The organism is Vicinamibacterales bacterium (genome assembly GCA_036504215.1).
GTDB lineage: Bacteria > Acidobacteriota > Vicinamibacteria > Vicinamibacterales > Fen-181 > FEN-299.
The window spans coordinates 230,686-288,356 of sequence record DASXVO010000059.1; the positions used below are offsets into that span (position 1 = coordinate 230,686).

The 57,671-nt window shown below is 66.0% G+C and carries 42 protein-coding genes and 1 pseudogene (2 of these 43 only partly in view); 26 read left to right on the forward strand and 17 right to left on the reverse strand.

Annotated features, from left to right (window positions below):
- A protein-coding gene (locus tag VGK32_18020) for an FAD-binding oxidoreductase (GenBank protein HEY3383665.1) crosses the window boundary here: on the reverse strand, nucleotides 1-1,460 show its 5' portion. It extends 148 nt beyond the left edge of the window; 1,460 of the gene's 1,608 nt are visible here — the first part of the coding sequence; it begins with the start codon at nucleotides 1,458-1,460; the stop codon falls past the left edge of the window.
- A gap of 89 nt (nucleotides 1,461-1,549) precedes the next feature.
- Between VGK32_18020 and VGK32_18025 the strand changes: the two genes are divergently transcribed.
- The 14 genes from VGK32_18025 (at nucleotide 1,550) to VGK32_18090 (ending at nucleotide 15,560) form a co-directional block, all read left to right on the forward strand.
- Nucleotides 1,550-1,915 (forward strand): rhodanese-like domain-containing protein, encoded by a 366-nt coding sequence (locus VGK32_18025; GenBank protein ID HEY3383666.1) that lies wholly within the window; start codon nucleotides 1,550-1,552, stop codon nucleotides 1,913-1,915.
- A 14-nt stretch (nucleotides 1,916-1,929) separates the two neighbouring features.
- On the forward strand, nucleotides 1,930-2,061 hold the full coding sequence (locus VGK32_18030; protein HEY3383667.1) for a hypothetical protein: 132 nt from the start codon (nucleotides 1,930-1,932) through the stop codon (nucleotides 2,059-2,061).
- 139 nt (nucleotides 2,062-2,200) lie between these two features.
- Complete coding sequence (locus VGK32_18035; protein ID HEY3383668.1) at nucleotides 2,201-3,913, forward strand: sodium:solute symporter; 1,713 nt, start codon at nucleotides 2,201-2,203, stop codon at nucleotides 3,911-3,913.
- A gap of 15 nt (nucleotides 3,914-3,928) precedes the next feature.
- Nucleotides 3,929-4,291 (forward strand): hypothetical protein, encoded by a 363-nt coding sequence (locus tag VGK32_18040; GenBank protein HEY3383669.1) that lies wholly within the window; start codon nucleotides 3,929-3,931, stop codon nucleotides 4,289-4,291.
- A 175-nt stretch (nucleotides 4,292-4,466) separates the two neighbouring features.
- Nucleotides 4,467-5,912 (forward strand): Fe-S cluster assembly protein SufB, encoded by a 1,446-nt coding sequence (gene sufB / locus VGK32_18045; GenBank protein HEY3383670.1) that lies wholly within the window; start codon nucleotides 4,467-4,469, stop codon nucleotides 5,910-5,912.
- 66 nt (nucleotides 5,913-5,978) lie between these two features.
- Nucleotides 5,979-6,728: a Fe-S cluster assembly ATPase SufC gene (sufC, locus tag VGK32_18050; GenBank protein ID HEY3383671.1), complete on the forward strand. Its 750-nt coding sequence runs from the start codon at nucleotides 5,979-5,981 to the stop codon at nucleotides 6,726-6,728.
- The gene (gene sufD / locus VGK32_18055) at nucleotides 6,721-8,064 is read left to right on the forward strand and encodes a Fe-S cluster assembly protein SufD (GenBank protein ID HEY3383672.1); all 1,344 of its coding nucleotides are present in this window, start codon (nucleotides 6,721-6,723) and stop codon (nucleotides 8,062-8,064) included. The genes sufC and sufD overlap by 8 nt, the downstream gene beginning before the upstream one ends.
- Complete coding sequence (locus VGK32_18060; GenBank protein HEY3383673.1) at nucleotides 8,061-9,326, forward strand: cysteine desulfurase; 1,266 nt, start codon at nucleotides 8,061-8,063, stop codon at nucleotides 9,324-9,326. Before sufD ends, VGK32_18060 begins: the two co-directional genes overlap by 4 nt.
- A complete protein-coding gene (locus VGK32_18065; protein HEY3383674.1) occupies nucleotides 9,326-9,775 on the forward strand; it encodes an SUF system NifU family Fe-S cluster assembly protein in 450 nt (149 codons plus the stop codon). The genes VGK32_18060 and VGK32_18065 overlap by 1 nt, the downstream gene beginning before the upstream one ends.
- 8 nt (nucleotides 9,776-9,783) lie before the next feature.
- A complete protein-coding gene (locus tag VGK32_18070) occupies nucleotides 9,784-10,110 on the forward strand; it encodes an SUF system Fe-S cluster assembly protein (protein HEY3383675.1) in 327 nt (108 codons plus the stop codon).
- A gap of 310 nt (nucleotides 10,111-10,420) precedes the next feature.
- Nucleotides 10,421-11,020 carry a hypothetical protein gene (locus tag VGK32_18075; protein HEY3383676.1) on the forward strand — a complete coding sequence of 200 codons (600 nt, stop codon included), beginning with the start codon at nucleotides 10,421-10,423 and terminating at the stop codon, nucleotides 11,018-11,020.
- Nucleotides 11,021-11,131: 111 nt separating this feature from the next.
- On the forward strand, nucleotides 11,132-11,671 hold the full coding sequence (locus VGK32_18080; GenBank protein ID HEY3383677.1) for a prepilin-type N-terminal cleavage/methylation domain-containing protein: 540 nt from the start codon (nucleotides 11,132-11,134) through the stop codon (nucleotides 11,669-11,671).
- Nucleotides 11,672-11,765: 94 nt separating this feature from the next.
- The gene (locus VGK32_18085) at nucleotides 11,766-12,836 is read left to right on the forward strand and encodes a prepilin-type N-terminal cleavage/methylation domain-containing protein (GenBank protein HEY3383678.1); all 1,071 of its coding nucleotides are present in this window, start codon (nucleotides 11,766-11,768) and stop codon (nucleotides 12,834-12,836) included.
- Between the two features lie 12 nt (nucleotides 12,837-12,848).
- Entirely contained in the window at nucleotides 12,849-15,560 is a 2,712-nt protein-coding gene (locus VGK32_18090) for a hypothetical protein (GenBank protein ID HEY3383679.1), read from the forward strand.
- A gap of 88 nt (nucleotides 15,561-15,648) precedes the next feature.
- On the opposite strand, the gene VGK32_18095 is transcribed toward VGK32_18090, so the two are convergent.
- A complete protein-coding gene (locus tag VGK32_18095; GenBank protein ID HEY3383680.1) occupies nucleotides 15,649-18,237 on the reverse strand; it encodes a zinc-dependent metalloprotease in 2,589 nt (862 codons plus the stop codon).
- A 324-nt stretch (nucleotides 18,238-18,561) separates the two neighbouring features.
- Nucleotides 18,562-21,021 (reverse strand): prolyl oligopeptidase family serine peptidase, encoded by a 2,460-nt coding sequence (locus VGK32_18100; GenBank protein HEY3383681.1) that lies wholly within the window; start codon nucleotides 21,019-21,021, stop codon nucleotides 18,562-18,564.
- Nucleotides 21,022-21,172: 151 nt separating this feature from the next.
- Between VGK32_18100 and VGK32_18105 the strand changes: the two genes are divergently transcribed.
- Nucleotides 21,173-21,673, forward strand: a complete 501-nt coding sequence (locus VGK32_18105) for a rubrerythrin family protein (protein ID HEY3383682.1) — start codon at nucleotides 21,173-21,175, stop codon at nucleotides 21,671-21,673.
- Between the two features lie 29 nt (nucleotides 21,674-21,702).
- On the opposite strand, the gene VGK32_18110 is transcribed toward VGK32_18105, so the two are convergent.
- A complete protein-coding gene (locus VGK32_18110; protein ID HEY3383683.1) occupies nucleotides 21,703-25,032 on the reverse strand; it encodes a PDZ domain-containing protein in 3,330 nt (1,109 codons plus the stop codon).
- Between the two features lie 191 nt (nucleotides 25,033-25,223).
- Here VGK32_18110 and VGK32_18115 point away from each other — a divergent pair, with 191 nt between their 5' ends.
- Nucleotides 25,224-25,781, forward strand: coding sequence for a hypothetical protein (locus VGK32_18115; protein ID HEY3383684.1), 558 nt, complete (start codon nucleotides 25,224-25,226; stop codon nucleotides 25,779-25,781).
- 394 nt (nucleotides 25,782-26,175) lie between these two features.
- Here the strand turns inward: VGK32_18115 and VGK32_18120 are convergent, their stop codons facing one another.
- The gene (locus VGK32_18120; GenBank protein ID HEY3383685.1) at nucleotides 26,176-28,665 is read right to left on the reverse strand and encodes an ABC transporter permease; all 2,490 of its coding nucleotides are present in this window, start codon (nucleotides 28,663-28,665) and stop codon (nucleotides 26,176-26,178) included.
- Between the two features lie 176 nt (nucleotides 28,666-28,841).
- On the opposite strand from VGK32_18120, the gene VGK32_18125 reads away from it, so the two are divergent.
- A complete protein-coding gene (locus VGK32_18125) occupies nucleotides 28,842-29,597 on the forward strand; it encodes a hypothetical protein (protein ID HEY3383686.1) in 756 nt (251 codons plus the stop codon).
- Between the two features lie 19 nt (nucleotides 29,598-29,616).
- Here VGK32_18125 and VGK32_18130 read toward each other — a convergent pair whose 3' ends face one another.
- The gene (locus VGK32_18130) at nucleotides 29,617-31,458 is read right to left on the reverse strand and encodes a gamma-glutamyltransferase (GenBank protein ID HEY3383687.1); all 1,842 of its coding nucleotides are present in this window, start codon (nucleotides 31,456-31,458) and stop codon (nucleotides 29,617-29,619) included.
- Nucleotides 31,459-31,524: 66 nt separating this feature from the next.
- Between VGK32_18130 and VGK32_18135 the strand changes: the two genes are divergently transcribed.
- Nucleotides 31,525-32,307, forward strand: coding sequence for a PhzF family phenazine biosynthesis protein (locus VGK32_18135; protein HEY3383688.1), 783 nt, complete (start codon nucleotides 31,525-31,527; stop codon nucleotides 32,305-32,307).
- Here the strand turns inward: VGK32_18135 and VGK32_18140 are convergent.
- Nucleotides 32,304-33,149, reverse strand: coding sequence for a TIGR00266 family protein (locus VGK32_18140; GenBank protein HEY3383689.1), 846 nt, complete (start codon nucleotides 33,147-33,149; stop codon nucleotides 32,304-32,306). The genes VGK32_18135 and VGK32_18140 overlap by 4 nt on opposite strands.
- A gap of 78 nt (nucleotides 33,150-33,227) precedes the next feature.
- Nucleotides 33,228-33,386, reverse strand: a pseudogene (locus tag VGK32_18145) (DUF4339 domain-containing protein).
- Nucleotides 33,387-33,688: 302 nt separating this feature from the next.
- Here VGK32_18145 and VGK32_18150 point away from each other — a divergent pair.
- Together VGK32_18150 and VGK32_18155 are read left to right on the forward strand one after the other, a co-directional pair.
- Nucleotides 33,689-34,630: a DmsE family decaheme c-type cytochrome gene (locus VGK32_18150; protein ID HEY3383690.1), complete on the forward strand. Its 942-nt coding sequence runs from the start codon at nucleotides 33,689-33,691 to the stop codon at nucleotides 34,628-34,630.
- Between the two features lie 3 nt (nucleotides 34,631-34,633).
- Nucleotides 34,634-36,955 carry an MtrB/PioB family outer membrane beta-barrel protein gene (locus tag VGK32_18155; protein HEY3383691.1) on the forward strand — a complete coding sequence of 774 codons (2,322 nt, stop codon included), beginning with the start codon at nucleotides 34,634-34,636 and terminating at the stop codon, nucleotides 36,953-36,955.
- A 56-nt stretch (nucleotides 36,956-37,011) separates the two neighbouring features.
- Here VGK32_18155 and VGK32_18160 read toward each other — a convergent pair whose 3' ends face one another.
- A complete protein-coding gene (locus tag VGK32_18160) occupies nucleotides 37,012-39,174 on the reverse strand; it encodes a prolyl oligopeptidase family serine peptidase (protein ID HEY3383692.1) in 2,163 nt (720 codons plus the stop codon).
- A gap of 237 nt (nucleotides 39,175-39,411) precedes the next feature.
- Between VGK32_18160 and VGK32_18165 the strand changes: the two genes are divergently transcribed.
- Both VGK32_18165 and VGK32_18170 read left to right on the forward strand, forming a co-directional pair.
- Nucleotides 39,412-41,871: an ABC transporter permease gene (locus VGK32_18165; protein ID HEY3383693.1), complete on the forward strand. Its 2,460-nt coding sequence runs from the start codon at nucleotides 39,412-39,414 to the stop codon at nucleotides 41,869-41,871.
- A gap of 277 nt (nucleotides 41,872-42,148) precedes the next feature.
- Nucleotides 42,149-42,352 carry a hypothetical protein gene (locus tag VGK32_18170; protein HEY3383694.1) on the forward strand — a complete coding sequence of 68 codons (204 nt, stop codon included), beginning with the start codon at nucleotides 42,149-42,151 and terminating at the stop codon, nucleotides 42,350-42,352.
- Nucleotides 42,353-42,450: 98 nt separating this feature from the next.
- On the opposite strand, the gene VGK32_18175 is transcribed toward VGK32_18170, so the two are convergent.
- The 6 genes from VGK32_18175 to VGK32_18200 all read right to left on the reverse strand — a co-directional run bounded on the left by VGK32_18175 (nucleotide 42,451) and on the right by VGK32_18200 (nucleotide 49,253).
- Entirely contained in the window at nucleotides 42,451-42,960 is a 510-nt protein-coding gene (locus VGK32_18175) for a hypothetical protein (GenBank protein ID HEY3383695.1), read from the reverse strand.
- 153 nt (nucleotides 42,961-43,113) lie between these two features.
- Nucleotides 43,114-44,298 (reverse strand): M24 family metallopeptidase, encoded by a 1,185-nt coding sequence (locus VGK32_18180; GenBank protein ID HEY3383696.1) that lies wholly within the window; start codon nucleotides 44,296-44,298, stop codon nucleotides 43,114-43,116.
- Between the two features lie 8 nt (nucleotides 44,299-44,306).
- Nucleotides 44,307-45,044 (reverse strand): GntR family transcriptional regulator, encoded by a 738-nt coding sequence (locus tag VGK32_18185; GenBank protein ID HEY3383697.1) that lies wholly within the window; start codon nucleotides 45,042-45,044, stop codon nucleotides 44,307-44,309.
- Between the two features lie 131 nt (nucleotides 45,045-45,175).
- Nucleotides 45,176-47,533, reverse strand: a complete 2,358-nt coding sequence (gene hypD, locus VGK32_18190) for a trans-4-hydroxy-L-proline dehydratase (protein ID HEY3383698.1) — start codon at nucleotides 47,531-47,533, stop codon at nucleotides 45,176-45,178.
- A complete protein-coding gene (locus VGK32_18195) occupies nucleotides 47,530-48,483 on the reverse strand; it encodes a glycyl-radical enzyme activating protein (protein ID HEY3383699.1) in 954 nt (317 codons plus the stop codon). The genes hypD and VGK32_18195 overlap by 4 nt, the downstream gene beginning before the upstream one ends.
- A 44-nt stretch (nucleotides 48,484-48,527) precedes the next feature.
- On the reverse strand, nucleotides 48,528-49,253 hold the full coding sequence (locus VGK32_18200; GenBank protein ID HEY3383700.1) for a GntR family transcriptional regulator: 726 nt from the start codon (nucleotides 49,251-49,253) through the stop codon (nucleotides 48,528-48,530).
- 202 nt (nucleotides 49,254-49,455) lie between these two features.
- Here VGK32_18200 and VGK32_18205 point away from each other — a divergent pair, with 202 nt between their 5' ends.
- From VGK32_18205 to VGK32_18220, 4 genes are all read left to right on the forward strand, one after another.
- Nucleotides 49,456-50,376: a sulfite exporter TauE/SafE family protein gene (locus VGK32_18205; protein HEY3383701.1), complete on the forward strand. Its 921-nt coding sequence runs from the start codon at nucleotides 49,456-49,458 to the stop codon at nucleotides 50,374-50,376.
- A gap of 18 nt (nucleotides 50,377-50,394) precedes the next feature.
- Nucleotides 50,395-52,809 (forward strand): hypothetical protein, encoded by a 2,415-nt coding sequence (locus VGK32_18210; GenBank protein ID HEY3383702.1) that lies wholly within the window; start codon nucleotides 50,395-50,397, stop codon nucleotides 52,807-52,809.
- Between the two features lie 114 nt (nucleotides 52,810-52,923).
- Nucleotides 52,924-54,699 (forward strand): DUF885 family protein, encoded by a 1,776-nt coding sequence (locus VGK32_18215; GenBank protein ID HEY3383703.1) that lies wholly within the window; start codon nucleotides 52,924-52,926, stop codon nucleotides 54,697-54,699.
- 10 nt (nucleotides 54,700-54,709) lie between these two features.
- Complete coding sequence (locus VGK32_18220) at nucleotides 54,710-55,462, forward strand: hypothetical protein (protein ID HEY3383704.1); 753 nt, start codon at nucleotides 54,710-54,712, stop codon at nucleotides 55,460-55,462.
- 54 nt (nucleotides 55,463-55,516) lie between these two features.
- Here the strand turns inward: VGK32_18220 and VGK32_18225 are convergent, their stop codons facing one another.
- Entirely contained in the window at nucleotides 55,517-56,698 is a 1,182-nt protein-coding gene (locus tag VGK32_18225; GenBank protein ID HEY3383705.1) for a substrate-binding domain-containing protein, read from the reverse strand.
- Nucleotides 56,695-57,671 carry the final stretch of a glycoside hydrolase family 127 protein gene (locus tag VGK32_18230; GenBank protein ID HEY3383706.1) on the reverse strand. The gene runs 1,489 nt beyond the window's last position, so only the last 977 of its 2,466 coding nucleotides appear in the window; the start codon falls outside the window, past its right edge; it ends in the stop codon at nucleotides 56,695-56,697. The genes VGK32_18225 and VGK32_18230 overlap by 4 nt, the downstream gene beginning before the upstream one ends.

Below are 57,671 nucleotides of genomic sequence, written 5' to 3' on the forward strand. Positions count from 1 at the left end.
GAGAGCGGTGAGCCGCCGAGGGCGATGACGGCGCGGCCGAAGTCGAGGATGGCCTCCTGGCCGGACGTGACATCCGCGAGCGAACGCGGGATGACATTCGGGTGCACGTTGCCGTCCGAGACATGCCCCCAGATGGCGTAGTCGAGCCCTCGCGCCTCGTAACCATCCCGGTACACCTGCAGCATCTCGCCGAAGCGTTCGAACGGCACGATCATGTCGGCAGCCGTCTTCTGAATGCCAGGGTCCACCTGCTGCTTGGCCACCGACACGCGGTACTTGACCGCCTCGGGCGCCGCCTCGCGAAAGGCGAACAACTGCGCGGCGCGCGCGCGGTCGCCTGGGACGGCAACTTCGACGTGATCGAGCACGCCTGCCTCATCGAGCATCCGGCAGAAACGGCCGAGCGGGGTATCGGACGCCCCCTCGTCCAGAGCCGACGCAATCTGATCGAACGCCTCCTCGCCGGTGGCCGCGGGCGGCAATTCGACCTGGATTAGCATCGCGACGGAGGTGTCGTCGGGCAGCGCAATCCCGTTCTTGGCGTCGCTGCCATCGGCGTGCAGCATCGCGAGGCACCGGCGATCGAGCATCTCGATGGCCGACACGTCGAGCCCCTTCGGGTCCTGGCTGCCCCACGTCAGCTTCGACTGCTGCCGCAGCCTGCCGACCACGCGGAGGGCGAGCGCCTCGTCCGGGAACGGCACGAGCGCCAGGCAGGCGCCGGGCGCGGGCGTGACGATCCCGAGGGTCGCTTCGACAATCACGCCGAGCGTGCCTTCCGAGCCGATGAACAGATCGATCAGGTCCATGCCCGGCTGCGCGAAGTACCCGGCCGATCGCTTCGGAACGTCCGGCATCACGTACGTCGGCACCGGGACACGAAGCACACCGCGCGACGTTTCGATCTCGAAGATCCCGTTGCGGCTCGCAAACACCCGACCGCGTTCGATGTCGAGAACCTCGCCGCACGCGAGCACCACCGTCAACGCCTTCACCCAGTTCCGCGTGCTGCCGTACTTGAACGTGGCGGCGCCAGAGGCATTCGTGGCAATCGTCCCGCCCACGAAGGCGCCGTCGTAGGTTGGCGCGGGCGGGTAGTAGCGACCCTGCGCGGTCAGCGTCTCCTTGAGCGTCACGAGCGGCAGGCCCGGCTGCACGCGGGCGACCTCGTCCCCGATCTCGATGATGGCCGCCATCTTCGCGGTGCTCAGCACCACCTCGCCCCGCGGCGTGGCGCCGCCCGTCACCGACGACTGAGCCCCGATTGGCAGCACGCGAGGGTGGTCGCGAACCACGGCCGCCACCTCGCCCTCGCTCCGCGGCACGACGACGCCGGCGGCGACTCCGCCCGGATAGTGCGCCGCGTCCTCCAAATACGACTGCAGCGTGGAGGCGTCGGAATCGACCGGCGGTGACGAGACAGGACCACGGGGGGCGCGCGCAGCGATACGATGCGACATACGAAGGTATGATAACGTCCACTTGGGAGTTTGTGATGACACCATTGTTCAGATACCTGGCCGCGTTCGCCCTGTTCGCGGTGCCCGCGATGGCGGCCGGACAGACGCCCGCGGCGCCGGACCTGTCCGCGGCGCCCCGGATCACGCTGGAAGAGTTCAAGAAGATCCACGACGCCAACGCCGTCCTCGTCGTGGACGTGCGCGACGCCGAGTCGTTCGCGCAGGGACACATTCCGGGCGCCATCCTCGTGCCGCTCGCGCAGGTGACGCAGCAGTTGAAGCAACTGAAGGCGTCGCCGAAGCCCATCGTGACCTACTGTGCTTGACCGGAGGAACACACGAGCGCCCGTGCGGCGCTGGATCTCGCGTCGGCCGGTATCAGGAACGTGAAGGCATTGAAGGGCGGATGGAACGAGTGGGTCGGGAAGGGGAATCCGGTGGAGAAAGGGAAGTAGCGACGCCGACAGCCATGACCGATGACAAGACGGGCGCGCAGGCTGAACCGCCGCCCCGAAGCCGAACGGGTACCTACGTCGCCGTCCTCGTCGTCGAGGGGTTGGTGGTGGCCGTGCTCTGGGCCTTCGGGCGGTACTTCTCATGAGCACGGGCGGGACGCCCGTCCCACTCTGACCATGAATTCAGTGGCGCGGGCGTGGCGCGGGCTGGCAGCGTCTCGAGTGGCGCGGGCTGGCGGCGTCTCGAGTGGCGCGGGCGTCCCGCCCGCGTCGTGAGTCGATTCCATGCACATTGTCGACTGGCTGGTCATCGCGGTGTACCTCGTCTGGATCGTCTATGACGGTCTGAAGCGCACGCGCTCGGCCAACGAGATCGACGGCTACCTGCTGGCCAAGCGAAGCCTGCCTTGGTGGGCGGTCGGCCTGTCGGTGATGGCCACGCAACTGAGCGCCATCACGCTCGTCGGGACCACCGGGCAGGGCTACGCCGACGGCATGCGCTTCGTGCAGTTCTACTTCGGCCTGCCCATCGCGATGGTGATCCTCTCCCTCACCGTCGTCCCCTTCTTCAATCGGGCGCGTGTCTACACCGCGTACGAGTATCTGGAGCAGCGTTTCGACGCGAAGACGCGGGGCCTGGCGACGCTGCTGTTCCTGGGCGGGCGCAGCCTGTCGTGCGGCGTGATCATCGCGGCGCCGGCCGTCATCCTGTCGGTCGTGCTCGGATGGAATCTGACGCTCACCGTGCTGGCCATCGGCATCCCGACCGCCACCTATACGATGTTCGGCGGCGTGCAGGCGGTCGCGTGGACCGATGTGAAGCAGATGGTGGTGGTCGTGGCGGCGGTCCTCTGTGCAGTCGTCGCGCTCGTGTTCGGCCTCCCGCGGGAGGTGGGCCTGGGTGACGCGCTGCACATCGCCGGCGCGGTCGGCCGCCTCCAGACGCTCGACTTCTCGCTGAACCCCGCCGAGAAGTACACCGTCTGGTCGGGCACCCTTGCCGGCCTGTTCCTGATGCTGTCGTACTTCGGCTGCGATCAGAGCCAGGTCCAACGCTACCTGACCGCGAAATCGATCGACGAGGGACGCAGTTCGTTGATGATCAGCGCCTTCGTGAAGATCCCGTTCCAGGCGCTCATTCTGCTGACCGGCGTGCTCGTGTTCGCCTTCTACCTGTTCACTCAGCCGCCGATGCTCTTCAACCCGGTCTATCAATCCCGGGTGGCGTCGAGCGACCGGGCGGGTGAGTACCGCGCGCTCGAGCAGGACTTCAATTCGACGTTCGAACGACGGCGCCAGGCGGCGCTCGCCTTCGCAGCCTCGAGACGGTCGGGAAACACACCCGCCGCCGATGCGGCCCGCGCGGCGTTCACCGCCGCCAACGCCAGTTTGACGGCGACGCGGGCCCAGGCAACGACGCTCGTGCGGCAGGTGACGGGCGACTCAATCTACAACGACGTGAACTACGTGTTCCCGACGTTCGTGACGACGCGCCTGCCCATCGGACTCGTCGGGCTGGTGATTGCCGCGATCTTCGCGGCCGCGATGTCCGCGTCCGCCGGCGAGATGAACGCGCTCGCGACGTCGACCGTGATTGACATCTACCGCCGCCACATCCGCAAGCGGGCGCCAGATGCCCACTACCTGCTCGTCTCGAAGCTGGCCACCGGCGTCTGGGGGCTGACCGCCTGCGTGTTCGCGCTCTACGCCGCCCGCGCCGGGTCGCTCATCGAAGTGGTGAACAAGGTGGGGTCGCTGTTCTACGGCACGCTGCTTGGCGCATTCGCGCTGGCGATCGGCACACGGCGCGCGACCGGCACTGGCGCCTTCGTCGGCATGCTCGCCGGCTTCGCGACGGTCCTCTGGGCCGCCCGCTACTCCAACATCTCCTACCTCTGGTACAACGTCGTCGGCGCGGTCGTCGTGGTGGTCGTCGGCCTCCTGGTGAGTGCGGCGCAAGGAACTCAACCGCGCCCCGCGGTCGGGAGTCAGAACTGACAGGATGGTGCACCGATGAAGGACTTCGCCGTGTTTCTGACGTTTGCCGCGCTGCTCGTCGTCCCGCTCGCGCTCTTCGCGCAGTCGCCAGGAGGGGGCGCCAGCCCGTCCGAGAAGGACAAGGCCGCCGCCGTGGAGCGCGCCCGAACGTTCCTGAGCAAGAAACTCGAAGTTCCCGTCGAGCGGCTGACGCTCGACTCCGCAACCGCCGCCACGTGGCCAGACGCCAGTCTCGGCTGCCCTGAGAAGGACCGCATGTTCGCCCAGGTCCTCACGAACGGATTCAAGGTTCTATTCAAGGCCGATGGGAAGACCCACGAAGTCCGCGTGGCAGGGAAGCGGGTGGTGAGTTGTGAGCGGACAGCACAGAGCACGTAGCACGTAGCACCTTTCTCTGCACTTCCATATCCCCGACCTCTTCAGTCCTAGATGTGTTATATTGGAGACCATAACGGTCGGATTGACTGACGCTGACCGGGAGCCGGCCCCCAATTCCGGTCAGCCTTCATCGAGTCGGGGCGGTTCGAGAGCCGCCTGGCGGTCGAGGGATCTGATGAGCACCGCGACGCGGACCATCGAGGAGTTGGCTACCCAGGACTACAAATACGGGTTCGTGACCGACGTCGAGGCGGACACGATGCCCCGCGGTCTGAACGAGGACGTCATCCGGCAGATTTCCAGCCTGAAAGGCGAGCCGCGGTGGCTCCTCGACTGGCGGTTAAAGTCCTATCGCACCTGGCTGACGCTCGCGGATCCCGACTGGGCCAACGTCAAATACGATCCGATCGACTACCAGGACATCATCTACTACTCGGCACCCAGGCGGAAGAAGGCGCTGCAGAGTCTCGACGAGTTCGATCCCGAGATCCGCCGGACGTTCGAGAAGCTCGGCATTCCGGTCGAAGAACAGAAGGCGCTTGCCGGCGTCGCGGTCGATGCGGTGTTCGACAGCGTGTCGGTGGCCACGACCTTCAAGGGCAAACTGGCCGAACTCGGCATCATCTTCTGCTCGTTTTCCGAAGCCGTTCGCGAGCATCCCGACCTGGTTCGCCAGTACCTCGGATCGGTCGTGCCGCACTCCGACAACTTCTATGCAGCCCTGAACTCCGCGGTCTTCAGCGACGGCTCGTTCTGCTACGTGCCCAAGGGCGTCCGGTGCCCGATGGAGTTGTCGACGTACTTCCGCATCAACGCGCAGAACACGGGACAGTTCGAGCGGACGTTGATCATCGCGGACGAAGGCGCGCACGTCAGCTACCTCGAAGGCTGCACGGCGCCGATGCGGGACGAGAACCAGTTGCACGCGGCCGTTGTCGAGCTGGTCGCACTCGACAACTCCACCATCAAGTACTCGACCGTGCAGAACTGGTACCCCGGCGACAAGAACGGGAAGGGCGGCATCTACAACTTCGTGACCAAACGCGGCCATTGCCGCGGCGCGAACTCGAAGATCACCTGGACGCAGGTGGAGACGGGCTCGGCGATCACGTGGAAGTACCCGAGCTGCATCCTGCAAGGCGACAACTCGGTGGGCGAGTTCTACTCGGTCGCCGTGACGAACAACTACCAGCAGGCCGACACCGGCACGAAGATGATCCATCTCGGGAAGAACACCCGCAGCACGATCGTCTCGAAAGGGATCTCGGCCGGCCACGGACAGAACACGTACCGCGGCATGGTGAAGATCGCCAGGAACGCCGCCAACGCGCGCAACTACTCGCAGTGCGACTCGCTCCTGATCGGCGACCTCTGCGGCGCGCACACGTTCCCCTACATCGAGATCAAGAACACCTCGTCTCAGATGGAGCACGAAGCGTCCACGTCGAAGATCGGCGAAGACCAGATTTTCTACTGCCGCCAGCGCGGCCTCTCGACCGAGGACGCGGTGAACATGATCGTGAGCGGGTTCTGCAAGGAGGTCTTCCGCGAGCTGCCGATGGAGTTCGCCGTCGAGGCGCAGAAGCTGCTCGGGGTGAGCCTCGAAGGGTCGGTGGGATAGAGAGGCGGGTAGGCGGACAGGCGGCGAGCCGGACAGGCGACGAGGCGGCAAGGAGTGGACAACGCGATGCTCGAAATCAAGAACCTCCATGCCCGGGTGGGCAACAAGGAGATCCTCAAGGGGATCGACCTGACGTTGAAAGCGGGTGAAGTACACGCGGTCATGGGTCCCAACGGATCCGGGAAGAGCACGCTCGCCGGCGTCCTGGCCGGACGCGCCGAGTACGAAGTGACCGAGGGCTCGGTCCTCTACCAGGACAAGGACCTGCTGGGTCTCGCGCCGGAAGAACGGGCGCGTGAAGGGATTTTCCTGGCGTTCCAGTATCCAGTGGAGATTCCGGGCGTCAACAATGCCTACTTCCTCAAGGCCGCGTTGAACGCCTTGCGCAGACACCGTGGCGAAACCGAACTCGACGCGATCGAGTTCATGGCGCTCGTGCGCGCCAAGATGAAGTTGCTCGACATGGATCAGGCGCTCATGAGCCGGCCGGTGAACGACGGGTTTTCGGGTGGCGAGAAGAAGCGCAATGAAATCTTCCAGATGTCGGTTCTCGAACCGAAGCTGGCGATCCTCGACGAGACCGACTCGGGTCTCGACATCGACGCGCTGAAGATCGTCGCCAACGGCGTCAACGCCCTTCGCAGCCCGGAGCGCTCCGCCATCGTCGTCACGCACTATCAGCGCCTGCTGGACTACATCGTCCCCGACTATGTGCACGTGCTGTCGGAAGGGCGAATCGTCCGATCGGGCGGCAGGGAACTGGCGCTCGAGCTCGAGGAGAAGGGCTACGGATGGCTGGAGGCGGCCCATGCCTGACGTCACGCTGAAGTCACCAACCGCGGCCGGGCACGTCGTGGCCCTATTCGAGCGCCTCGAAGGTCAACGCTCAGCCGAGCCGGCGTGGCTCCGCACGCGCCGTCGCAACGCGATGATCGCCTTCGAGCACCTGGGGTTCCCGACGACGCGCGACGAAGAGTGGCGGTTCACGAACATCAAGCCGATCGCCGGCGCGCGCTTCTCGCCGGCGCCGTCTGTGACGGCCGTCTCGAGTCAGGCGGCCGCGGGCTATCTGATTCCGGGCATCGATGGGTCCGTCCTCACGTTCGTGAACGGTCGGTTTGCGCCCGCGCTCTCCTCGCTGCGTCCCGGCGTCCGGCTCGGCAGCATGGCGGAGTTGCTGAGATCCGATGCGACGATACTGGAGCGTCACCTGGGGCGATACGCCTCCACCGCCGATCGCGCGTTCGTCGCGCTGAACACCGCCCTCTTCGAGGACGGCGCGGTGATCGACGTGGAGCCGGATACGGTCGTCGGCGCGCCCGTCCAGCTCGTCTTTCTCTCCGCCGACAACGGGACGCCGATCGCAAGCCATCCACGGGTGCTCATCGTAGCCGGCCGGAACAGCCAGGTTCGGGTGATCGAGTCGTTCGGTGGGGTGGACGGCGGCGCGCGGACGTTCACGAACGCCGTGACGGAGATCGTGACCGAGGCCGGCGCGGTCGTCGAGCACTACCGGCTGCAGCGCGAGCGCGACGAGTCGTTCCACATCGGCCACACGCAGTTCCAGCTCGGACGTTCGAGCAACTCGACCTCGCACGCCGTCTCGATCGGCGGACTCATCGCCCGCCACGAGGCGGTCGCCGTCCTGGCGGACGAAGGCGTGGAGTGCACGCTGAACGGGCTCTACCTCGCCGACGGGAGCCGGCTGGTGGACAACCACACCGAGATCGACCACGCCATGCCGCATGGCGGCAGCCACGAGCTGTACAAGGGCATCCTCGCCGGCCAGGCGCGCGCCGTCTTCAACGGTCGGATCCGGGTTCGACCCGATGCGCAGAAGACCGACGCGAAGCAGACGAACAAGACGCTCCTGTTGTCCGACGATGCGCAGATCAATACCAAGCCGCAGTTGGAGATCCTCGCCAACGACGTGAAGTGCACGCACGGCGCGACCGTCGGTCAATTGAGCGAGGATGCGATGTTCTACCTGCGGGCGCGCGGCATTGGCGCCGATGAGGCCAGGGGCCTGTTGATCCGCGCCTTTGCGATCGACGTCGTCAACCGGATGTCGCTGGAGCCGGTGCGCGCAGAACTCGACCGCCTGCTCGCGTCGTGGCTGCCCGGCGCCCTGGCACGGGAGGTCGTCGCATGAGCACCGCCATCATGAAGCGGAGCGGAATCGTCCAGGTGCCGGTGCGGCCGTTCGACGTGGAGGCCGTCCGCCGCGACTTTCCGATTCTGCGGCAGGAGGTTCACGGCAGGCCGCTCGCGTACCTCGACAACGCAGCGACCACGCAGAAGCCGACCTCCGTCGTCGAGGCGCTGACGCACTACTACCTGCACGACAACGCGAACATCCATCGCGGCGTGCACCTGCTGAGCGAGCGCGCGACAGCCGCCTACGAGGCTGCGCGCCAGGTCGTGCAGCGGTTTCTGAACGCCAGGGAAGCGCGTGAAATCGTGTTCGTCCGGGGCACCACGGAGGCGATCAACCTCGTCGCACAGACGTTCGGCCGCCAACTGAAGACCGGCGACGAGATCGTCACGTCGGTGCTCGAGCACCACTCGAACTTCGTTCCGTGGAAGATGGTGAGCGAGCAGACCGGCGCGAGCCTCCGGGTCGTGCCGATCACCGATGCAGGCGAGTTGCGGATGGACGAGTACGAGAGACTGTTGAACGACCGCACGCGTCTCGTTGCGCTCGGCCACGTCTCGAACGCGCTCGGCACCGTCAATCCGGTGGCCGAGATTGTCCGCCTGGCTCATGCGCGCGGCATCCCGGTGCTGATCGACGGCGCGCAGGCCGTGGCGCACGTGCCGATGGACGTGCAGGCGCTCGATTGCGATTTCTACGCGTTCTCTGGCCACAAACTGTACGGCCCGACCGGCATCGGCGCGCTGTACGGCAAGGCCGCGATGCTCGACCGCCTGCCGCCGTGGCAAGGTGGCGGCGACATGATCAGCTCCGTCATGCTCGACGAAGTCCGCTACAACACGTTGCCCGCGAAGTTCGAGGCGGGCACGCCGAATATCGCCGGCGCGATTGGCCTGGCGGCTGCGATCGGGTACTTCGGGGCACTCGACCTCGACGGAGCAGCCGCTCACGAGGCCGATCTGTTCGACTACGCGGTCCGTCGTCTCGCGGAGGTCCCGGGCGTTCGTCCAGTCGGCCAGGCGGCCCACCGCACGAGCATCGTCTCGTTCGTGATGGACCAGGCCCACCCGCACGACATCGGTACCATCCTCGACGGAGAGGGGGTGGCGATCCGGACCGGTCACCACTGTTGTCAACCCCTGATGCATCGACTTGGCGTCGCCGCGACTGCGCGTGTCTCGATCGCGTTCTACAACACGCGCGAGGAAATCGACAGGGTCGTCGCCGCGCTCGAGCGTGTGCGGGAGGTGTTCGGCTGATGTCGGATCTTCGCGAACTCTACCAGGAAGTCATCCTCGACCATAACAAGCGGCCGCGGAACTTCGGCACGCTGCCCGAAGCCAACCATCACGCCGAAGGGCACAATCCGCTGTGCGGCGACCGGCTCAGGCTGTACGTGGACGTCGAAGACGGCATCATCCGTGACCTGCGTTTCGACGGTGCCGGCTGCGCGATTTCTCGCGCGTCCGCGTCCTTGATGACCGACGCGGTGAAGGGCAAGCCGATCGCCGAAGCGGAGAAGCTGTTCGAGGAGTTCCACCAGATGGTCACGTCGGGTGTGGACGAGGAGGTCGAAGCGGCGCTCGGGAAGCTGAGCGTGTTCTGCGGCGTGCGCGAGTTCCCGTCGCGCGTGAAGTGCGCCAGCCTGGCCTGGCACACGCTGCACGCGGCGCTCGACGAGAACGCCCAGCCGGTCACCACGGAGTAGGGTTTACGATGTCCTCGGATCCCATTCGCACCTTGTCGCTGCGCCCCCAGGTCATCGACGCCATCTGTTCGGTCTATGACCCGGAGATTCCCGTGAACATCTGGGAACTGGGGCTCATCTACGACATCGACATCGATGCCGACGCCCGCGTCCAGGTCCGCATGACCTTGACCGCACCCGCCTGCCCGTCGGCGCAATCACTGCCTGTCGAGGTCGAGCGCAGGATCCGCGAAGTCCCCGGCGTGAAGGACGCCTACGTGGAAGTCGTCTGGGACCCCGCCTGGTCCCCCGAGCGGATGACCGACGCCGCCAAGCTCCAACTGGGCATGCTCTAGCACCCCCAGCACCCCCAGCACCCCCAGCACTTGCACCTTTAGCACCCGTAGCACCCGCCGCACCTCCAGCACTTGCACCCCCAGCACCCGTAGCACCCCCAGCACCTCCAGCACCTGATTCCCCCCTGTCACGAATCCGTCATTCATGTTTCAGTTTGGAACACGCCTTGGCGGTTTCCTGCCGCAGTCGAGCGAGCGATTTGCATTAATGCGCCGCTTCCGTTACCCAGCCAGACGGAACGTGATTTGCGGTAAGGCTGGTGCCTGCTAGAAGCGCTGCCGTCTGGAACGCGCTGAAGGGATACACGAAATGCCACCAGCGCTCGCCGCCGATCACCCCGCCCGACCGGCTCCGCCGAGGCCGGCAACGGCCGGTTTCTCGATCATCGAACTTCTCGTGGTCGTGGGCCTGATTGCCGTCGTGACCGGCATCGCCGTGTTGATGATGCCCGGCACCGTCCGGTCCAGCAAAGCCGACTCCGCGTTGACGGTGCTGACGGGGACGTTGCGGAAGGCGCGCGACCGCGCGGTTTCCGAGCGGCGTGACATGGAAGTCCGATTCGTCGGGACGAACGAGATTGACATCTATCGCTGGGAAGTCCCCAGCGGCACGACGCTGGTCTCGCGCACGGTCCTCGAGGACGGAGCCCGGTTCCTGCTGTACTCCGCGCTGCCCGACACGCCTGATGGGTTTGGCAAGACGAGTTCGGTGTGTTTTGGATCTGCCACGGCGCTCGTCTTCCGGAGCGAAGGCACCTTCACCGACAACAACGCGAACCTCGACCCTATCAGTGGAACGGTATTCATCGGCATGGACGATGACACCGTCAGCGGGCGGGCGGCGACGATCTTCGGCCCGACCGCGCTCGTGCGGGGCTATCGCTGGGACGGCCGGCAGTGGTCCGAATGACGCGGCAAGACGGCAAAGCGGGAAGGTTGCGGGCCCCAGGACGAAAGGCGGAAGGCAGGCGCGCCACGCCGAAGTGGTAGCGGCTCAGAGTGCCGCGAAGGCGGAACGACGATGCACGGACAACGACCAACCAAGTTGGACGCCGGCTTCACGCTCATGGAAGCGCTCGTCGCCATGATGGTCCTGGCGTTCGGTCTGCTCGGGCTTGCCCAGGTGTTCGCGCTCGGGATGCGGCACATGAGTACGTCGACATACGATGCCATCGCCCGCGAAAAGGCGCGCGAGGCGGTGGAGAGCGTGCACACCGCCCGGGACACCCGCATCATCACCTGGACTCAGATTCGGAACGTCACCCAGGGCGGCGTCTTCACGGACGGCGAAACGACGCTCCGGCTTGCGGGACCCGACGGCTTGATGAACACCGCCGACGACCCGGCGACGCTCGAGGAGGAGCTGGCGCCAGGCCCCGATCGAATCCTGGGCACAGCGGACGATGTCCACGTGCCGCTGACGAACTTCTGGCGGACCATCACCATCACCGACGTCGTCGGCGAACCGTCCCTTCGACAGTTGCGCGTCACGATCCGCTACCGCGTTGGAAGCGAGAACCGGACATACGTACTGACGACCTTCGTGTCCTCCTACGCGTGATCGTCCTTGAAAGGATGAAGGATGAAGGATGAAGACCGAAGGATGAAGGATGAAGGCGGAAGGACGAAGGCGGAAGGATGAAAGGCCTGGAGCAGTGAGCATCACCGCGCGATCGGAATCGGGCTTCACGCTGGTCGAGTTGCTCGTGTCGATGACCATCACGGCGATCGTGATGGCGGGCGCGTTCATGGTCTTCTCGCAGGCGACCAGGATGAACCAGGTTGCGGCCGAGACCATTTCGGTCAACCGAGATCAGGCGAACGCGATGGACCTCGTCGTTCGCGACCTCCTGCAGGTCGGCCAGGGCCTGCCGAGCTCGAAGGTCGTGTCGGTTCCGAATGGCACCGGCATCACCATCAACCGGCCCGGCCCAACCGCGGCCACGGTCAGCCTGTCCGATTGGCCGGCGGTCCTGCCAGGTCCCGGAAGCGGGCCGAGCGTCGACGGCGGTCCGGCCACCGACGTGCTGACGCTTCTCTACGTCGACACCATGTTCGTAACGTCGACGGGCCAGGCGCCGGCAGCGACGGTGGCAGCAAATGGCGCGAGCATGACGGTCACCGCTCCGATCACCCTCGAAGTCGGAGACCTGGTGCTGTTCGATGTCTCCGGGAGGGACGCCGTTCAGGTCGCGACCGGGGTCACGGTGGATGCCAGCAGCCTTCAAACGGTCCAGTTCGCCGCCGGCGACAAACTCAACTTCAACCAGCGGACGGCGACTGCCGGGACGATCCTGCAGATCCAGCCGGTCGCCAACACCGCATTCACCGCCAACGTCAGCCGGCTCCGGATGATCACGTACTACATCGACGCGAATCGAACGCCCGCCGCGTTGATCCGCTGCCTCAACAACCAGTGCGTCGGATCGAACCCGATTCCCGGCCAGGTCGTCGCGCTCGGCGTCGAGAACCTCCAATTCTCGTTCGACATTGTCGATGGCGACACCAACCCATCGAACATCAAGATGACCGCCACGGACCTGGCGGGTGGCGGCGCCTGCGGGACCGACCCGTGTTCCACGAATCAGATCCGGAAGGCGAACGTGGCGCTGTCGATGCGCTCGCGGCACCGCGTGCAGCAACTGAACGACTTCGTCCACCGCCTCCTGACGACGCAGGTGAGCCTCAGGAATCTCAGCTTCGTGGATCGATATCCGACAACGTAAGAGGCAACTTCCATGGGCACGACCAATCAACCGACGGATCGACGAAGCGAGGACGGTGTCGCGCTGCTCTCGGTCATCCTCGTCCTGATGCTGACCTCGGCGTTGCTGGTCGGCTTCGTCGCGCTCGTCATGAGCGATCAGCGCTCGCAGTTCTCCAATCGCGATCAGACGCTGGCGTACGGCGCGGCCCATGCCGGTCTCGAGCAATTGACCAGCAAGCTCGGGGAACTGTTCGCCGCCAATTTCCGCCCGACATCGACGCAGGTGCTGGCGCTGGCCAACGCCGCACCCGACTTGCGCGACACCTACGGGAATCCGTACGTCACGTTCACGCTTCCCGGGAACACCCCGGTGGCGAACGACGTCAGTGGCTACCGGATCGTCTTCACGAGCGTGGGCGGGTACCCGCAGACGGAAACAACGCCGCGGCCGATCGGAAGCGGACCGTACCAGGGACTGCAGGGGATCGCCACGCCGTATACGATCGAGGTGACCGCGCGGACCACGTCCGGAGCCGAGGTGCGGATGCGCCGGACGATGCAGACGATGCTGATTCCCGCGTTCCAGTTCGGGGTCTTCTCGGAAGGGCCCCTGGCGTTCCATGCTGGCAGCGCGTTCAACTTCGGCGGCCGGGTGCACACCAACTCCAACCTCTTCATCGCGGAAGGCGACGGGGCGACGCTGACGGTCAGCGACAAGGTGACGGCGGTTGGCGAGGTCATCCGCGCGCGCCTGCCGAACGGCGTCTTGACGTCGGTTCAGCACAGGGGCGCGGTGAACATCCCGAACGCCACCAAGGTGCTCGGGATGACCGAGGGGAGCGTGGTGGACGGCGTCGGCTCGGCGCAGAACGAGCCGGCCTGGACGGGCGCCGTCGCCCGCCTCAACCGGATGATCATCAACGGCCGGACGGGCGCGAGGCGGCTCGATCTGCCGCTCGTCCAGATGGGCGCGCGTCCGATCGACCTGATTCGCCGCCCGCCCTTGACCGAGGCGACCACGAACGTCGTCTACACGCAGAGATATTTCTCCCGAGCCAGCCTGCGGATTCTCCTGTCGGACTTCGCTGAAGATCTCTCGAACCTGCCCGGCGTCACGGCCGCGGCCCCGGTGAACCTCGAACTCTTCAGGACGGGCACGACCCCGGCGTGGTACCCGATTCCAGGCCGTGCGCCGGCGGCGACGGTACCCGCGACCTACTACAACTCAGTGACATCGACATGGGTGCCGCTCACGGCGGACTACGCAGCCGATTCCACCGGCTACTACGACGTGGCCGGCACGCCGCTCCTGCGCGGCTACATCAAGATCGAGAAGCAGAACACGGCAGGCGTCTGGTCCGACGTGACGCAGGAGATCCTGACGCTGGGCTTCACCGGCAAGCGCCTGACGGCGACAGCCAGCTTTCAAAGCGTCGGTGCGGCGTCCCCGTGCGCCAACGTCGATACCAACGCCATCCTCCGGCTGCAACGCGTCAAGGACGATCATCGCACTGCCGTGCCCGGCGCCGAGTTCGGAGCCGCCGGCACGCCGGCCACGCCCTGCGGCATGCTGACGGCGGCTGCTGGCACCAATCCGGCCGGCACTCCCATCGCCGTGGGCGACGACTACTGGCCGAATGCGCTCTACGACGCGCGCGAAGGCACATTCCGCGATTCGGACCAGCGCGCAGAGATGCGAGTATTCCGGGGCGGCGTCATGCACTACATCGAGCTCGACGTCGCCAACCTCGCGAAGTGGTTTGCCGGCACCATCGGAACGACGGGGTCCACGGCGGAGAACAGCGACGGCGGGTACGTGGTCTACATCTCGGACCGGCGGACGAACAAGCTCCGCCCGCTCGTGCCGACCATTGCAGAGGAGACGGGCGAGTACGGCTTCGAGGACAACGTGAACCCGTTGAACGCGACCGGTTATCCTGGCAACGGAACGCTCGACACGGGCGAGGACGTCAACGGAAATGGTGTGCTCGACATCTACGGGCAGGATCCCTACGCCTATGCCTCGCCGACGCTCCTGCGCGCCGGCCGCACGTCACCGCCGGTGACGACGGGCACCAGGCCCTGGGACCTCGCCTCTGCGAGGGAGGCGCGTTCGAACGCCCCGCTCTTCTTCCGGCGGGCGGTCAAGCTGGTCGATGGCGCTGACGCCACCGGTTCGACGCTCCGGTTCCTGCCCGCCGGCACGGGCCTCAGCATCGTCGCCGAGAATCCGGTCTACGTGGAGGGCAACTACAACACCGGAACGGGCTGGACGACGACACACCGACCGAGCGCGGTCATTGCCGACGCCGTCACGCTGCTGTCCGCGAACTGGACCGACGCGAAATCGTTCGCGTCGCCGCACAATATCGCGGGACGTACCGGAACGACGAGTTGGTTCCGGACGGCGATCGTCAGCGGCAAGACGCTCTTCTTCCCGAAGCAGGCCTGGGGTTCGAACGACGCCGGGTCGGACGGCGGGATGCACAACTACCTGCGGTATCTCGAGGACCTGGGCGGAACCACGATGAACTACCTGGGCTCGATGGTCAGCTTCTACTACGGACGTCAGGCCGTCGGGATCTTCAAATATGGGTCCAACAACCCGGTCTACGGCGTTCCGACGCGCAGCTACGCCTTCGACACCGAGTTCCTGACGTTCAGCCTGCTGCCGCCCAAGCCTCCGTCGTTCCGCGACGTGAACACGCTGACGTTCAGGCAGATTCTGCGCGCCACGCAGTAGCAACTTGCGCCGAGACCGCGAGAGAGATCGGCCGGGCGTTCTCGGCGTCCTCTGCGTGCTCTGTGTGTGACGGTACCGTGGCGCGCAATCATCTCCCGCTCTTCATCCCGATGGGGTCTCCGGGAGGCACCGGCAACGGTACCGTCCGTTTGTACGGCGAGTCTGGCCGCGACAGGAAGCGCTTGATGTTGTCGGCCGTCGCCGCGAGGTGATCGGCTGACGTCCCGAGGCCGACGGGCCCAGCGGACGCGATGAGGCGCCCCTCGAGACGATCGCGAAGCTCCCGCAGCCGGCCCGCGGCCGCCGCGCGCACGGCAGGCGACGCATCACCGTTGGCCGCCAGATCCATGAGCCGCGTGACCACCAGATCCTGCACGGCCGCGAGAACGATCAACCCCTCCCCATCCTTGGACTTCTCAGTCGCCGGGTAGTACCACGTCTGGCGCAGCAGCGCCCGGACGACCTCGTTGAAGTCCGGATTCGCGGTGTTCCTCGCATGGAACTCGGTCAGGCGGGCGGCGCGCTCCGGCTGGAGCAGCGCGGAGATGGCCAGGTCCGCGGCGATCGTGGCAGCGCCGACGGGGTCGAATACGCGGTCGGTTCGCCGCTCGAACAGTTCCGTCGGTGTGTCGCCGTAACCGAAGGCCGGCGGCGGGATCAGGTCCCGGATGCGACCGGGAATGACCAGTTCCTCCACCCGGATCGTGTCGAGCACGGCACCGAGCGCGGCCCGCTGACGATCGGGCGGCACGATGTCCGCCACCGGTGTCGGCAACGGCGCGCCGGCCGTCTTCACCGCGTAGGTGTACGACAGGCCGCCGAGCGTCTTCACCGCCGCCAGCAGTTGATAGCGGTGATGCAGGTACAGCGGCAGGAACTTTGCCTCGAGCATCGACAGCGGTGTGCCGTCCGGAATGCTGCCCAGACCAAACTGCGAGAGGCCGATTCGCCGGACGTCCATCTCGTGCCTTAGCGTCGCCACCGGGTCGCTGCCGTTGTCCCAGAGGCTGGCCAGCGGGTGCGACGCGCCAGCGGGGCGGGCATCCTCGTCCGAGATGAACAGCATCCCGTTGGCAACACCGGCCGCGACGACGTTCGACAGCTCCCGCTCTTCGCTCGCCCCGGGCGGGAACTCCGCGTAGGCGTACGTCACGGCGAACGAATCGAACGCGCCGATGCCCTTCCCGTAGGCGTCCGACAGATCGATGTGACCGTTCGTGATTCCGACGGTTGGCGCGGGATAGTCCATCACCGACGCGCGGCCGTACGTGCTGGCCGCGAAGTTGTGGGCGAAGCCGAGCGTGTGTCCGGTCTCGTGCGCCGAGAGTTGACGGATACGCGCCAAGGACAGCGCGACGGCGTCACTGCCGGGATCCAGGGAGGCCAGGTAGTCGAGATCGGGCAGCGCGCCGAAATCACACGCGAAATGGCCCGGATCCCCGTGCTGGTGGGCGTCGGTCTCCGCCTCGGCGAACTGCGGCACGAGGCCGCTGCCGATCAGGTAGTCCTGCCGGATGCGCAGCGACCCGAGTGTGACGTTGCCTTTCAGGATCTCGCCCGTCCGCGGATCGACGACGCTTCCCCCGTAGGACCAGCCGCGCGACGACCGGTGGACCCAGTTGATCATGTTGTAGCGAAGGTCCATCGGGTCCGCGTCCTCGGGCAGCACTCTCACCTGGAACGCATTCCGAAATCCGGCCGCCTCGAACGCGGTGTTCCACCACGAGGCTCCCTCGACGAGCGCACTCCGGATTGGTTCGGGCGCACCGTTGTCCACGTAGTAGACGATCGGCGCAATCGGGTCGGACACGGGCGCGGCCGGATCCTTCTTGTGCAGACGATGACGCGCGATCCAGCGCTTCTCGATAGGGTCCGAGATGGGAGAAGCGTAATCGTTGAACTGGATTCCAAAGGAACTGACGCGCGCGTCGTGCCGGCGCGGCCGGTAGCCCTGACCGAGCGCCGGCAATTCCACGAACGCGTGGTGCTCCCGCACGGTGACGGCTTCGGCCGACGGCGTCACCTCCCGCACGAGCCGGCCGGGATCCTCATCTGTCGTGAACGTCAGTGTCGTCTCGACCTCGGTGTTCTTCGGAAACCCCTTCGTGCGGGGAACGTAGAAGGCCGACCGCGTGTCGTCCAGCTTGTAGCGGCCCTGCTTGGCCTGACGGAGCCGGCCGACCACCCCGTGCGCATCGCGAAGGAAGAAGCCCGTGGCGTCCACGAGCACCGTCGGGCCCTCGGACGCCTCGACCGTGAAGCCCCACAGCACCGATCGCGCGAACGACTGATCGACCGCGCGTCGCTCGGCGACGTCTTCCGTCAACGCGCGGTAGCGGTAATTCGGTTGGACCATCAGCACCTTTGGTCCGACGCGCTCGAACACGACGACGGCCGACACGCCGAGTTGCCCGCGATCCAGGCCGATCGCATTCGATCCGACGCCGGCCGGCAGCGACACCTGGTAGAGCAGTTCGGAGCCGAAACGAGAGATCTCCATCCACATCTTCCCGGACGCCTCGTCCCAGTACAACGGTACGAAGCCGTCGATCCGATGCAGGTTGGCGACGATATCCGCGACCCGCTTCGGGGCGTGAACAGGGGACTGTTGCCGATCCCGAGCAGCGGCCGACACCGAGAGGACAACCGAGAACACGACGATCAGTGGAATGCGCATACAGATCTCCGGACCGGACACTGTCGCTGGTGAGGGCCGAACGACGAAGCCAGGAACAAACGACATCGAACGAAGGACAGGCGACTGGCAACGGAGAACTCAGAGCGAAGAGGCGTGAAACGGAGAACGGAGACGACCCGGGTTCTCCGTTCCACGTCTTCCGTTGAACGGCTGGACATCTTCCAGGGGTTAGAGCGTGCCGAATGAACCACGCTCTCGCGCCGCGCTTCCGCCCCTGGAAGATGTCGATGACGACGCCGGAGGCGTCGTCCAGAAACAACGTGGGCTGGCGAAGCGAGTTCGGCAGTTCGAGGCGAAGCTCCGCTAGTGTCCCTTGGTCGGCGTGGTTCCGCGCGGCGGCGCGTTCTTCACGTACTTGTCGAACCAGCCGATCATCTCGGCCAGCGTGTGCAGTACCGATTCGCGGCCCGTGTAGCCATGCGCCTCGTTCGGCAGCGTGACGTACCGCACCGTGGCGCCGTGCCCCTTGAGGGCCATGTAGAACCGCTCGGACTGGATGGGGAAAGTGCCCGAGTTGTCGTCCGCCTCGCCATGAGTCAGCAGGATTGGGTCCTTGACGTTGTTGGCATAGTAGAAGGGCGACATCCTGGCGTAGACCTCCGGCACCTCCCAGAAGGTCCGCCTCTCGGCCTGGAAGCCAAAGGGTGTCAGCGTCCTGTTGTAGGCGCCGCTACGGGCGATGCCGGCGCGGAACAGGCGCGAGTGCGACAGCAGGTTGGCTGTCATGAACGCCCCGTAGCTGTGACCGCCCACGCCGATGCGATCGCGATCGGCGACGCCCAGGTCGACGACCTTGTCGATGGCGGCTTCTGCACTCGCCACGAGCTGGTCGATGTAGGTGTCATTGGCCGTCTCCCCGGCCCCGACAATCGGCATCGTCGGGTTGTCGAGCACGGCGTAGCCCTGGGTGAGGAAGAACATGTGCGACGGCCCCGTGTAGGTCGTGAAGCGGTACGGCGAGCCACTCACCTGGCTGGCGAGGCTCGGGTCGGTGAACTCGCGCGGATACGCCCACATGACGAGCGGCAGCCGCTCGCCCTTCTTGTAGCCGGGCGGCAGGTACAAGGTTGCACTCAGCTTCACGCCGTCCTTGCGGTCGTAGGTCAACAACTGCCTTTCCACTCCCGCGAGCTGCGGCGCCGGGTCCTTGAACTCGGTGAGCGCGCGCCTGCCCTGCTTCGCCAGGTCGCGCACGAAGTAGTTGGGTGGCGCCTTCACCGTTTCGTACCGTGTCAGCAGCGTCTTGCCGTCGTCGGTCAGGAGGTTGACCACCTGCTCGTAGCTCTCCCCCTCGCACTGCCAGATCCGCTCGGTGTCACCCGTCTTCAGGTTGTACCGATCGAGGAACGGCCTGTCGCCCCTGGGAGAAGCGCCGTCGCCGTTCAGGTAGATTGAATCGACCACCTGCACGATGGTGCCAGCCTCGGCACCGGAGCGGCCTCGGCCGCCATTGCCGCCACTCGACCGGGGCCGCACGACCGGGTGTCCGGGGTCCTTGTACCGATCCTCTGAGCTCACCTCCCAAATCTTGCGCGCCGCTCCACCGTCGAGCACCCACGTCCGCCGCAGGCGACGGTTCCGCTCGAATTCGGTCACGAGCACGACGTTCTTGTCGGTCCACGCAACGCCCTCGAAACGCTGCTCGAGCTTGATCAGTTCCGACGGCTCACCGGCGAATGGCGCCTTGAGCAGCATCACCTTGTCGCGGTACGGCACCTTGTTGCGCAGGTCGCCGCCGTCGAGCGCCTCGGCCCACGCGAGCGTCGCCGGATCGACGGGATTCCACTTGAAGGCCCGCGGTCCGGTCTCGACCCCGCGCATCGGTACGTGTTCGCCGGACGGGACGTCGGCGACCGATCGCACGACCTTGCCGGCCTTCGTCCACAACTCGACGTCCTTTGGAAAGTCGCTCGAGGGCACGAGATGCGAGAACGGCCGCTTGATGCGAGAGACGAACAGGAATTCGCCGTTCGGAGACGGCTCCGCCTGGTCGTAGATGCCCGGCTTGCCAACCAGGGTGCGGACACCCGTGGTCGCATTCACGAAGGCCAACTGGCTCGTGAAGTAGTACTCGAACAGCGCATCGTCGTGGGAGGTCTTGAGCAGGTCCTCGTAGGTGCTGACCGGAGAAGTCTTGCCGAGGTTCTCCTCGACGTTCGGGCCTTCCGGCACCTGCGGGGCCTTCGGCGAAGCCCCTCGCGTCGCCACGACGAACTTGCACAGCAGGGCGGTGTTGGCGGTCCAGTCGCAGGCCGCGCCGGACGTGGCGTTGAGCGTCGGCGTGGTGAGCAGCTTCCCGACACCAGTCGTCGCGTCCGCCACCCACAGGGCGATGCCGGATGCCTTCGTCTCAGTGAACGCGATCCGCCTGCCGTCCGGCGAGAAGCCGAGCCAGCCGAGCCTGGCGCCCGCCGGCACGACGACCTTGACCGTCTTCCCGTCCGCGATACGCTGCAGCGCGATGCCGGTCAGCGGTTGCGTGCGGTGCGGGCCATTCGTCTTCGGATTGACGCGGGCCCCGGCCAGGCGGAACATCGGCTGCGAGAGATCGGCCACCGTCGGCATGCTGGCCCGGTCGAGCAGCGCGAGTTGCTGGCGCGACGGGCTGAGCACCACGGTAGGAACCGGTTTGGCGTCGAGGATGTCGACAACGGTCTTCGGCGGCAACTGGTACTTGGTCTGCGCCAGCGCGTCGCCCTGCGCGGCGAAGTCCACGCACACGACGGCGAGCGCCAGCGCCCAGAGGGATCTGGAATTACACATCGGACGTCTCCAAGGGGCATCGGGAAGGGGGCGCTAGGATGGCGCGATTCTACACTCTCGGTTCGTGGTACGCTACGCACCGGTATATCACCCGCTCCAACCCGGAGATGGGGCGACCTCGCAGTCATCACACCACCACGGAGGAGGGACGATGGCGACACAGGAGAATTTGAAGGCGGCGTTTGCTGGCGAAAGCCAGGCGAATCGCATGTATCTGGCGTTTGCGAAGAAGGCTGACAGCGAAGGTCTGAAACAGGTTGCGAGACTGTTTCGGGCGGTCGCGGCAGCCGAAACGGTGCACGCGCTCGCCCACTTCCGCGTGATGGGCGGCGTGAAGGGCACGATTGACAACCTGAAAGCGGCCATCGCGGGCGAGCACTACGAATTCACCGAGATGTACCCGACGTTCATTTCGGAGGCCGTGTCCGAAGGGAAGAAGCCGGCCGAGGTGAGCTTCAAGAACGCCAACGCGGTCGAGGAAGTCCATCACGCGCTCTACGGTGAGGCACTGGCGGCCGCGGCTGCGGGGCACGACCTCCCGGACGCGAAGATGTACGTCTGCGACGTCTGCGGATACACGGTTGCGGGTGAAGCGCCGGACGTCTGCCCAATTTGCGGAGCTCGCCACGAGCGCTTCACGGAAGTCGTCTAGGAAGGCGCAGCACCGGGCGCTTTTCTCGTCTACTTCTTCTGATAATCCGGATAGGCCGGCCTCTTCGGCGTGACGACCGGGTGTTTTGCCAGTTCGGCCATCACCACCTCGATGGCCTTGTCGAGCTGTGGGTCCTTGCCCTGGCGCACGAGTTCGGGATCCATCTCGACCTCGATATCCGGGGCGATCCCGACGTTCTCGACCTCCCACTGGCTCGTCGTCGCGTTCCACACGCCGATGCTGGGCGCGGTGACCGACCCGCCGTCCATCAGCGGCGGGTAGCCGCCGATGCCGACAAGGCCGCCCCACGTGCGCTTGCCAATCAATGGGCCGAGGCCTGCGCGCTTGAACAGCCACGGCATCGCGTCACCGCCCGATCCCGCCTCCTCGTTGATGATCATCGCCTTCGGGCCGAAAATGCCCCCCTGCGGCTGGAAGCTGTCCGCGCCGTCGCGCGGCGCGACGCCGGTGACGAGCTTCCGCTGCAAGTACTCGATGATGTCGGTGGCCAGCGCGCCACCGCCGTTGAACCGCTCGTCCACGATGACGCCCTCCTTGCCGACCTGCGCGAAGAAGTAGCGGTTGAACGCCGTGAGCCCGCCGCCAGCGGTGTCTGGCATGTAAACGTAAGCGATGCGCCCGTGGCTGACCGAATCGACGTGCCGGCGATTGCCTTCGATCCACGCGAGGTTGCGCAGCGCCGTCTCGCCCGGCACCGGCACCACCGTGACCTCACGGGCACCGTCGCCATTCGGGCTGGCCCCGACTTTCAGCAGGACGCTGCGTCCCGCCATTCCTTCGAAGTACGAATGGACGTTCTCCGTGGCGCGCACGTCCCGGCCGTTGACCGCGAGCAGGTACTCACCTGCCTTGACGTTGACGCCGGGCTGGGTCAGCGGCGCGCGAAGCTGCGGGCTCCAGTTCTCCCCGTTGTAGACACGCGCGAACCGGTAACGGCCGTTCTCGATCGTGTAGTCGGCGCCGAGCAGCCCCGTGGACACTCGCTTCACTTCGGGCATCTCGCCGCCGCCGACGTAGAGATGGCCGACCGTCAACTCGCCGAGCATCTCGTTGAACAGGTAGTTGAGATCCGCGCGGCAGGCGAGCTGGTCCAGGTACGGCGCATACTTCTTCTCGGTGGCCACGAGATCGAGGCCGTGATAGTGCGGGTCGTAGAAGAACTCACGCTCGATCCGCCAGACCTCGTGGTACATCTGCCGCCACGCGGTGCGTGGATCGACACGCACCTCGATGCTGTCGGTCTGGAGTGCGCCCGACCCGGCGCCGCCGGCGGACGGTACGCTCGGCGCGGGCGATGCGCCGCCACCCTGGGCCAGCGGCTTCAGCGCGGTGATGAACCAGCGCTCGCCCTGCCGGTAGAGCATCTTCTCGCCGTTGGCCGACATGACGAAATCGCTGACTCCGCTCGTCACGACGTCGGACTTCCGCGCCTTCAGGTCGAAGCGATGCACGGTCGCGCCGCGTGGCGCGTCCGGTCCTGGCGCGGGTGATTCGATCGCCAGCAGCACGCCGGCCTTGGCCACTTGAAGATCGGAATAGCGTCGGGCGGGCATCGGCACGGCAAGCACGCGCTGCAGGATGTTGTCGAAATCGATCTTGACGGGAACGGCCTTCGGCGCGGGCTTCGCCGCGTCGGCCTTCTGTGGCTCACTGCCCGCCGCGGGCGGCTTGGCTGCGTCCGCCGCCGGTTTCGCGGGATCGGCCTTGTCATCGGCCGCCTTCTCCTCGTCGCTCTCGGGCGAGAACGGCGACGGCTCATCCTTCGACAACACGACGAGATAGATGCTCCGCGAGACGGGGCGTGTCGAGGCATGGAGATCGAACTCCATGGAAGCCCCCGAGTCGGTGCTCGCGGTGAAGTACAGGAACTTGCCGTCCTTGTCGAAGACGGGACTGCGCGCGTCGCTCATGCCGTCGGTCAACTGGGTCACCTTCCCGTCGGCCAGCGAGCACAGGTAGATCGCCGAGAGGCCGCTCCGCAACCGCTTCGTGTATGTCAGCCACTTCGAGTCCGGTGACCATGCGGGAGTGAGGTTGCTGTTCCTCTCGGCGGTGTCGGTCCTGACGGGTTTCTTCGTCTCGACGTCCACGTACCACAGTCCGAGGTGGGCGTCGTTGTACGCAATCTTCCGGCTGTCGGGCGACCACGTCGGCGACGAGTAGAACGTGGGCCGCTCGGCGAGAGCAATCTTGACGACCTCTCCCGATGCGTCCTGATTCCTGATGTGCAGCGCGTACTCGCCGGACTCGTCGGAGAAGTACGCGATTCGCTTGCCGTCGGGTGACCAGGCCGGGTCGCGCTCCATCACGCCGGTTGTGTTCGTGATGTTCCGAACATCGCCCTTTTCCGCCGGAACCGTCACGATCTCGCCGCGCGCCTCGAACACCGCCCGTGCCCCGCTGGGCGAAATGCCCGCGTTCTCGAGCCTGTTGCCCGCCTTCACGAGCCGCTCGCGCACCTCCGGCAGGTCGCCTGCCACGGTGATTGCCACCGTCCGCGCCTTTCCGGTCTTCAGGTCGTACAGCCCGATGGCTCCGAACTGTTCATAGGCGATCGCGTCGGGACCGGCGGACGCCGCCTTGAAGTCGAGGCCGCGATTCTCGACGACCTGCGTGAGCCTCTTGGTCGGCACGTGATAGGAGAACAACGTGACCGGTCCATTCCGGTCGGACAGGAAGTAGATGGTATCGCCCACCCACATCGGGTTGAACTCGTTCGCTTTCTCGTGCGGCAGTGTCTCGACACGCGATGTGGCCAAAGACACGATCCGGATCGACGTCGCCTGACCACCGCGGTAGCGTTTCCATGCGCGGAACGCCCTGGCCTTCGGAACGTATGCCAGGCTCAACCCGTCGGCGGAGTAGCTCCCCTCGAACCCCTGAGGCAGCGGCAGCTTTTCCTCCGGACCGCCGGTCACCGGCACAGTGAACAACTCCGCGAACCGGGAGTACGCAGTGCGTGTCGAGCTGAAGAGGATGCGCTTGCCGTCCGGCGTCCATCCGAGCGCAAGGTCTGCGGCCGGATGCCACGTCAAGCGCTTCGGGACGCCGCCTGCGGCCGGCACCACGAACACATCCACGTTGCCGTCGTACTCCCCTGTGAACGCTACCTCGGTCCCGTCCGGCGAGAAGACCGGACCAGTCTCGATACCCGGTCCGGACGTCAGCCGGATCGCCGCTCCGCCCTCGCGCGGCACCGTCCAGAGGTCGCCGGCGAAGACGAAGACGATGTGTGTGCGATTGATGGTTGGCTGCTGGAGTAGCAGCGGAGCCGACGGCGTGGCTGCCGATGCCGCCGCCCAGAAAGACACGCACAGGGCCGCAAACAGGTGGCGCATGGTGCTCCTCAGAAGAAGTGAACAGCACAGCGTAGCACGGCGAGAAACGCCGGGTGGGGAATGCTGGTACGCCAGAACCTGTCGCGGAGCCCCGCCAACTCGTCAGCGTGAAGCGCCGCGACGGCGGCCCGAACGACCTCGCCGCGATTCTTGGGCGAACGGATGCTCTCGGCCGTACAATGGCCCACGGCATGTCCATGTACAAGTCTCTCGGCGACCGGCAGCACCATCATCTTGGCAACCAGGCAACGGCCAGCATCGATGCGCAAGAAGAAGTCGCCGACTTGCCAGGCAGCGTCTTCTTCAGCGCCAGAGTGGGCGGCGATCCGGCGGCCCGTCCGCCCGGCCTGTTCTACAAGGACCCGACCGGATCCACCCGCCGGGTGCTGATCACCAAGGCCGGTGCGTTTCAGTTCTCGCCGCTCGTCGATCTGGAGAGATTCGCGCAATTCTGCGAGATCCTGTTCGTGCCAGAGGTCGATCCCCGGGCCTGGGCCGCCGCGAAGGACACCGCGAAGCACAGTCCCGTGCCGGTCGAGTTCGCCGAGTTGGAGCCCGGGACGTTCTTCACCGCGCTAGGCTCAACCGAGAGCCTGTCGTCGCAGCGCCGGGGCGTCTATCGGCTCGGGCGTGCCGGCACCATCCAACGTCTGTTGAAGGATGCGACCCAGGGGTTGGTGTGGTCCGGGTCGATTCCCAAGGATCGTTTCGGGAATTTCGGGGAGCGCCTCACCATCGACGTGGACTGACCGCCGACCTTCGCGCCCCGGGCTGCCGCCCTGCGGGTCTTCGACCCATTCACCGCGACGTGGGGCAGCGCGTGAAGTGACCAGGGCAGGGTCCTGACACGATGGTACGGGCAAAAGGAGGGCAGAGGGATGACGCCGCCGGAGGCCAAGAAGGGCGCCAGGACCCGCCGGCGCGCCTCAATGACACCGGCCGTGACGCGAATGCCTCCAGCAATTCCGATCTCCGATGGATTCAATTCCGCGTCCTCGTGCGCGTGGTGCAGCCGCGCACTGGAGGGCGAGGGGGGATTCCTGCTGCGGGCCGGGGCGCTGCTCTGCGACGAGTGCGCCGCTCGAGCCGGTCGCATCGCCGCCAGCCAGTCGCGACGGGACACATAGCATCACGCCTCTCTCCCTATTCGTGCCTCAGCGCCAGCATCGGATCGACCTGTGCGGCGTGGCGGGCCGGCACGTATCCGGACACGAGGGCAACCGCAAGCAGCGTGACGGTCGAGCCAATCAGCGTCGCCGGGTCGGTCGGCGCGACGCTGAATAACTGAGCCTGGATCAGCCGACTGACAGCCATGGCGGCCGGAAGGCCGATGGCCACGCCGACAACAGCCAGCGTCGTCACCTCGCGCATCACGAGCCAGACCACGCTGGACTGCGCGGCCCCGAGCGCCATGCGGAGACCAATCTCCCGGGTGCGGCGCGCGACGGCGTAGCTCATCACGCCGTAGAGTCCGATCGCTGCCAGCAGTGTCGCGAGCGCGCCGAAGGACGCCGACAGCAGCGACACCATCCGCTCGAGGAACAGCGACTCGTCGGCCACCACCTGCATCGTCTTCACGTCGAACACCGGAATGGCCGCATCGAGCTGACTCGCCACCCGTCGCAGCGAGTCGCCGGTGACGCCCGTATCGCCGGCCGTCCTCACGAAGAAGGACATCTGCCCGAGGTCCGGGTCCTGCTGATACGGGATGTAGACGACGCGGGCAATCTCTTCACGCAGGCTCGTGTCGCGGCCATCCTTGGCGACGGCCACGATTTCGATGTCCGTTGCCGTGGCGCGCCGGAAGCCGAAGCGTCGGCCGATTGGATTCGAGTTCCCGAAGAAGTAGTGCGCCATCTTCTCGCTGATGATTGCGACCTTCGGCGCCCCGGCCCCGTCAGCGTCCGTGAACTCGCGACCGGCGATCAGGGGAATCCCCATCGTCCGGAAGAAGTCCGGACCGACGCTGTTCACGTGCGGGTTCATGTCCTCGCCCTCTTTCGCCTGATAGCCGTCGACCGTGATGGTGGACATGGTCAGGTTGTCCGTCAGCGGTGTGGTCGAGGCCAGCGACACGCTTCGGATGCCAGGCTGCTTGGCGAGGCGCTCCTGCAGACGCTGGTAGAAGCCGCGGATCTGTTCAGTCGAGTAGCCGTTGAGCGCGGGATCGAGCGAGAAGGTGACGAGGTGGTCGACCTGGAACCCGGGATTGAGCGAGCGCAGATTCCACAGGCTCCGCGCAAACAGGCCGGCGCCGATCAGGAGCAGCAGCGAAAGCGCCACCTGTGTGATCACGAGGCCCTTTCGGAGGCGCACGTGACCGGTGCTCACGACCGAGCCGCCTTCCTCCTTCAGTGCCGGCACGAGCTGAGGGCGTGCTGTCTGCCACGCCGGCGCCAGGCCGAACAGGACGCCCGTCAGCAACGACACGACCAGGGCGAAGCCCAGCACCCGAGCGTCGGGCGTCGAGGTGAAGGCGCGCGCGGCGTTGTCGAATGGCAAGATGGTCAGGAGCAAATCGCCCGACCAGATCGCCACCAGCACGCCGATGGCGCCGCCGAGCACCGCGAGCAGGAGGCTCTCGACGAGCAACTGGCCGACAATCCTCGACCGCGAGGCGCCGAGCGCGAGCCGGATGGCGACTTCGCGCTGACGAGATGGGGAGCGGGCCATGAGCAGGTTGGCGACGTTCGCACAGGCGATGAGCAGCACGAGCCCCACCATCGACATCAGGAGGATGAGCGGGGCCGAGAACTGGTCGCGAAGCGGCGACAGGCCTTTGTGGCCCGGGAGCAGGAGCAGGCGCGTGTCGAGGAACCCCTTGCGGAAGCGCGCCGAGGTTGTCGGCATCTCCTTCAATTCCTGCTCGCGGATCTGTCGGAACAGGACGTTCATCTGCGCCTCGGCCTGTTCGCGCGAGACGTCCGGGCGCAGCCGCGCCATGACGTTGAGCCACATGTACCGGCGGGTGTCCAGGCCGTCGTAGACGGGCGTCATCTGCGCCTTCATCATCAGCGGCACGAAGACATCCGGAACGTACCCGACCTGAAGCCCGTTGAAGCCGGCTCCGGCCACGCCAACGATCGTCATCGGATGCCCGTTCAGCCGGATCGTCCGCCCGACGACGGCCGGATCACGGGCGAAGCGCGTCGTCCAAAAGCCGTGCGCCAGCACCGCGATCGGGTGTCCGCCCGGCGCCTGCTCGTCGGCCGACGTGAAGAGGCGGCCATACGCGGGCGCAACGCCGAGCAGGGCGAAGTAATTGCCGCTGACGAGTTCGCCCCGCACGCGCTCCGACCGGCTCTCGTACAGCATGGTCAGCGGATAGGTTGCGCGCGCGAGCACGCCGCTGAAGACCCGGCCGCGGTCCCGGAAGTCGGTGTACATCGGGTACGAGAACGCGTCCTCGCCGCCGTCGAAGCGGCCCCGGTTCGTACCCGGCGCGCCAAGTATCACCAATTGTGCCGGCTCTTTGACCGGGAGGGCCCGCAGGAGCACCTGGTCCATCAACGTGAAGATGGCCGTATTGGCGCCGATGCCAAGCGCCAGGGTCAAGACGACCACGAACGCAAAGCCGGGCGCCTTTACCAGCGTACGGGCGGCGTACTTCAGGTTCTGAACGAAGGTGGTCATCCGGAAACCTCCAGTGCGGAAGGGACAAGAGCGAAAGACGGGCCACGATCAAGATGCAGCCTAACCAGCTGCCAATACAGACGTTAGGGTCTGCCGTCCCTCGCGGCGGCTCCCCGGGACCGTCCGGGAGCGAACAACGACGGGCCGTTTCCGAACGCCGGTGATACCATTCGCCCGTGGCGTTGGTTGCAATTCTGGGACTCGTGCTGGCTGTCGTCGGCGCGTTGTCGGCGCTCGCGCTGCTCGTTCACGGCTGGCTCACGCGCTCGCCCCGCGCGGTGGGCCACGTCTCTCTCTCGGTGCTCTGCTACAACCTGTGGCTGGCGGCCTGGTTCCTGTTCGAGTGCCTGCGCCTGTGGGTGCTCACGCAGATGGAGCCCGTGACCGCGCTGCGGCTGGTGGCTTTCCTGTTGCTGAACGCCAGCCTCCTGTCGATTGGGTGGCTCTACGCATGGATTGCAGCCACCGACGAGGCGCTGCCAAGCCGCCCGGGGCGGATTGCCCGGCGTCTCGCACTTGTCGGCGGCCTGGGCACGGCGGCGCTCCTGGTGGTGGGGTGGAGCGCCTACCATTTCAACAGCGACGGTGTGCTGTTCATCCTGCTGCGGCGCGTGATCGGGCTGACCGTGTATCCGGTCGCGCTCGTTGTGGCCATCCAGATGCAGCGCAAGGCGCCGCTCATGCAGCATGCCGAGTGGCGCCGCGCGCTCGGCATGCTGGCGCGGTTCTACGTGCCGCTGTTTGCGGTGTTGTTCGTTTTCGCCCTGTTCCGCGACCGCCTGGGTGCGATCTCACCCATCCTGCCGCTGGCCCTCGACGCCACCCTCGACATCGTCTACACGACGTTCACGGTGCTGTGGGTAGTCCGACTGGACGCGCACGCACTGGTGCGCGATCCCCATGACGCCCGCACGGCCGCCCCCTCGGCATGACAGCGCGACAGCGCACCGCTCACCACGCTATCCCGTAATCCTCTCCATGATTGCTCGACCCTCCCCACATGGTCCCGTGGAGCCGGTCGAAGAAGATGGCGTTGATGGGTCCCGAGGTCAGCTTCTGGTAGTCCAGCTTGTAGCCACGCCGCGCGAGGTCCCCGCGAACCCACGGCGGCATGTCGTCGTTGAGCGTCAAGCGGCCAGGCTCGGCCTTGTGGTCGCCGAACGTGCTGTGCATCTGGTAGCTGTTGAAATTGGCTGCCTCGGTCGCCTGCTGCACGTTCATTCCGAACTCGACGACGTTGAGGAAGAACTGAAGGAGGTTCTGATCCTGCGTGTCGCCGCCCTGCACCGCGAACGCGAGGTACGGCTTTCCGTCCTTCAGCGCAAGACTCGGCGTCAGCGTGGAGCGCGGGCGCTTACCGGGCGTGACCACGTTGAACGGGCACATCGCCTCGTCGAGCACGAAGGCCTGCATCCGCTGGCTCATGCCAATGCCGGTGGTGCCGGCAATCGTCGCGGGAATCCAGCCGCCGCTCGGCGTGACGGACACGACCCAGCCCTGTTCGTCCGCCGCCTCGATGGACGTCGTGCCGGCGGTGAAGGACTCTTCGAACGAGCGGTCGCCCTCCGCGCCGGTCGGCTTGGGTGGTGGTGGCGGCCAACTGGCCAGCAGCTTCGAGTACGGATTCGTGCCGTTCTGGAACGGGTACGGGTCGCCCGGCTTGATGGTTGGATCGTTGCGATCCCAGTTGATCAGTTTGGACCGTTCACGGGCGTAGTCCTTCGAGAGCAACCCCTTGATCGGCGTCGCCGGCGGCATGTACGGATCGCCGTAGTAGAAATCGCGGTCCGCGTACGTCAGGTTCATCACCTGGTAGAGCGTGTGGATGTAGCGGGCGCTGTTGTAGCCCATGGACTTCAGATCCATCGGCTCGAGCATGTTGAGCGCCTGCAGCATGACGGGGCCCTGCACCCAGGTGGTCAGCTTGTAGACGTCGATCCCCTTGTAGTTGCTGGCGACCGGTTCCTCGAGGTGGACCTTCCAGTTGGCAAGATCGTCGAGTGTGTGGAGGCCGCCCAACTCCCTGGATCCGCGAACGAAGTCGCGCGCGATGTCGCCCTTGTAGAACCGGTCATAGGCGGCGTAGATCGCATCCTTCCTGTTCTTGCCTGAGGCGAGGGCCTGCTGTTCGGCGTCCACCAGCTTGCGTAGCGTGGCCGCGAGATCGCCCTGCTTGAAGACCTCGCCAGGCTGGGGCGCCTCGCGCGTTTCGCCGGGGTGGGTGAGGAAGACCTTCGCCGACGGGGGCCACTTCTTGATTTCCTTCTTCTGTCGCTCGATCGCGTCGGCCGCCTGCTGCTCGATCGGGTACCCGTCAGCCATCTGGATCGCCGGCGCCAGCACATCCTTCAGGCTCATCGTGCCGAACTCCGCGAGCATCGTCATCAGGCCGCCCGGCGTGCCCGGAGTGACGGCCGCCAGCGGGCCGTATTCGGGCGGATAGGCCATGCCCTTGGCGCGGAAGAACTCGGGAGTGGCGCCCGTCGGTGCGACGCCGAGCGCGTTGATGCCGATCACCTTTCCGGTATGTGGATTGTAGATGAGCGCCTGGGTTTCGCCGCCCCAGCCGAGCGTATCCCACATGGTGCAGACCGCTGCGAGCATGGCGCAGGTCGCGTCAACAGCGTTGCCACCCTTTTGGAAGATCATCGCGCCGGCCGTTGCGCCAAGCGGCTTGCCGGTCACGGCGACCCAGTGCCGTCCGTGCAGCACCGGCTTCACCGTTCGCTGCGCGGTCACCGCGACGCCAAGGACGACCAGGAGCGGCAGGACGAAGAGGAGACGGAGTTTCATGGGGGAACTTTACTACAGGAGCGGAGAGTCGGTCCTGCTACAATCCGTCCGTCACTGGAGGTCCTGATGGAACTGCGGATGTACCAGATCGATGCGTTTGCCGATCGGCTCTTCAGCGGGAACCCGGCGGCCGTCTGTCCGCTCGAGTCGTGGCTTCCGGACGAGGTCATGCAGCAAATCGCGGCGGAGAACAACCTCGCCGAGACGGCGTTCTACATTCGGCACGACGGCGGCTTCGATCTCCGCTGGTTCACGCCGGCTGTCGAAGTCGATCTGTGCGGACACGCCACGCTGGCCGCGGCGCACGTGGTCTTCACCCACGATTGCTTTCCCCACGACACGATCCAGTTCACGTCGAAGAGCGGGATTCTGCGCGTTCGGCGCGACGGCGATCGGCTCGTGCTCGACTTTCCCGTGGACACGGTTGAACCGGTGACCGTGCCGCAGATCCTGATCGACGCGCTCGGTCGCGAGCCCATCGAGTCCTACAGGGGCAAGACGGATTACATGCTCGTCTACGGCGTCGAGGAGCACGTGGCCGGACTCACACCCGACCTCGTCGATCTGGCCACCGTGCCGGCGCGCGGCATCATCGTCACGGCACCCGGCCGCCAGGTGGACTTCGTGTCGCGGTTCTTCGCACCGCAGGTCGGCGTGCCGGAGGATCCCGTGACCGGGTCGGCACACACGACGCTGACGCCCTACTGGGCCGCCCGCCTCGGCAAGAACGAGTTGACGGCCCGCCAGTTGTCGAAGCGTCAGGGCAGCCTGCGCTGTACGCTCGTCGGCAACCGCGTCGACATCGCGGGTCGGGCCGTGCCGTATCTGGAAGGCACGATCACGATCTAATCGGATCCGAGGATCCGTCCGAGCCCGACATTCCCGAGCACCGACCCTTCTTCCTTGCCCCCCTTGCCGATGCCGGGGATGGCCTTGTAGATCCGGTCCGCGAGCCGGCTGAGCGGCAGCGACTGGAGCCATACCTTGCCGGGCCCGGTCAGTGTCGCGAAGAAGAGTCCTTCGCCGCCGAAGAGCGCCGTCTTGACCCCGCCGACCAACTGCACATCGTAGTTCACCGACTGCTGGAGGGCGACAATGCAGCCGGTGTCGACACGAAGGGTTTCACCGACCGCCAGGTCGTAGGAGTGAACCGTGCCGCCCGCGTGCGCGAACACCAGGCCGTCGCCGTCGAGTCTCTGCATGATGAAGCCCTCACCGCCGAACAGGCCCACCCCGATCTTCTTCTGGAAGGCGATGCCAATCGACACGCCCTTGGCCGCGCAGAGATACGAGTCCTTCTGGCAGATGAGCGTGCCACCCAGCTTGGAGAGATCCATCGGCAGGATCTTGCCGGCGTACGGCGCGGCGAAGGCGACGCGCTCGACACCGCGACCACCAGCGTTGGTGAACACCGTCATGAACAGGCTCTCGCCGGTGAGGAGGCGCTTGCCCGCACCGAGAAGCGCGCCCATGAGGCCGCCCTGCTGCTGCCGGCCGCTGCCGTCGCCAAACACCGTTTCCATCTGGACCCCGCCGGTCATGAACATCATCGCGCCCGCCTCGGCGACGACGCTCTCACCGGGATCCAGGTAGATCTCGACGAACTGCATCTCGTTCCCGTACACCTTGAACTCGATTTCGTTCGCACGCCGGTCGGGCGCGGGTGCCGCCGGGCTGACGGCCGGGCCCAATGCTGAGCTGGCTGCCTGGCTGGACGCTGGACCGGCGACCGGAGGTGGCGCAGCCAGATGCGAAGCAAGCTGGGGTACTGCCGATACGGGCGTCCAGTTCGTCATGCCGGCGGTGAACACGAGCGTGCCGCCGTCGGCGGCCCCGGTCTGAACGCGCCGGACGATCTCTTCCTCACTGACAGGGCCCACCTGCTGTCCACCCACCGCGATGTACCACTGCTGCTCGGTCCCGGGCATGGCTCCTCCTTGTGACGCGTGTCCCTCGCGTGGCCAGCGTTCGTTCGGTCAGTGCATGGATACGAGGTCTGACCTGTCCGGGTTGCACGCGCTGCCGTCCGCTCCTATATCTATACCTGATCCATACCTGCAGGACGCGACCCGCTCATTCAGCATTGGACGTCTGCGCACACCGGAGTGGTGAATATTTCAACACTCCATGTTGACAATTGCAGTGTTCAATTGTAGAGTCGTCGGTCGCCAAGTTCGCATCGTCCTACTAGCCCTGAACTAGTCGGGGCCTGACTTGAAAGGGAGTTCTTATGCGCCTACCGTATCGGTTGCTGGCGCTGGCAGGGTTGGTGGTGCTGTTGACAAGCGGACTGGCCGCTGCCCAGGCGACACCACCGGCGGCGGCATGGAGTGCCTCCGACTGCCAGGCGTGCCACGAGAGAGTGCTTGGGCCACCATTCGCGCAGTCGCGCCACGCGAAAGTCGACCACAGCTGTGCGAACTGCCACGCCAATGTCGCTGAGCACGCCAAGGCTCAGATGAATGGCGACAAGAACGGTCCGGTGCCGTCGTTGAAGAAGCTGACCGCGCGTCAGGTCAACGACACCTGCCTGAAGTGCCACGAGAAGGCCAACCAGGCCAACTACATCTCCAGCATGCACGCGCGCCGCAATGTGGCCTGCACGTCCTGCCACAGCGTGCACGATGCGAAGTCGGTCAGGGCACAGCTGAAGACCAAGGTCGACTCCGAGACCTGCTTCACGTGCCACAAGTCCGAGCGCGCCAAGTCGCAGCGCACGTCGCACCACCCGGTCCGCGAGGGCAAGATGAACTGCACGAGCTGCCACAACCCGCACGACGGCAGCCGCCCGAAGATGATCCTGGCGGATTCGGTCAATGACCTCTGCTACAAGTGCCACGCCGAGAAGCGCGGCCCGTTCCTGTTCGAGCACGCACCTGTTCGCGAGGAGTGCACGACCTGCCACGAGCCGCACGGGACGAATCACCGGCGCCTGCTCGCGCAGAAGCTTCCGAATCTCTGCTGGAACTGCCAATTCACGGGTTCCGGCCACTTCGCGCAGAACACCGGTGCCGACAACCACGGGACCGAACAAGGCAAGTACCAGGTGGCCCCGAGCGGAACCACGAACTTCCCGACGACCAACTCGCGGATGATCGAGAAATCGTGCAAGAACTGCCACGTGAACCTGCACGGCACCAACTCGCCTTCGGGCGCTGCTTTCTTGAGGTAACCCATGAAACGAGCAACCTCCATGATTGCGCTCGTCGCCATGGGACTCTTCATGGCGACCTCTTTCGCGGCGGCGCAGGACAAACCCGCCACCACCGCCGGCGGTCAGGTGACCATCCAGACGCTGACGGTCGATGACATCTCCTCGTCGAAGTTCCGGGAATACCGGGACGTGCCGAAGGGCGTATCGATGCCGTTCGTCAATCTCTTCACGACGAACTCGGCGCTCGACTTCAACCTGAGCGCCTTCAACGTGGGGCAGCAGGACCAGCAATACAAGGGCTGGGCGAACTTCAGCTGGATGGACTTCGGGTTCGACTACAACCAGGTCGTCCACCGCATGGGCAACGACGCTCACGTGATCTGGGCCGAAACGGCGCCGGGCGTATGGAGCATGCCGGCCTCGTTGCGGCAGTACTACTCCGACCGGGTCGACGCGACGCCAACCTCGGGCCGGGTGTATAGCTTCTACAACAACCTGCTGGCACCGTCGTTCGCCGCTGCCGGCACGGTCGACCTGACGTCGCTGCGCAAGCGGGGCCTCTACGACTTCGACTTCAGCAAGAACCTGCCGTTCAACTTGAGCTTCACGTATACCCGCGAGCGCAAGGCCGGCTATCGCGGCCAGGGTGGCGGCGACATCATCGCCGGTCCCGTGTCACCGGTGGTTGACGTCCCCGAGACGCTGAACGAGCTGACGCAGGACTACGCGATCAAGTTCGAGTACAAGCTGAAGACCGGCAACGTCCACGCCGCGCTCAACAGGAACGTGTACACGAACGACCAGAACAACCAGTTGATCGACAACCCGTTCAGGCCGTCCGACCTGGCGTACAAGGCGGCGGTGGGGTCCACTCCGGCCTCCGGCGGCCCCGGGACGATCATGATCACCGGCATGCCGGACAACAGCATGATGAACGAGTCGTTCGGCGCGCTCTTCAAGTTCGCCAAACAGACCCGCGTGGCGGCCGATGTGGCCCTGGGGCAGTACACCCAGAACCAGAACTACCTTCCCTACACGTCGAACACAACGGTGTTGACGGGCAGCAACGCGCCGGCGTACCTCACGTCGTCGCTCCAGCAGCCGTCGTTCAACGGCAAGATGGACACCACTACGTTCAACGTGTGGTTCTCATCACGGCCGGCCGAAAACCTCGGGATCAGGATGAGCTATCGGAGCTGGGACCTGACGAACAAGACCAGCCGGTACATCATCAACGGCGACCTGTCGGCGGCGCCGGATCGTTCGTGGGCGGCAGCCGACGCACCCAGCGCGGACGCGCCCTACGGCCACCCGACTGCGGTCAACTACGACAACAGCAACAAGCGCTTCCAGGGGTCCGTCACGTACGACGTGGGAGCCCTGACGCTCGAGGGCCTGTATCGGGCGGCGAGCCTCAAGCGGACGTACCGCGAAGCCGAATCGGGCACGGACAGGGGCTACACGCTGGCGGCCACGTACCACGCCAAGGACTGGCTCGGCCTGCGGCTGAGCTACGACGACGCCAAGCGGACGGCCGAGGGCACGACCGTCTACGGTTTCCAGACCGACGAAGCCGAGCGCCGCTCGAAGCGCACGGTGTTCGACGTCGAACTGTCACCGATGAACAACATGGGTGTGACGCTCTCCTACTTCCGCCGGGACGTTGCCTACCCGAACCGTCCGAACCGGGTGGCGGTGTCTGGCGGTGTGCCTGTCGTCGGCGCGCAACCGATTCCCGGAACGCCCAGCGGTCTGCTGAGCGCGAAGTACGACAGCTTCGCGGTGGACTTCGACTACGCGGTGTCCAACAAGGTTGAGCTGACGGCCTTCTATCAGTACGAGAAGGACGTGACCGTCAACCAGTGGGTCTCCAACCCGACGGCACCGACATACGGGCTGAACAACCTGTGGAACCACTCCGGCCAGGACAAGACGAACACGTTCGGCCTGGGCGCGGTGTTCCACGTCGTCCCCGACAAGTGGACCGTGACCGTCAACGTCACGGATCAGAAGGTGGACGGGTTCGAGGACATCAACGCGACCCCGACCGGCACTTACGCGCTGGGCCGCACGGCGTATCCCCAGTATCTCAACCCGGCAGCCGTCTGGCCGATCAACGACTGGGATGACACGCACCTCACCACGGTCATCGCGCAGTTGGAGTACAGCCTCAACAAGTCCTGGAAGCTGACCGGCGGCTACTGGTACGAGAAGTACACGTACGGTGACGCCTGGACGAGCGGCACGACGATGTTCCCGCAGGCGACGTTGATCTTCATGAAGCCGGACAACGGCAACTACAAGGCGAACGTCGTCTACGCCAAGCTGAACTACCGGTTCTAACGCAGCAGCCAGGAGGAACCCAGCGTCCGGAGTGGGGGCGGTCTTCGAACCCGCCCCTACTTCGCCCATCCAAACTCCGCCGGCAGCGTCATCTTCAGCTCGCGCAGCAGGAAGCCGTACATATCCGCGCGCTCCTCGATGATCTTGTCGGTCGGCTTGCCCGCGCCGTGCCCCGCCTTGGTCTCGATCCGAATCAGCACTGGCGCCGGCCCGGCCTGCGCGGCCTGCAGCGTCGCCGTGAACTTGAAGCTGTGAAGCGGCACCACCCGGTCATCGTGATCGGCCGTCGTCACCAACGTGGCGGGGTATGTGGTGCCCGGCTTGATGGTGTGCAGCGGGGAGTACTTCATCACCGTGTCGAAGTCTTCCTTGTTCTTGTCGGGCTGTCCGTAATCCGACCGCCACGCCCAGCCAATCGTGAACTTGTCGAAGCGCAGCATGTCCATCACGCCGACCGCCGGGAGCGCGGCTCCGAACAGATCCGGCCGCTGCGTGAGGCACGCGCCGACGAGGAGCCCGCCGTTGCTGCCACCCTGGATGGCGAGCTTCGGTGTAGAGGTGTATTTCTCGCGGATCAGGTACTCGGCTGCCGCGATGAAGTCGTCGAACACATTCTGCTTGGTCTTCAGCCGTCCCGCGTCGTACCACTCCTGGCCGTATTCGCCGCCGCCGCGGAGGTTTGCCACGGCGTAGACACCGCCCATTTCGAGCCAGCCGGCGGCCGCCGGCGTGAAGCCTGGGAGGGTGGCGATGTTGAAGCCACCGTAACCGTACAGCAGCGTCGGGTTCTGTGCGTTGCGGTCGAGGCCCTTCCGATACGTGAGGAACATCGGGATCTTCGTGCCGTCCTTCGACGGGTAGAACACCTGTACGGTCTCGTACCGGCTTGGATCGAACTTCAACGACGGCTTCCGGTGCATCGTGCTCGCGTGCGTCGCGAAGTCGTAGCGGTAGATCGTCGTGGGATAGAGATACGAGCCGAAGGAATAGAACGTCTCCGTGTCCTTCCGTCGCCCCGTCAACCCACCGACGCTGCCGAGCGTCGGCATCGCGATCGCCTGCCCTGCCGTTCCATCCAGGCTGTAGAGACGAACAGTGTGGTGCGCGTCGGTCATCCAGAGCGTGACGAACTGGTTGTCGACCATGGTGACGGCCTCGAGCACCACCTTGCCTGGCGCCTCCGAAACCAGCGTCTTCCACCCGGCAGGCTCGGGCTTGCCGAGCGTGATGGCCACGAGGCGGAACCGCGGCGCGTCCTGGTTGGTGAGCACGTAGAAGGTCGGACCATCGTTGCCGACGACGGTGTACGTCGCGTCGAAGGCGTCGAGGAACGGCTGGATCTTGCCGGCCGGGTCCTGCAGATCGCGGACGAACACGCGGTTGCGATTGTCGGTGCCTTCCGTCTGCACGACGACCAGGAACCGGCCGTCCTCGGTCACGTCGGCTCCGAATCCCCAGTCGGGCTTGTCCGGCCGCTCGTAGACCAGCGGGTCCTTGTCCTGCGTGGTGCCCAGTTTGTGGAAGAACACCTTCTGGTTCTTGTTGAGTTCCTGGAGCGCATCGCCGGCCTTCGGCTCGTCGTACCGACTGTAGAAGAAGCCCGATCCGTCCTTCAGCCACGACGCGCCGCTGAACTTGGACCACTTCACGAGATCCGGCAAGTCCTTCGATGTTGCGACATCCCGGACGCGCCACTCGATCCAGTCGGAGCCGCTCGCCGCGAGCGAATACGCCATATAGCGGCCATCCTCGGTGAACGACGTGCCGCCGAGCGCGACGGTACCATCCGCGGACAGCGAGTTGGGATCGATGAGCACCTCCGGCTGTGCGTCGAGCGCCCTGGCCTTGTAGACCATCGCCTGGCGCTGCAACCCCGAGTTCTTCGAGAAGACGTACCACGCGCCTTCGCGTGACGGCACGCCGTAGCGTTCGTAGTTCCAGATCTCGGTCAGCCGCGACTTGATCCGGGCGCGATCCGGAATCTGCGCGAGGTACGCGTCGGTCACCTTGTTCTCGGCGTCGATCCACGCGCGCGTGTCCGGCGCGTCCGAATTCTCGAGCCAACGGTACGGGTCGGCCACCTTCACGCCGAAGAACTCGTCCACCTGTGCCGCTCTCTTCGCGGGCGGATAGGTGTACTTCTGCGGCTCGGCCGCGCGGGGAGAAGCTGAGAGGCTCATAACTCCAACCAGGATCGCAACGATGTGACGTTTTCTCATAACACTCCTAATCCAACCCGCCCTTTCGCCAGCCTCGAGCCAGGAGCCGCGCGGCCCGCCCCGTCCTTCACGACCGCCAGGCCAATCCCGGGGACATCAAACGACTTCATCACGCGCGCGACGAAGGCGTCGAGATCGGGCGTGACGCATAGGGACAAGGATACGAGAGAAAGGAGGAAGGATGAAGGAGGAAGGATGAAGGGGGAAGGATGAAGGAGGAAGGAGGAAGGCAAACCGATGCCGACAATTCTCCGTCCAACGTGCCGAGGGAGGGACGGCCAGCGCGTCCCGGGCGGAAACCAGGGGGAACACATGGACGGATTCTGGCAGGACGTGCGGTTTGGCCTCCGGCTTTTCAGGAAAACGCCTGGCTTCCTCGCCATGACGATCCTCGCGCTGGGCTTGGGTATCGGCGCGAACACCGCCGTCTTCAGCGTCGTCTACAGCGTGCTGCTGAAGCCGCTGCCGTATCCTGAGCCCGACCGGCTGGTCACCATTTACGACACGCAGCCCGACTGTGACTCCTGCCCTGCTTCCTACCCGAAATACGTGGACTGGCGAGAACAGAATCGCGTCTTCCAGGTCATTGGCGGGTCCTCGGGTGGCAGCGCCGTGCTGACTGGCCGGGGCGACCCGGAGCGCGTGCCGATCGCGAATGCGACAGCTTCCTTGTTCAGGGTCTACGGCATCAACCCCGTGCTCGGCCGCGCGTTCTCGGAGGATGAAGACCGACCGGGAGGACCCAAGGTCACGGTGCTCAGCTACGGATTCTGGGAGCGCCGATTCGGCAAGGACGCGCGAATCATCGGCCAGACGCTCGTCCTGGACGAGGTGCCACGGACCGTGGTGGGCGTGATGCCCCAGGGCTTCACCCACCGGATGGCGGATGCCTTCGTCCCGCTCGCTCGCCAGCTCGACGAACGGCAGCGTGGGACTCACTTCCTCGCGACCTGGGGACGCCTGAAGACGGGGGTGACGGTGGAACGCGCCAAACGCGAAATGATCGCGCTTGGCCACCGGTTGGCGCGCGAGCACGGCACGAACCACGGAATCGACGTCCGTCCGCTGCGCGATCAGGTGGTTGGTGACGCTGCCACCCCGCTGCTGGTGCTCTTCGGCAGCGTGGCATTCGTCCTGTTGATCGCCTGCGCGAACGTGGCCAACCTGTTGCTGGCCCGCGCCGCGGCCCGGCGGCGCGAGGTCGCCGTTCGAACCGCGCTCGGCATGACCAAGGGCCGCCTGGTCCGCCAGTTGCTGACCGAAAGCGTGATGCTGTCGCTCGCGGGCGCCACCGTCGGCCTCGCCCTGGCCTGGGGCGGCGTGCGCCTGTTCGTGGCCACCGCGCCGCCGGTCGTCCCGAGGATGGCGTCAATTGCGATCGATGGCAGCGTGCTGCTGTTCACGCTGGGTGTGGCCATTGCCACCGGGATCCTGTTCGGCCTCGCGCCCGTGCTCCACGCCCGCGGTGGGCCGGCCGACGCCCTGAAGGAAGAGACAGGGCGCAGCACGGGCAATCTGGTATCCCGTCGTGCGGGTGCCGCGCTGGTTGTCGCCGAGATCGCTCTCTCGGTCACGCTGCTCGTCGGCGCCGGCCTGACGGTGAAGAGCCTGATCAATCTCCAGCACCAGGGCCTGGGCGTCGTGGTCGAGCGCGTGCTGGCGTTCGACGTCGCACTCCCGAAGGCCCGCTACGACACCGACGACCGCGTGCGGATCTACTTCGCCGCAGCGCTCGAGCATCTGCGGGCGATACCGGGGGTGCAGTCCGCCGGCGCCATCACGCTCCTGCCGCTGCGGGCGTTCGGCAACAACGCCGAGTTCCATGTCGAGGGCAAGACGCTGTGGAAGGCGAACCAGGCGCCGCTTGCCGAGACCCGCGTCGTGGATGGCGCGTACTACCAGACGATGGGTATCCCCCTGATCCGGGGCCGGTTCTTCACGCCCCGGGACGATGCCAGGAGCAAGCAGGTTGTGATCGTGAATGAGTCGCTGGCGCGTCGCTGCTGGCCCGGCGAGAATCCCATCGGCAAGCGGCTCAGCGTTGGCTCGCCTGATTGGTACGAGGTCGTCGGCGTCGTGGGCGACGTGCGGACGTACAGCGCCGCCGACACGCCCCGCTACGAAATCTCAGGCCCGCTCAGCCAGGGGCCGTCGCCGCAGATGACGTTCGTACTGCGCTCGGCCACTGCAGACCCAACCACGCTGACCGCATCCATCCGCCGCGAACTGGCTGAGGTCGACGCCACGCAGCCGATCTCGAAGTTGCAGACAATGGAAGAGGTGGTGCGAACCTCATTGTCGCGTCCGCGGTTGTTGTCGGTGCTGATTTCGGTGTTCGCCGGCCTCGCGGCACTGCTGGCGCTGGTCGGCGTCTACGGACTGGTCGCATATGCAGTCAGCCAGCAGATGCCGGAATTCGGCATCCGAATGGCCATCGGGGCGTCTCCCCATGCGCTGATTGGCCTCGTCGTGAAGCGCGGAGGGCTTCTGGCGCTTGTCGGCATGGCCACCGGCGCGGCCACGGCCTTTGCGCTCACGCGGCTGATGACCTCCGTGCTCTATCAGGTGCAGCCGGCCGATCCGCTCGTGTTCGGGCTGACCTGTCTGGCGGTCCTGGTGGCGGCGCTGGCAGCCTGCTACTTGCCCGCCCGGTCCGCGGCGAAAGTGGACCCAATCAGTACGCTTCGAACGTCGTAGACCTCACCCGCAAGCCAGGGCACTCGCGCAGGTTCTGGCAGCGCTCCAGGGTGCTTGTCGTACCGGCCCGCTGGCCGGCGAGCGAACCGTCCGGAATCGGACGGATGGTGCCCGACGCCGCACAGGCCGAAGGCGGCCGGCGCGGCCTGCTCCGCAGATCATGGCGAAAATCGCGATGCAACCTTTCCCTCCGCCCGCGCGTATTAGTGGTATCGCTCTTGCGCATGCTGGGCGATGTCCCATCGTCGGCAGCCCGACGGGCGCGGGAGAGCCTCCAATGACACTTGCAGCCACAACCGTCAGAGCAACCGGCGCCCTTGCCGTGATGTGCACGGTTCTGGCGATCGCGACCATCTGGGTGATGATGACCGACCCCGTTACGGTGGCCACCGCTGTCAACCAGGGCGACCTGTCCTCGGTCTTCTCGCTGCTGTCCCACGCGCTTGCCAGCGCGTTCCGCGCCCTCGTCCGGTACCTGTGATCCGGCCCGGATCGTCCGGAGTCACCGGGCATGGACCGCAAACACCGATCGCGTCCTGGCTGAAAGCGTCATCACTCCCGGAGTGACGCCACCCGCGGCTACCCCAGGTCCTGACGAATCCGATGCGAGACGGTTCGCGCCGCTTTCGTTTCGAAGCGGCCGGACTGCGACTCGTATCCGATGCGCCTGTAGCAGGCGGCAAGGCTCGCCGCGTCTTTCACCTCAGGTGCGGCCGCCACCTCGAGTGCGTGCTGCAGTTCGTGTCCCAGCAGCTCGATGCGGGTATCCGGTGTGACGTTCCAGCGATCCACCCAGACCAGCACGAACCGGAGGCCGCCCGTGCTCGTGAGATACCGCAGGTTGGCGTGAACGTCCGAGACTGCGACGCCTGTCGGAATCTGCTCGGTCACGTAGACGACGACGTCGGTGTTGGCGAGGCGACGTGACAGCCCGCGGAAGACGGCCGACCGCTCGAGGGCCTCCTGGATCACGCGTCGCGCGCCCGGCGAAAGTCCGCGCAGGTGCGGTTCGCCGTCCGAGGCGTGGGCCGCTTGGACTGAAGTCGCGACGAGCAGCGCGAGGAGAGCGACGAAGAACGCAGGGCGCATGGTCGCCTCCGCAAACAGGCCAGGATCTTGGTGATTCCGGCCTCTGAAAGCAGAGACGACTGTGCCCGCGAAAACGATCTTACCGGGACGTTCGTTTTCCCTCTGTTTCTCGCGGGAATGCCGACATCGCGCCGTAGCGTCGTCCGAGGAACTTCAGCGGACCAGACGCAACGTGGTCTGCGGGTCGGAGAGATATTCCGCCCCGACTTCGGTCACGACGACCATTTCTTCGACCGTCGCGATCCCGCAGCCTGGTACGGTCAGGCGCGGCTCGATCGTGAAGACCATGCCCCGCTCGATAGGAACGAACGGCCTTCCGGCGTATTTCTCCCACGCCGGGCCGAGGATCGCCGTGCCGTCGTGCGCGAAGCGTCCGACCTGATGTCCGAGGGCGTGCGGGAACTCGGCGTAGCCCGCGCCGGTGATGAGAGTACGTGCAACCGCATCCACGGCCTGGCCGGTGACGCCGGGTTTGATGACCGTTCGCGCCTCCTCGATCGACCTGACGATCGTATCGAACCCGCGCTGAACGTCCGGCGGCGCCACGGTCTCGCCCTGCGAGAGCACGTAGAACGTCCGCTGCAGGTCCGCGCAGTAGTCCTCGTGCTTGATGCCAAAATCCATGTTGACGAGGTGGCCACGCTCGACCACCCGGCCGGTGGGAGAATAGTGCGCCCCGGCCGTGTCCGGGCCCGTGAAGACGGCTGGACACGTGCCCGCCTCCCACGCGAGGTCGAGGCCGTCTCGTCGAACGAGGCCGGCGACGTACTCGGCCACGTCACGCTCGGTCCGGCCCGGCGCCAGGAACTGTCCCACCCTCGTGAAGATCTCCTCGGTCAGGCGGATGGCTTCCTTCATGCGGGAGACTTCAGTCGCCGTCTTCCTGGCCCGGAGCGCGGAGATGAGCCGCTCGGACGACACCAGACGATCCTGGAAGCCGATCTCCGCGAAGAAGTCCTGGAGCGTGAGGAACATGCCGTGGGTGAGGCCGTCGCAGACCTCGCTGTCCTTCGAGAAATTGACTGCAATCTGCCGCGGGTTGCGGTCGCGCAGGAAGTCGAGCAGCGGCTGCTTCACGCCCTGGACGTAGGCCTCGACCACCCGGTAGGCGCCCGTGTCCTCGAGCGTCTGCTTGTCGTACTGCCCGACGATCGCGTGCGCCTCGCCCGTCGCCATGATGAGGAAGGCGCTGTGCCACGTGAGGTGGCTGGGCGCCAGGAACGGCATCACGGGATCGCCGTTCATGCCGGTCTCACGCACGAAGGTCAGCCAGCACGGCATCTCCAGTTCGCGCAGAATCTCCACCGCTTGAGCGATCTTCTCCCGGATGAGCGACATGTGAGCTCCTATCCCCAGCTTCCCCGTTCCCCGTGGACCGCCACGATCCGGCGGTACCGTTCGATCGCGTTGCGATAGTTGAACCGTGCCGCCTGCTCGGCGGCGTCCCCGTCGCCGGCCTTGATCGCGTCCAGAATCCGCCCGTGCTCGTCGAGTGATTCCCTGACGCCTTGCGTGTGGATGAGGGCCTCCGTGTACACGCGGACGTAGCGCTCGCGTCGCGCGTGGAGCGCGCGGAGCTTGACCAGCAGGCGCGGGCCGGCCGCGGCCTCCTCGTAGCAGCGATGGAACTGCAGGTCCAGTTCCTGTGCGGCGCGGATATCCGAAACCTCGGTTGCCTCGAGCGCGCGCAACTGCCCGGTCAGCAATCCGCCCTGCACGACAATCGCCGCCCGCCGCTCGGCCGGCAGTTCCGCGGCGAGGCGGGCAGCCACGCCGTCGAGCGCGCCCACCATCAGGAACAGTTCGCGCATGTCGTCGGCGGTCAGCGGCGCAACGATGACGCGGCCCGGTCGCGTCGCGTCGTTGCCGATCACGAGTCCTTCCTGCTGCAGCCGAAGCAGCGCCGCCCGCACTGGCGTGCGGCTCATGCCCAGCCGCCGGCTCACCTCGACTTCCGTCAGCGGGGCGCCCGGTGCGAGGCGAAGCGTGACGATGGGGTCACGAAGGTGGGCATAGGCTTCGTCGGCGAGCGTGCCGACTCGGGAGCGGGTGGCCGCCGATATCGGACGCTTCGAGCCAGCCATGGGCATTAGGAGAGGATAAGGGATAAAGGAGGAAGGATGAAGGAGGAAGGATGAAGGAGGAAGGATGAAGGAGGAAGGAGGAAGGAGGAAGGAGGAAGGATGAAGGTGGAGCGCCTTCATCCTTGTGAGATCTAGAACCCCTTCTGCTCGGTCCGCGAGATGATTTCCTCCTGCAGGCCCTTCGTGAGGTCGCAGAAGTAGTCGCTGTAGCCGGCCACGCGAACGATCAGGTCGCGATACTTCTCGGGCTCCTTCTGTGCCGCACGCAGCGTGTCAGCCGTCACCACGTTGAACTGGATGTGATGGCCGTCGAGCTTGAAGTAGGCGCGGACGAGGTGAGCGAGTTGTTCGATGCCCTCCGCGCCGTCGAGCAGAGAGGGCGTGAACTTCTGGTTGAGGAGCGTGCCGCCCGACCGTGCGTGGTCCATCCGAGACGCGGACTTGATGACCGCCGTCGGGCCGCAGCGGTCGGCGCCGTGCGCCGGCGAGATCCCGTCCGACACGGGCACCCAGGCGTGCCGCCCATCCGGTGTGGCGCCGCACACCGATCCGAAATAGACGTGGCAGGTGGTCGAGAGATAGTTGACGTGATAGGTCGAGCCGGTCGGCCCGCGGCGCGCGTCGATCGACGTGAACAGCCAGTCGCACAACTGCGTCACGAACGCGTCCGCGTACTCGTCGTCGTTGCCGTACTTCGGCGACTTGTTGACGAGCAGTTGACGCAACCCCTCGTGGCCGATGAAGTCCGCGCGCACCGCCTGAACGAGCGCCTCCATCGTGACGGCCTTGTGATCGAAGACGTGGTACTTGATCGCCGCGAGGCTGTCGGCCGCGGTGCCAGGGCCGACCGGCATGATGTAGCGCGTGTTGTACCGCGCCCCGCCGGCGTTGTAGTCGCGGCCGTTGCGGATGCAATCGTCGGTGATCAGCGAGAGAAACGGAGCCGGCATCATCGTCGCGTACATCCGCTCGATGATGTGGCTGCCGCGGATCTTGATGTCGATGAAGTGGTTCAGTTGCGCCCGGAAGGCGTCGAGGAACTGGTCGAACGTCGTGAACGTCGCCGGGTCGCCCGTCTTCGGCCCAATCTGCCGCTCGGTCCGCGGGTCGTACCCGTTGTCGAGCGTCACCTCGATGACCTTCGGCAGGTTGAAGTACCCGGTGAGGATGTAGCTCTCCTTGCCGAACGCCCCCACCTCGACGCACCCGCTGGTGCCGCCGCAGCGCGCGTCCTCGACCGACTTCCCCTGGCGCACCAGTTCCGCCACGACCATGTCGGCGTTGAAGATCGACGGCTGGCCCCAGCCCTTGCGGATGATCTCGCACGCCTTCCTGAGGAACCGATCCGGGCTCTTCTTGCTGAGCTGCACGTTCGACGATGGCTGCAGCAGGCGCATCTCGTCGATCACTTCGAGCACGAGATACGTCACGTCGTTGACGCCGTCGCTCCCGTCGGCCTTGAGGCCGCCGGTGTTGATGTTGGAGAAGTCGGTGTACGTGCCGCTCTCGGCCGCCGTCACACCCACCTTCGGCGGCGCCGGCTGGTTGTTGAACTTCACCCAGAAACACTGCAGCAGTTCCTTGGCCCGCTCGCGTGTCAGCGTGCCCGCCTGGACCTCCCGTTTGTAGAACGGATAGAGGTGCTGATCGAGGCGCCCGGGACAGAACGAGTCCCAGGTGTTCAGTTCGGTGATGACGCCGAGATGCACGAACCAGTACGCCTGCAGGGCTTCCCAGAAGGTGCGGGGCGCCCGTTCCGGAACCCAGTCGCAATTGGCCGCGATCTGTTCGAGTTCCACCCGCCGGACGGGGTCGACCTCGACGGCGGCAAGCCGACGGGCCTCGGCCGAGTACCTCTTGGCCCAGCGGACCATCGCGTCGGCGGCGAGGCGCATGCCCTTCAACTGCTGCCGCTTGTCGTAGGCCTCGAGATCGTGGAGATCGTCGAGCGCGGCCACCTCGCGATCGATGTCCGCCTGAAAGTCGATCATGCCCTTCTGGTAGATCTTCCCGTCCGTCACCGTGTGGCCGGGCGCCCGTTGCTCCATGAACTCGGTGAACACGCCGGCCTCGTACGCCGCCTTCCATTCGTCGGCCAGTTCCAGGAACATCCGGTGGCGCATCGAGCGCTCGCGCCAGAAGGGAATGACGCGGTCACGGTACGCCTCACGAGCCTCGGGCGCCACGGCAAACGAGATCTTCTCGCGGGTATCGAGGATCTCGAGATCCTCGAGCGTGTGGCAGCAGAGCTCCGGATACGTGGGCGTCGCCTTCGGCACCGGTCCGCGCTCGCCGACAATCAACTCGCCGGGCTCGATGTACAGCGCCTTGTGCGCCGCCAGGTGCTGGAACGACAGCGCACGCAGGATTGGCAGCGATACCGAGGGCGCGTTCCGGTAGAACTCGGTCATCAATTCCGCACGCTCCGTCGAGAGCGTGGGCTTGGTCTCCAGGCTGATCTGTCGCAGGCGTGCCACCCGTTCCGTCATGACGATCCTCCAGGTCGGACGATCAAGCCGCACCCTTCCAGCAGCCGGACCGCGCGCGCGACCTGGTCGGTGGATGGCGGTTGAACGTGGCCCAGGCGATAGGGCCGTTGCAGGCGCTCGTACTTGGCGAGGCCGGCGCGGTGATACGGCAGCACATCCACGCGCGTCAGGTGCAGCGACGCGAGGAAGGCGCCCATCGCGCGAACGTTCTCGTCGTCGTCGTTGACGCCCGGGATGAGCGGGAAGCGGACCAGCACCTGCGAGTGCACGGCCGCGAGTCGTTCGAGGTTCTGCAGGATGCGGAAGTTGGAGGCGCCGGTGAAGGCACGATGGCGGTCCTCGTCGATGATCTTGAGATCGAAGAGGAACAGGTCCGCGTCGCCCGCGGCCTCCATCAGGACGTCCGGGTCCACCTGGCCGCACGTGTCGACCGCGACGTGGACGCCCGCCGCGCGACACGCCGCGAGCATCTCGAGCGTGAAGACGGGCTGCATCAACGGTTCGCCGCCGGAGAACGTGACCCCCCCTCCCGACTCGTCGTAGAAGATCCGGTCGCGCTCGATCTCGGCCATCAGCGCGTCCACGCTCATGCTGCGGCCGACCAGCTCGCGCGCGCCCGTCGGGCACGCCTCGGCGCAGGCGCCGCACGTATCGCAGGCGTCCGGTGTGACCATGCCGCCGTCGGCGGCCGGCTGAACCGCGTGATGCGGGCAGACGGCCGTGCACGCGCCGCAGCGGACGCACCGCTCGGCGCGGGGCATGAATTCCGGGGACGAAAGCTGGCTCTCCGGGCTATGGCACCATGCGCAGCGCAGCGGACAACCCTTCAGGAACACGGTCGTCCGGATGCCCGGTCCGTCGTGGATCGCAAACCGCTCGATCCGGAGCACTCGCCCCTCGATCACCGACCGCCCCACGAACGCCGGATCAGACCACGTCGCGCACGTCACTGCATGCTCCCATCACTCTCGCCAAGTCCCCGCCGCTTCGTCCGTTACCAGTTTCCCCGTTCGCCGAGAATCGTCACCACCCGTGCGTACCGTTCCACCGCCCCGCGCCACGTGCGCGAGACCGCCGTCTCGACCGCATCGGCGTCGCCGCGGCGCAGGGCTTCGATGATGGCGGCGCGCTCGCGCTCCGCCTCGTCAAAGGCCGAGATGATCGCCGTCGTGTAGACCCGCTCGTACCGTTCGGCTTGCGGCTGCAGGACCTCGAGTTCCGCGATCAACCGCGGGCCCGCCGCCGCCGTCGCATACGTGCGGTGGAAACACGCGTGCAGGTCCTGGGCGCGAAGCAGGTCGGGCGGGCGATCGGCCGCAGCCTGGTGCAGCAAGTCGGCCAGCCGCGCCAACTCGTCGGCCAGCGCCTCGCGCTGCGGCGCCTCGAGCGCGGCCGCCAGCCGCGCGCCAGCCGCTTCGAGCGCGCCGGTAATCAGGAAGACCTCCCGCATGTCGGCCGCCGTCAACGGAGCCACGCTGGCACGCAGCATCTGCCCGGCCGGCTGAGCCGTCACGAATCCCTCCTGCAGCAAGCGTTGCAGCGCGGCGCGGACGGGGGTGCGGCTCACGCCGAGACGCGCGGACAAATCGGTTTCGACGAGCGGCGTGCCGGGCGCCAGGCGGCCGGACACGATGAGGTCATGCAGCCGCTGGTAAGCGGAGACGGTGATGTCGATGCGGAGCAAACCACCCTTTGCGCGGGCGCGGAGGCCCGCGGCCACCGGGGCTTGGTCCGCCGGAGATTCTCCGCTGGCCCGGGCCGAACGGCCAGGGTGCCTGATGAGCTTTGCGGTGGGTCTGCTGGCGGCTGGAGACATGCGGTCGGCTCGTGTACGGTTTCAATGTACACCAGTTGAACGTTGCACTGCACACAATTCGGTATACACTACGCCCACCGAGTCCCCCCTCGAGCTGGAGACCCGCATGATGAACGGGACGATTGCGTTGCTCGCGGTGCTCGTCGCGCTCACGATCCTCTACGTCGCCGCCTGGATCGTGATGCTCGTCCGCTCGCGCCGCCAACAGGCCGACGCCTCTCGGTGCCGCCCCTGGCCGGGCCCGATCGAACTGGCCATCGGCCTTGTCACCGACTTCTTCGACACGCTCGGCATCGGCAACTTCGCTACCACAACGGCGGCCTTCAAGCTCTTTCGCCTCGTGCCGGACGAGCGGATTCCCGGCACGCTCAACGCCGGCCACACGCTGCCGGTCGTTGCCGAGGCGCTGATCTACGTGGCGATCCTCCAGGTTGACATGACGACGCTCGTTGCCATGATCGGCGCGGCCGTCGCGGGCGCCTGGCTCGGTGCGGGTATCGTCGCGCGCCTGCCGCGGCGGGCCATCCAGATCGGGATGGGCTGTGCGCTGCTCGTGGCGGCCACGCTGATGCTGCTCACCCAGTTCGGCGTGCTCGCGCGCCTCACCGGCGAGACGCTGAGCCTGTCGGGACTCCGGTTTGCCGTCGGCGTCACCGCCAACTTCGTCCTGGGCGCGCTGATGACGCTCGGAATCGGCCTCTACGCGCCGTGCATGATTCTCGTGAGCCTGCTCGGCATGAACCCCACCGCGGCCTTCCCGATCATGATGGGATCGTGCGCCTTCCTGATGCCCGTCGGAAGCCTGCGGTTCATCTCCCTCGACAAGTACAGTCTGCGGGCGGCGCTCGGCCTGACCATCGGGGGCATACCCGGTGTGCTCCTGGCCGCGTTCCTGGTAAAGTCCCTCTCGCTCGGAGCCGTTCGCTGGCTGGTCGTCTTCGTCGTTGTGTATGCTGCCGTCATGATGCTCCGCTCGGCGTGGACCGAGCGAGCGGGCGGGGCCAGAGTGATCGAGGTCGGTCGGTAATCACACGGAGATTGCTGCATGTTCCAGATCCGTACGTATCGACGCGCGGCGCCCGCAGTCGTGGCGCTCCTGTCAGTGCTCGGCTTCATCGTCCTGGCGCAGATGCCCGTGGGGGCGCAAGCGCCGGCCAAGGCTTCTGGGAAGACGGCCGCCGCCGCACCCGCCGCTCCAGCCGTCGTCGCTGACGCGCAGTTTCGCGTCAAGGCCTTCGACCAGGTGGTGAGCATGAAGGCGACGTCGCCCTTCAGGGATCTGAAGTGGCAGTTCATCGGCCCGACGAACATCAGCGGCAGGGTGGTGGACGTCGCCGTTGCGAATCGCAAGGGCAAGACCCGCGTCATCTACGTGGCGTCGGCCTCCGGCGGGTTGTGGAAGACCGAGAACGAAGGAACGACCTTCGAGCCGATCTTCGAACAGGGGCCGTCGGTACAGGGCGGCGACGTCACGGTCGCGCCGTCGGATCCGAACATCATCTGGTTTGGAACCGGCGAGGCGAACATCTTCCGCAGCTCGAACGCCGGCGTCGGGATCTACAAGTCGACCGACGCGGGGAAGACGTGGCAGCACATGGGCCTCGCGCCCACCCATACGATTCCGCGCATCGTCGTCCACCCGACGAACCCGGAAATTGTCTACGTCGCGGCCGGCGGCCACGAGTGGACGGACAACGAAGAGCGCGGCGTCTACAAGACGATTGATGGGGGCAAGACGTGGGACAAGATCCTGTTCGTCAACGCCAGGACAGCCGCGAACGACCTCGTAATGGATCCGACCGACCCGAACACGCTCTACGCGACGACCTGGCAGCGCATCCGGAAGAAGTGGAACGATCCGCGCAACGAGGCCGGCTATACGGGGAGCGGCATCCACAAGACCACTGACGGCGGCAAGACGTGGACGCCCATCAACGAAGGCCTGCCGGGCGCCGAATTTCGCGGGCGCATCGGGATCGACGTCGCCCGCTCCAACCCGAACGTGGTGTACGCCTTCGTGGACAATTACGAGATTGCGCGGCAGGCCAAGCCCGGCGAGATGGACTCCTATGGACGCCCGAGGCAGGGCACGATCAAGGGCGCGGAGATCTACCGCTCCGACAACAAGGGCCAGACCTGGAAGAAGGTGAGCGAGTCGAACGCCTACATGGAGGGCTCCGCCGCGACCTACGGCTGGGTGTTCTCTCAGGTCCGTGTCGATCCGAACAACGAGAACGTCGTGTATTTCATGGGGCTCCAGATCAACCAGTCCACCGACGGCGGGAAGACGTGGAAGGTGCTGCGCGGCATGCACACCGACCACCACGCGATGTGGATTGACCCGGCAAATTCGGACAACATCATCAACGGCAACGACGGCGGCATCGTGATGTCGTACGACTTCGGGAAGACGTGGCGGCAGTTCACCACCAACCTGCCAGTCGTGACGTTCTTCAACGTCGCGTACGACATGGCGGAACCCTTCCACGTCTACGGCTCGGTGCAGGACCACGGCAGCTATCGCGCGATCGTCGACCTGAGCAAGGGCCGCGACAAAATTCCGGTGCAGGTGTTCGAAGATGCGTTGGGCGGTGAGGGAACGACCCACGCGATCGACACGAGCGACAACAACACGGTGTACGCATCGAGCTTCTACGGCAATCTCGACCGCGCCGACCTCACGAAGCCCGGGACCGCGAGGGGATGGCGGCCCTCGTCGTTCCTGACAACCAACATCATGCCGAAGGCTGGCGAGGGCGAGGTCCTTCGTGGTCAGTGGATGGCGCCGACACTGGTGTCACCGCACGATCCGAACGTCGTCTACCACGGCCTGCAGTACGTCTACCGGTCGATGCACAAGGGCGACGCCTGGGAGCGAATCAGTCCTGACCTCACCGGCAACGTTCCGTCGATGCTCGGGGACATCCCGTACCAGACGCTGTATGCGCTGGCCGAGTCGCCGAAGCGCTTCGGCCTGCTCTACGCGGGGACCGACGATGGGCGGCTGCACATCACGCGGGACGGCGGCAAGGTGTGGACGGAGCTGACGGCGAACCTGCCGCAGAAGAAGTGGATCTCCCGCGTCGTGCCGTCGGCGTTCGACGAGGGCACGGTCTACGTGACGCAGAACGGCAAGCGTGACGATGAGTTCGCGGCCTACATCTACAAGTCCACCGATTTCGGCAAGACGTTCAAGAACATCGCGGGCAACATCCCGTGCGGTCCGGTCAACGTGATCCGCGAGGATCCCGCGAACCCGAAGATCCTCTATGTCGGTACGGACATGGCGGTCTTCGTGACGACCGACGGCGGCGCCACGTGGAACGTGCTCGGCGCCAACCTGCCGTCCACGTACGTGCAGGACATCGTCATCCACCCGCGCGACCGCGTCGTCGTCGTCGCCACCCACGGCCGGGGCCTGTGGGTGCTGGACGCCGTGCCGGTCCAGGCCAGGAAATAGTCATCGGGGGTCGGGACCAATTCTTCGCTCCGGCCGGCACATCTGCACCGCGCATTTGTCGTCGCCGGGCGGAGAGGGCCCCGACCCACCCCTCACCCCGCCGACGGAACTACGATGATCCCGAAAACCTCTCTTTGCCTCGTCGCCGTCGTTGCCTGTCTGAGTGTGCCGGCTGGTCCCGGGTTCGCTCAGGCTCCAGTCCCATCGTACGTCGTCGATAGCAGGGCGCTCGCGTCAGCCTCGACGAGCGAACTCCGGACCCTCGTCGATCGGTTCACCCTCGACCGCGAGGCGATCAACCGGAGCTGGGACACACCCTACTCACCCGAGCGCGCCGTGCGGCTGAAGGCGTTCCTGGCCGGTTGGCGGACGCAGTTGGGCCAGATGGCGTTCGAGAAGCTCAGCCAGGACGGGAAGGTCGATTTCCTGCTGCTCCTGAATCGAATCGGCCGCGAAGAAGCGCGCCTTGCCCGCGACGAGAAACTCCTCGCCGAAACCGCGCCGCTTCTGCCGTTCGCCACCCGCATCATCGGGCTGGACGACGCGCGGCGCCGGATGGGGAGCATCGATGCCAAGGCCGCGGCCTCGTCGATGGCCGCTCTTGCCGGCGAGATCGCGAGGACGCGCAAGTCGATCGAGGATGGCTTGGGTGCCGACGCCGGCCCGGGACGTGTGCGCACCTCGCGGGTGATTGGCTTGCGAAGCGCCCAGATGGCCGTCCGGCTCGAACGAGCGCTGACCGAGTGGTTCTCCTACTACAACGGCTACGACCCGCTGTTCACGTGGTGGGCGGCGCAGCCTTTCAAGAAGGCCGACGACTCGCTGAAGGCCTATGCGAAGTTCCTGCGCGAAAGCGTCGTGGGCGCCAGGGACGGCGAGGCCGACCCGATTGTCGGCGATCCGATCGGGCGCGACGCGCTCCGCGCCGATCTTGCCTTCGAGATGATTCCGTACTCGCCCGACGAGCTCGTGGCGATTGGCGAGCGGGAATTCGCGTGGTGCGAGGCGGAGATGAAGAAGGCCGCCCGCGACATGGGTTTCGGCGACGACTGGAAGGCGGCACTCGAGAAGGTGAAGACACTGCACGTCGAGCCCGGCAGGCAATCGGACCTGATTCGAGACCAAGCGCTCGAAGCGATCGCGTTCCTCGAGAAGCGCGACCTCGTCACGATCCCGCCGCTCGCCCGCGACATGTGGCGCATCGAGATGATGTCGCCGGCCCGCCAGAAGGTGAACCCGTTCTTCACGGGTGGCGAGGTCATCTCCGTTTCGTTCCCCACCGACGGCATGGAGCACGAAGACAAGCTCATGAGCCTGCGCGGGAACAACATCCATTTCGCCCGCGCCACGGTGCACCACGAGCTCGTCCCCGGACATCACCTGCAGGGCTTCATGGCCGATCGCTACAACCCGCACCGGCAGCTGTTCAGCACGCCGTTCTACGGCGAGGGGTGGTCGCTCTACTGGGAGATGCTGCTATGGGACCTCGGGTTCCCCCAGTCGGCCGAGAACCGCGTCGGCATGCTCTTCTGGCGCATGCACCGTGCGGCGCGTATCATCTTCTCCTTGAAGTTCCATCTCGGCCAGATGACGCCGCAGGAGTGCATCGACTTCCTGGTGGACCGCGTCGGGCACGAGCGCGCGAACGCGACCGCCGAGGTGCGTCGCTCGTTCAACGGCAGCTACCCGCCGCTCTACCAGGCGGCATACATGATCGGTGGGTTGCAGCTGCGGGCTCTGTCGAAGGAACTGGTCGGGTCCGGGAGGCTGACATGGCGACAGTTTCACGATGCCGTGCTGCAGGCCAACGAAATGCCGATCGAGATGCTGCGCGCGCTGCTGACCAGGCAGCCGTTGACGCCGGCCTTTGGGAGTTCATGGAAGTTCTGAGGAGGAGTGCATGACGCGTACTGCCTGTCTCGTTCTGGTCGCGCTCTTCGTGCTGGTCCCGGCGGCGTTCGCTGACGTCACCATCAACTCGTCGATGGCCATGAACGCCGGCGGCATGGCCATCAACGGCACGACGGCCACGAAGATCAAGGGCACGAAGATGCGGGCCGACTCGAAGGTGATGAACCAGGAGATGTCCATCATTGTCGATGCCGCGGCCAGGCAGCAGTGGATGGTGAACCACACCGCCAGGCAGATTCAGGCGATCGACCCGCAGAAACCGACCTCGCCGATGCCGATGACCTTCGGTGAGCCGAAGATCAGCGTGAAGCCGAACGGGCAGACCAGGACGATCCTGGGCCAAACCTGCAACGGCTTCACCGTCGAGATGACTCTGCCGATCGCCATCGGCAACGAGTCGGTCACGATGAACATGGGCGGGACGGCGTGGACGGCCAAGTCGGCTCCGGGCGTGGCGGACATGAAGACGTTCTACAAAGCGGCAGCCGACGCCGGGATGATGGTGTCCGGGCTCGGTCAGGGACCTCAGGGCAAGGCGTTGTCCGAGGCGCAGAAGCTCCTGGGCCAGAACGGGATCAGCTACGAGCAGGAGCTGAAGATCACGATCGAGGGGACGGGGCAGATGGCGGCCATGATGAGCCAGATGGGCAACATGACCATCACGCTCAAGGTCACCTCGGTCTCGGCGGATCCCATCCCCGCCGACGCATTCGAGCTGCCGGCGGGGTATACGAGACAGTAGGCGGCAAGGCGGGAAGGCGGAACACGGCGATCTCCGCGAGTTCTGTATCGAACGTCAGGCGAGCCTGCCACGCCGCGGCGGCGCGGAGTGACAGTGCCGATCGGGCGGGCCTGTGATCGGCGGCGTCTGCACCTCGGCCGAATCGTCGTTTTCCGCGGCGGTCTGCAGCCGCTCCAACACGAGATCCAGGTTGCTCCGCATGACGACGTGCGGCACGACTTTGATGCGCGCCGGCGGCGTGGTCCCGTCCACGAGGAACTTGTAGAGCGCGTGCAGGGCCAGGCTGCCCTGGCGCACCGGGCGCTGGTACACCGTGGCAGCGACAGCGCCACGGCGAATCCAGGGGACCAACGCAGGAAACAGATCGGTCGCGATGACGGCTATCCGGCCGAGCCGTCCCTGGCTCTCGATGGCGCGAAGCACCGGCAGCGAGTTCACGGTGCTCACGTAAATCCCGTCGAGCCCGGGGTTCGCCTTCAGCAGCCTCACTGCCTGCCGATACGCCGCCCTCTCGTCATCGTGCGCTTCGACCGTGGCCGCGAGGGTCAGTTGACCAGCGAGCATGCCGAGGCTCCCGTTGAACCCGCGCAGTTTCTCCGCGTGATCCTGGGTGCCAAGCCAGCCGGTGAAGAACGCCACGTGCCGGCCGCCAGGCAGAAAGCGGGCCATCAGTTCGCCTGCGACCGCTCCCACCGTGAAGGGATCGGCGGACACGAACGTCAGACGCTCCGTTTCCGGGGCGTCGGTGACGACGCACGCGACGGCTGCCTTCTGGAGAGCGGCCCTGTGAATCCACGGGGCCAGCGCGTGCGGATCGCCAGGCGCGACGATCAATCCGTGCACGCCGCGCTGGAGGGCCTGCTCGAACAGCGGGATGTCACCCTCGCCGAGCCCAGGGTAGCTGCGGAACTCCACCTGGAGCGCCGGGGCGAACGGAGCGGCCGCCTCGCGAATGCCCTCGCGAAGCGAGTCCCAGAAGAGCGCGATCTCGCGCGGCAGATGGACGGAGATGCGAAAGGCGGTGCCGGACTTGAGAAACCGGGCGGCGAGGTTCGGCCGATAGCCGAGCGACTCGGCCATCGCGAGCACGCGAGCCCTGGTCGCCACGCTGATCCCGCGCTTGTCGTGGAGCGCGCGATCGACCGTTCCGATCGAGATGCCGAGCCTCCGGGCGATGTCCTTGATGCCGACGGGCGTACCCTGTTTACCGGGCGCCGCGGGAGCCTGTCGCTTCATCGCACCTTCCACTCCTGGATGCCCGCCGACCAGTCCGGTTGCATCGTGAGCTCCAGGCGCAGCCCGGACGAGGTGACCGGCTTGAAGCGGATCTTATTGTACCGGTCCTTTGCGAGGCCATACGGGTCGAGCGCCTCAACCGGCCGCCACTGGTCGCCGTCGCGATACAGGAGCCGCCACGACGCAGGCACCCGCACGCCGCCCGCACCCGTGTCATCGAACCAGTAGACGTCGGCCTCGGAGACCGTGGCGGTCTTCGGGAACGCGTACTCGACCCACTCGGTCGCCCCCTTTGTCGGCCACCAGTCGAAGTACGAAGCCGGATCGTTCGACGAGGCGGGCTCCTCGCCGTCGTTGATCATCCGCGCGTTCTTCCTGGATTTCCCTGACGTCGTCACGGTGCTCGTCGTCGCGGGCGTTGGCCACGGCGTGGGCCGGGCCACCGATTCGACCCGCGGAATCCAGACCATCATCTCGCCCCGCCCGCGATTCGCCCAGGCGTAATACGGGATGGCGGTGAACGGGCGATCGGCGCTGACGACCTTGCCTTGCGCATCCTTGGAGAGGCCGACCGCCCTGCCCGCGATGACCATGACGCCGTTCAGGAGTTGCGGTCGGAACTCCGCGCGGAGCGTCGCCGCGTCGGGCAGCACCAGGTTACGGACATGTCCGTCGGGGCTGTCCGGCCATTCGGCCGCGTAGACCACGGGGCCTCGCTGGAGCGCCACGCGGTTGCGATCGGCCTCGACTTTCTCGTGAGCAACCACGCGGCGGATCGGCATGGGCAACGAGAGGTCGAGCATGTCGCCAGGACGCCAGCGGCGTTCGACTGTCGCGTATCCGTCCTCGAGCACGATGGGCACCGGCCGGCCGTTGACCTTCAGCGCAGCCGGTTCGTCCAGGCGATCGAGGAAGCGATAGAGATCGGTCGGCACCGGTTCGTTCCGGGCCCAGCCGGGGATCCTGACCTTGA

Bases quoted from the DNA above. Each gene is read 5' to 3' on its own strand.
- VGK32_18205 (HEY3383701.1), top strand. From the start codon at position 49,456: ATGATGAACGGGACGATTGCGTTGCTCGCGGTGCTCGTCGCGCTCACG.
- VGK32_18220 (HEY3383704.1), top strand. From the start codon at position 54,710: ATGACGCGTACTGCCTGTCTCGTTCTGGTCGCGCTCTTCGTGCTGGTC.
- VGK32_18105 (HEY3383682.1), top strand. From the start codon at position 21,173: ATGGCGACACAGGAGAATTTGAAGGCGGCGTTTGCTGGCGAAAGCCAG.
- VGK32_18155 (HEY3383691.1), top strand. From the start codon at position 34,634: ATGAAACGAGCAACCTCCATGATTGCGCTCGTCGCCATGGGACTCTTC.
- VGK32_18115 (HEY3383684.1), top strand. From the start codon at position 25,224: ATGTCCATGTACAAGTCTCTCGGCGACCGGCAGCACCATCATCTTGGC.
- VGK32_18075 (HEY3383676.1), top strand. From the start codon at position 10,421: ATGCCACCAGCGCTCGCCGCCGATCACCCCGCCCGACCGGCTCCGCCG.
- VGK32_18120 (HEY3383685.1), bottom strand. From the start codon at position 28,665: ATGACCACCTTCGTTCAGAACCTGAAGTACGCCGCCCGTACGCTGGTA.
- VGK32_18090 (HEY3383679.1), top strand. From the start codon at position 12,849: ATGGGCACGACCAATCAACCGACGGATCGACGAAGCGAGGACGGTGTC.
- VGK32_18180 (HEY3383696.1), bottom strand. From the start codon at position 44,298: ATGTCGCTCATCCGGGAGAAGATCGCTCAAGCGGTGGAGATTCTGCGC.
- VGK32_18150 (HEY3383690.1), top strand. From the start codon at position 33,689: ATGCGCCTACCGTATCGGTTGCTGGCGCTGGCAGGGTTGGTGGTGCTG.
- VGK32_18225 (HEY3383705.1), bottom strand. From the start codon at position 56,698: ATGAAGCGACAGGCTCCCGCGGCGCCCGGTAAACAGGGTACGCCCGTC.
- VGK32_18185 (HEY3383697.1), bottom strand. From the start codon at position 45,044: ATGGCTGGCTCGAAGCGTCCGATATCGGCGGCCACCCGCTCCCGAGTC.
- VGK32_18130 (HEY3383687.1), bottom strand. From the start codon at position 31,458: ATGAAACTCCGTCTCCTCTTCGTCCTGCCGCTCCTGGTCGTCCTTGGC.
- VGK32_18060 (HEY3383673.1), top strand. From the start codon at position 8,061: ATGAGCACCGCCATCATGAAGCGGAGCGGAATCGTCCAGGTGCCGGTG.
- VGK32_18175 (HEY3383695.1), bottom strand. From the start codon at position 42,960: ATGCGCCCTGCGTTCTTCGTCGCTCTCCTCGCGCTGCTCGTCGCGACT.
- VGK32_18100 (HEY3383681.1), bottom strand. From the start codon at position 21,021: ATGTGTAATTCCAGATCCCTCTGGGCGCTGGCGCTCGCCGTCGTGTGC.
- VGK32_18080 (HEY3383677.1), top strand. From the start codon at position 11,132: ATGCACGGACAACGACCAACCAAGTTGGACGCCGGCTTCACGCTCATG.
- VGK32_18035 (HEY3383668.1), top strand. From the start codon at position 2,201: ATGCACATTGTCGACTGGCTGGTCATCGCGGTGTACCTCGTCTGGATC.
- sufB (HEY3383670.1), top strand. From the start codon at position 4,467: ATGAGCACCGCGACGCGGACCATCGAGGAGTTGGCTACCCAGGACTAC.
- VGK32_18095 (HEY3383680.1), bottom strand. From the start codon at position 18,237: ATGCGCATTCCACTGATCGTCGTGTTCTCGGTTGTCCTCTCGGTGTCG.
- VGK32_18110 (HEY3383683.1), bottom strand. From the start codon at position 25,032: ATGCGCCACCTGTTTGCGGCCCTGTGCGTGTCTTTCTGGGCGGCGGCA.
- VGK32_18215 (HEY3383703.1), top strand. From the start codon at position 52,924: ATGATCCCGAAAACCTCTCTTTGCCTCGTCGCCGTCGTTGCCTGTCTG.
- hypD (HEY3383698.1), bottom strand. From the start codon at position 47,533: ATGACGGAACGGGTGGCACGCCTGCGACAGATCAGCCTGGAGACCAAG.
- VGK32_18030 (HEY3383667.1), top strand. From the start codon at position 1,930: ATGACCGATGACAAGACGGGCGCGCAGGCTGAACCGCCGCCCCGAAGC.
- VGK32_18160 (HEY3383692.1), bottom strand. From the start codon at position 39,174: ATGAGAAAACGTCACATCGTTGCGATCCTGGTTGGAGTTATGAGCCTC.
- VGK32_18170 (HEY3383694.1), top strand. From the start codon at position 42,149: ATGACACTTGCAGCCACAACCGTCAGAGCAACCGGCGCCCTTGCCGTG.
- VGK32_18210 (HEY3383702.1), top strand. From the start codon at position 50,395: ATGTTCCAGATCCGTACGTATCGACGCGCGGCGCCCGCAGTCGTGGCG.
- VGK32_18135 (HEY3383688.1), top strand. From the start codon at position 31,525: ATGGAACTGCGGATGTACCAGATCGATGCGTTTGCCGATCGGCTCTTC.
- VGK32_18040 (HEY3383669.1), top strand. From the start codon at position 3,929: ATGAAGGACTTCGCCGTGTTTCTGACGTTTGCCGCGCTGCTCGTCGTC.
- VGK32_18165 (HEY3383693.1), top strand. From the start codon at position 39,412: ATGCCGACAATTCTCCGTCCAACGTGCCGAGGGAGGGACGGCCAGCGC.
- VGK32_18065 (HEY3383674.1), top strand. From the start codon at position 9,326: ATGTCGGATCTTCGCGAACTCTACCAGGAAGTCATCCTCGACCATAAC.
- sufC (HEY3383671.1), top strand. From the start codon at position 5,979: ATGCTCGAAATCAAGAACCTCCATGCCCGGGTGGGCAACAAGGAGATC.
- sufD (HEY3383672.1), top strand. From the start codon at position 6,721: ATGCCTGACGTCACGCTGAAGTCACCAACCGCGGCCGGGCACGTCGTG.
- VGK32_18070 (HEY3383675.1), top strand. From the start codon at position 9,784: ATGTCCTCGGATCCCATTCGCACCTTGTCGCTGCGCCCCCAGGTCATC.